At 59.6% G+C, this 57,671-nt stretch carries 47 protein-coding genes and 1 pseudogene (2 of these 48 only partly in view); 18 read left to right on the forward strand and 30 right to left on the reverse strand.

Going from position 1 to position 57,671, the window contains the following annotated elements; all coding sequences use genetic code 11:
* From JS46_RS02615 to JS46_RS02645, 7 genes are all read right to left on the reverse strand, one after another.
* Positions 1-649, reverse strand: the beginning of a protein-coding gene (locus JS46_RS02615) for a YchO/YchP family invasin (RefSeq protein ID WP_033747596.1). Its footprint begins 794 nt before the window's first position; only the first 649 of its 1,443 coding nucleotides appear in the window; the start codon lies at positions 647-649; the stop codon falls past the left edge of the window.
* Positions 650-812: 163 nt separating this feature from the next.
* Complete coding sequence (locus JS46_RS02620) at positions 813-1,610, reverse strand: glucose 1-dehydrogenase (RefSeq protein WP_033747597.1); 798 nt, start codon at positions 1,608-1,610, stop codon at positions 813-815.
* Between the two features lie 12 nt (positions 1,611-1,622).
* Positions 1,623-2,690, reverse strand: a complete 1,068-nt coding sequence (locus JS46_RS02625) for an ABC transporter permease (RefSeq protein WP_033747598.1) — start codon at positions 2,688-2,690, stop codon at positions 1,623-1,625.
* A 53-nt stretch (positions 2,691-2,743) separates the two neighbouring features.
* Positions 2,744-4,270: a sugar ABC transporter ATP-binding protein gene (locus JS46_RS02630; RefSeq protein WP_033747601.1), complete on the reverse strand. Its 1,527-nt coding sequence runs from the start codon at positions 4,268-4,270 to the stop codon at positions 2,744-2,746.
* Positions 4,271-4,279: 9 nt separating this feature from the next.
* Entirely contained in the window at positions 4,280-4,891 is a 612-nt protein-coding gene (locus JS46_RS02635) for a DUF2291 family protein (RefSeq protein ID WP_033747604.1), read from the reverse strand.
* A 46-nt stretch (positions 4,892-4,937) separates the two neighbouring features.
* Entirely contained in the window at positions 4,938-5,873 is a 936-nt protein-coding gene (locus tag JS46_RS02640) for a D-ribose ABC transporter substrate-binding protein (protein WP_033747606.1), read from the reverse strand.
* 54 nt (positions 5,874-5,927) lie between these two features.
* Entirely contained in the window at positions 5,928-6,725 is a 798-nt protein-coding gene (locus tag JS46_RS02645) for a GolD/DthD family dehydrogenase (protein WP_033747608.1), read from the reverse strand.
* 380 nt (positions 6,726-7,105) lie between these two features.
* On the opposite strand from JS46_RS02645, the gene JS46_RS02650 reads away from it, so the two are divergent.
* Positions 7,106-7,924, forward strand: coding sequence for a DeoR/GlpR family DNA-binding transcription regulator (locus JS46_RS02650; protein WP_033747611.1), 819 nt, complete (start codon positions 7,106-7,108; stop codon positions 7,922-7,924).
* Here the strand turns inward: JS46_RS02650 and cobA are convergent.
* The 7 genes from cobA to JS46_RS02685 form a co-directional block, all read right to left on the reverse strand.
* A complete protein-coding gene (gene cobA, locus JS46_RS02655) occupies positions 7,921-8,718 on the reverse strand; it encodes a uroporphyrinogen-III C-methyltransferase (RefSeq protein ID WP_051905548.1) in 798 nt (265 codons plus the stop codon). The genes JS46_RS02650 and cobA overlap by 4 nt on opposite strands.
* Before the next feature lie 11 nt (positions 8,719-8,729).
* Entirely contained in the window at positions 8,730-11,330 is a 2,601-nt protein-coding gene (locus tag JS46_RS02660) for a nitrate reductase (RefSeq protein ID WP_033747614.1), read from the reverse strand.
* On the reverse strand, positions 11,327-15,391 hold the full coding sequence (gene nirB, locus JS46_RS02665; protein WP_081876028.1) for a nitrite reductase large subunit NirB: 4,065 nt from the start codon (positions 15,389-15,391) through the stop codon (positions 11,327-11,329). The genes JS46_RS02660 and nirB overlap by 4 nt, the downstream gene beginning before the upstream one ends.
* Positions 15,392-15,401: 10 nt before the next feature.
* Complete coding sequence (locus JS46_RS02670; protein ID WP_033747617.1) at positions 15,402-16,187, reverse strand: ABC transporter ATP-binding protein; 786 nt, start codon at positions 16,185-16,187, stop codon at positions 15,402-15,404.
* A 9-nt stretch (positions 16,188-16,196) separates the two neighbouring features.
* On the reverse strand, positions 16,197-17,063 hold the full coding sequence (gene ntrB, locus JS46_RS02675) for a nitrate ABC transporter permease (RefSeq protein WP_033747618.1): 867 nt from the start codon (positions 17,061-17,063) through the stop codon (positions 16,197-16,199).
* An 11-nt stretch (positions 17,064-17,074) separates the two neighbouring features.
* Entirely contained in the window at positions 17,075-18,325 is a 1,251-nt protein-coding gene (locus JS46_RS02680) for a CmpA/NrtA family ABC transporter substrate-binding protein (RefSeq protein WP_033747619.1), read from the reverse strand.
* 270 nt (positions 18,326-18,595) lie between these two features.
* Positions 18,596-19,825, reverse strand: coding sequence for a nitrate regulatory protein (locus JS46_RS02685; protein ID WP_033747621.1), 1,230 nt, complete (start codon positions 19,823-19,825; stop codon positions 18,596-18,598).
* Between the two features lie 498 nt (positions 19,826-20,323).
* Between JS46_RS02685 and JS46_RS02690 the strand changes: the two genes are divergently transcribed.
* The 8 genes from JS46_RS02690 to JS46_RS02725 all read left to right on the forward strand — a co-directional run bounded on the left by JS46_RS02690 (position 20,324) and on the right by JS46_RS02725 (position 29,351).
* The gene (locus JS46_RS02690; RefSeq protein WP_179944743.1) at positions 20,324-20,818 is read left to right on the forward strand and encodes an SH3 domain-containing protein; all 495 of its coding nucleotides are present in this window, start codon (positions 20,324-20,326) and stop codon (positions 20,816-20,818) included.
* A gap of 85 nt (positions 20,819-20,903) precedes the next feature.
* Positions 20,904-22,121: a type IVB secretion system protein IcmH/DotU gene (icmH, locus tag JS46_RS02695; RefSeq protein WP_033747623.1), complete on the forward strand. Its 1,218-nt coding sequence runs from the start codon at positions 20,904-20,906 to the stop codon at positions 22,119-22,121.
* Entirely contained in the window at positions 22,121-24,235 is a 2,115-nt protein-coding gene (gene tssM / locus JS46_RS02700) for a type VI secretion system membrane subunit TssM (protein ID WP_033747626.1), read from the forward strand. The genes icmH and tssM overlap by 1 nt, the downstream gene beginning before the upstream one ends.
* A gap of 13 nt (positions 24,236-24,248) precedes the next feature.
* The gene (gene tagF, locus JS46_RS02705) at positions 24,249-24,947 is read left to right on the forward strand and encodes a type VI secretion system-associated protein TagF (RefSeq protein ID WP_033747628.1); all 699 of its coding nucleotides are present in this window, start codon (positions 24,249-24,251) and stop codon (positions 24,945-24,947) included.
* Between the two features lie 36 nt (positions 24,948-24,983).
* Positions 24,984-26,111 (forward strand): type VI secretion system-associated FHA domain protein TagH, encoded by a 1,128-nt coding sequence (tagH, locus tag JS46_RS02710; protein WP_033747630.1) that lies wholly within the window; start codon positions 24,984-24,986, stop codon positions 26,109-26,111.
* Positions 26,108-26,884 (forward strand): PP2C family serine/threonine-protein phosphatase, encoded by a 777-nt coding sequence (locus JS46_RS02715; RefSeq protein ID WP_033747632.1) that lies wholly within the window; start codon positions 26,108-26,110, stop codon positions 26,882-26,884. The genes tagH and JS46_RS02715 overlap by 4 nt, the downstream gene beginning before the upstream one ends.
* Before the next feature lie 14 nt (positions 26,885-26,898).
* A complete protein-coding gene (locus JS46_RS02720; RefSeq protein WP_033747635.1) occupies positions 26,899-27,852 on the forward strand; it encodes a hypothetical protein in 954 nt (317 codons plus the stop codon).
* A gap of 44 nt (positions 27,853-27,896) precedes the next feature.
* Positions 27,897-29,351 (forward strand): serine/threonine-protein kinase, encoded by a 1,455-nt coding sequence (locus tag JS46_RS02725; protein WP_033747638.1) that lies wholly within the window; start codon positions 27,897-27,899, stop codon positions 29,349-29,351.
* Between the two features lie 43 nt (positions 29,352-29,394).
* Here JS46_RS02725 and JS46_RS02730 read toward each other — a convergent pair whose 3' ends face one another.
* Positions 29,395-30,072 (reverse strand): gamma-glutamylcyclotransferase, encoded by a 678-nt coding sequence (locus JS46_RS02730; RefSeq protein WP_033747639.1) that lies wholly within the window; start codon positions 30,070-30,072, stop codon positions 29,395-29,397.
* Between the two features lie 188 nt (positions 30,073-30,260).
* Complete coding sequence (gene chaB, locus JS46_RS02735; protein ID WP_033747642.1) at positions 30,261-30,491, reverse strand: putative cation transport regulator ChaB; 231 nt, start codon at positions 30,489-30,491, stop codon at positions 30,261-30,263.
* A gap of 370 nt (positions 30,492-30,861) precedes the next feature.
* Between chaB and chaA the strand changes: the two genes are divergently transcribed.
* Positions 30,862-31,953: a sodium-potassium/proton antiporter ChaA gene (gene chaA, locus JS46_RS02740; protein WP_033747644.1), complete on the forward strand. Its 1,092-nt coding sequence runs from the start codon at positions 30,862-30,864 to the stop codon at positions 31,951-31,953.
* A gap of 317 nt (positions 31,954-32,270) precedes the next feature.
* Here chaA and JS46_RS02745 read toward each other — a convergent pair whose 3' ends face one another.
* Both JS46_RS02745 and JS46_RS02750 read right to left on the reverse strand, forming a co-directional pair.
* Positions 32,271-32,930 (reverse strand): DUF2931 family protein, encoded by a 660-nt coding sequence (locus JS46_RS02745; protein ID WP_033747647.1) that lies wholly within the window; start codon positions 32,928-32,930, stop codon positions 32,271-32,273.
* A complete protein-coding gene (locus JS46_RS02750; protein WP_033747650.1) occupies positions 32,921-34,795 on the reverse strand; it encodes a phospholipase effector Tle1 domain-containing protein in 1,875 nt (624 codons plus the stop codon). The genes JS46_RS02745 and JS46_RS02750 overlap by 10 nt, the downstream gene beginning before the upstream one ends.
* Positions 34,796-35,014: 219 nt before the next feature.
* Here JS46_RS02750 and JS46_RS23195 point away from each other — a divergent pair.
* Positions 35,015-35,645, forward strand: a pseudogene (locus tag JS46_RS23195) (Tn3 family transposase); the annotation flags it as partial.
* A 116-nt stretch (positions 35,646-35,761) separates the two neighbouring features.
* Here the strand turns inward: JS46_RS23195 and kdsA are convergent.
* The 6 genes from kdsA to hemA are packed head-to-tail and all read right to left on the reverse strand — an operon-like array spanning position 35,762 to position 41,075.
* Positions 35,762-36,616, reverse strand: a complete 855-nt coding sequence (gene kdsA, locus JS46_RS02755) for a 3-deoxy-8-phosphooctulonate synthase (protein ID WP_033747653.1) — start codon at positions 36,614-36,616, stop codon at positions 35,762-35,764.
* A 26-nt stretch (positions 36,617-36,642) separates the two neighbouring features.
* Positions 36,643-37,452 carry an invasion regulator SirB1 gene (gene sirB1, locus JS46_RS02760; protein WP_033747656.1) on the reverse strand — a complete coding sequence of 270 codons (810 nt, stop codon included), beginning with the start codon at positions 37,450-37,452 and terminating at the stop codon, positions 36,643-36,645.
* On the reverse strand, positions 37,449-37,847 hold the full coding sequence (locus JS46_RS02765; protein ID WP_033747658.1) for a SirB2 family protein: 399 nt from the start codon (positions 37,845-37,847) through the stop codon (positions 37,449-37,451). The genes sirB1 and JS46_RS02765 overlap by 4 nt, the downstream gene beginning before the upstream one ends.
* Positions 37,848-37,859: 12 nt before the next feature.
* Positions 37,860-38,693: a peptide chain release factor N(5)-glutamine methyltransferase gene (gene prmC, locus JS46_RS02770; RefSeq protein WP_033747661.1), complete on the reverse strand. Its 834-nt coding sequence runs from the start codon at positions 38,691-38,693 to the stop codon at positions 37,860-37,862.
* Complete coding sequence (prfA, locus tag JS46_RS02775) at positions 38,693-39,775, reverse strand: peptide chain release factor 1 (protein ID WP_033747664.1); 1,083 nt, start codon at positions 39,773-39,775, stop codon at positions 38,693-38,695. The genes prmC and prfA overlap by 1 nt, the downstream gene beginning before the upstream one ends.
* Positions 39,776-39,818: 43 nt before the next feature.
* Positions 39,819-41,075 (reverse strand): glutamyl-tRNA reductase, encoded by a 1,257-nt coding sequence (gene hemA / locus JS46_RS02780; RefSeq protein WP_033747667.1) that lies wholly within the window; start codon positions 41,073-41,075, stop codon positions 39,819-39,821.
* Between the two features lie 216 nt (positions 41,076-41,291).
* On the opposite strand from hemA, the gene lolB reads away from it, so the two are divergent.
* From lolB to prs, 3 genes are all read left to right on the forward strand, one after another.
* Positions 41,292-41,915, forward strand: a complete 624-nt coding sequence (gene lolB, locus JS46_RS02785; protein ID WP_033747670.1) for a lipoprotein insertase outer membrane protein LolB — start codon at positions 41,292-41,294, stop codon at positions 41,913-41,915.
* On the forward strand, positions 41,912-42,769 hold the full coding sequence (gene ispE, locus JS46_RS02790; protein ID WP_033747672.1) for a 4-(cytidine 5'-diphospho)-2-C-methyl-D-erythritol kinase: 858 nt from the start codon (positions 41,912-41,914) through the stop codon (positions 42,767-42,769). Before lolB ends, ispE begins: the two co-directional genes overlap by 4 nt.
* Before the next feature lie 137 nt (positions 42,770-42,906).
* A complete protein-coding gene (gene prs / locus JS46_RS02795; RefSeq protein ID WP_006118899.1) occupies positions 42,907-43,854 on the forward strand; it encodes a ribose-phosphate diphosphokinase in 948 nt (315 codons plus the stop codon).
* A gap of 58 nt (positions 43,855-43,912) precedes the next feature.
* Here prs and ychH read toward each other — a convergent pair whose 3' ends face one another.
* Positions 43,913-44,182, reverse strand: coding sequence for a stress-induced protein YchH (ychH, locus tag JS46_RS02800; protein ID WP_033747679.1), 270 nt, complete (start codon positions 44,180-44,182; stop codon positions 43,913-43,915).
* 263 nt (positions 44,183-44,445) lie between these two features.
* Here ychH and pth point away from each other — a divergent pair, with 263 nt between their 5' ends.
* A complete protein-coding gene (pth, locus tag JS46_RS02805) occupies positions 44,446-45,033 on the forward strand; it encodes an aminoacyl-tRNA hydrolase (protein WP_033747682.1) in 588 nt (195 codons plus the stop codon).
* Positions 45,034-45,135: 102 nt separating this feature from the next.
* Entirely contained in the window at positions 45,136-46,227 is a 1,092-nt protein-coding gene (gene ychF, locus JS46_RS02810; RefSeq protein ID WP_033747685.1) for a redox-regulated ATPase YchF, read from the forward strand.
* Between the two features lie 89 nt (positions 46,228-46,316).
* Here the strand turns inward: ychF and rdrD are convergent, their stop codons facing one another.
* The 3 genes from rdrD to rdrA are packed head-to-tail and all read right to left on the reverse strand — an operon-like array spanning position 46,317 to position 52,470.
* Entirely contained in the window at positions 46,317-47,054 is a 738-nt protein-coding gene (gene rdrD, locus JS46_RS02815) for an antiviral RADAR system accessory protein RdrD (protein WP_033747688.1), read from the reverse strand.
* 11 nt (positions 47,055-47,065) lie between these two features.
* On the reverse strand, positions 47,066-49,768 hold the full coding sequence (gene rdrB / locus JS46_RS02820) for an antiviral RADAR system adenosine deaminase RdrB (RefSeq protein ID WP_033747690.1): 2,703 nt from the start codon (positions 49,766-49,768) through the stop codon (positions 47,066-47,068).
* Positions 49,768-52,470 carry an antiviral RADAR system adenosine triphosphatase RdrA gene (gene rdrA / locus JS46_RS02825; RefSeq protein WP_033747692.1) on the reverse strand — a complete coding sequence of 901 codons (2,703 nt, stop codon included), beginning with the start codon at positions 52,468-52,470 and terminating at the stop codon, positions 49,768-49,770. Before rdrA ends, rdrB begins: the two co-directional genes overlap by 1 nt.
* Positions 52,471-53,006: 536 nt before the next feature.
* Between rdrA and JS46_RS02830 the strand changes: the two genes are divergently transcribed.
* Together JS46_RS02830 and dcuR are read left to right on the forward strand one after the other, a co-directional pair.
* On the forward strand, positions 53,007-54,620 hold the full coding sequence (locus tag JS46_RS02830; RefSeq protein WP_033747694.1) for a sensor histidine kinase: 1,614 nt from the start codon (positions 53,007-53,009) through the stop codon (positions 54,618-54,620).
* Entirely contained in the window at positions 54,617-55,336 is a 720-nt protein-coding gene (gene dcuR, locus JS46_RS02835; protein ID WP_033747696.1) for a two-component system response regulator DcuR, read from the forward strand. The genes JS46_RS02830 and dcuR overlap by 4 nt, the downstream gene beginning before the upstream one ends.
* On the opposite strand, the gene JS46_RS02840 is transcribed toward dcuR, so the two are convergent.
* Both JS46_RS02840 and JS46_RS02845 read right to left on the reverse strand, forming a co-directional pair.
* The gene (locus tag JS46_RS02840) at positions 55,317-56,291 is read right to left on the reverse strand and encodes an FAD:protein FMN transferase (protein WP_033747699.1); all 975 of its coding nucleotides are present in this window, start codon (positions 56,289-56,291) and stop codon (positions 55,317-55,319) included. The genes dcuR and JS46_RS02840 overlap by 20 nt on opposite strands.
* 78 nt (positions 56,292-56,369) lie before the next feature.
* A protein-coding gene (locus JS46_RS02845) for a flavocytochrome c (RefSeq protein WP_033747702.1) crosses the window boundary here: on the reverse strand, positions 56,370-57,671 show its final stretch. Its footprint extends 1,476 nt past the window's final position; only the last 1,302 of its 2,778 coding nucleotides appear in the window; the start codon falls outside the window, past its right edge; its stop codon occupies positions 56,370-56,372.

Here is a 57,671-nt window from a genome sequence, read left to right on the forward strand (position 1 = left end):
CGGAGAAGCGCAGATTTTCGTTCCAGGCTTCAGTACCGAGCGAGGCGCGCTGCTGGCCGATATCGAAGCTGCGATCGAGAAAGGCGTTATAGCCGAGTAGCCAGTTCGGCGTCACCCAGCGCTGACCCAAACCGACATTGCCCACCAGCCCGTCGCTGGTGTCGCGCACCCCCACCTGACTAAAGGTGAGATGGCTGCGCTCGTCCGCCAGCGCGGTGAAGAGATCGCCGCCGGTGCCGGTAAAGCTGCCCTGCATATTCACCATTAGATCGAGCTGAGCATTGCCGTAGGGCGACAGCAGCGACTGCCCTTCACTCTCAACGCGATTCGCCACCTCGTCGCGAAAGTGGTTGAAAGCCCAGACGCCCGCCTGCTGGCCAAAACTGGTGCTGTTGTCGCCGTTCAGGCTCGCTTCGCCGATGTCTTTGGCGATAGCGGCGAGCCGCTTATTCCACTCGTCGTCACTCTGCGCGTTGCCCAGCGACGGCAGCGCCGCCAGCTGCTGGTTAAAGCGTGCCGGATCCTCGAAAGGCGTCTCCGCCACCGAGGCGGTGCCGGTGAAAGCCTGCGCCGCAGGCACAGCGGAAAGGATCGCCGCGACAAGGGGCGAAGAGGCAAAAAAAGAGTGGGCAAAGCGGTGAAAAAACATAGCGTCTTATCGGATTTTTCGGCTGATTAACGAGACCTGTCTCACAAAATGGCTTGAATTTACTTTAACACATCGTGATGAATTTGCAGAGAATGGCGGGAAAATGCGGAAAAATCAGGGGAAAAGCTGGATAAACTCAGATTTATCCAGCCTGAAGAGGGCGTCAGGAGAAGATGAGTCCGCCGTCGACGTTGATGGTCTGGCCGGTAATATAGCGCGCGTCGTCAGAAGCGAGAAACGCCACCAGCCCGGCGACATCCTCCGGCTGGCCGGCGCGCTTCAGCGGAATATTCTCGACCCACTCCGCCATCAGCTCGCCCTTGCCATATTTTTTCTCATCGGTGCTGAGGATTTCGCCCCAGACGCGGTCGTTGTAGTCCCACATCTCGCTCTCGATAATGCCGGGACAGAAGGCGTTTACGGTGATATGCCAGGGCGCCAGCTCCAGCGCCAGGCTCTGGGTAATGCCGATCACCCCCATCTTGCTCGCCGCGTAGTGCGGCGTGTAGATAAACCCCTGGCGCCCCTGGCCCGAAGAGGTGTTGATCAGGCTGCCGCCGTTCTGCTTCACCATATACTTCGCCGCCTCGCGACAGCAGAGCCAGACGCCGGTGGTATTTACCGCCAGCACCTTGTCGAAATCCGCTTTCGGCATGCCGTCGAAGCGATCGATGGTGATCACCCCCGCGTTCTGAATCGATACGTCGATGCGCCCGAAGCGATCGAACGCCTGCTGATAGAGCTGCTGGACCGCGGCTTCGTCGGTGACGTCCGCCTGCAGCGCCAGAATATCGCTGCCGTACTTCTCCTTTAGCGCTTCGGCGGTGGCGAACACCCGCTCGGCGTTGGAGACCATCACCAGGCTGGCACCGTCGCGCGCGAAGCGCGCCGCGATGCCGGCCCCGATGCCGCGACAGGCGCCGGTAATAACTACGGTTTGTCCTTGAAAATTACGCGTCATGTTGCCCTCCGCTTATCCATGACTGACTTCAGATACCGATGTCGACTGCTGCTTTTTTTCATGGCGACGCAGCAGCACCACTTTGCTTTGCAACCGTTGCTGGAACTGATCGATCACTACGGCGGTAACAATCACCAGCCCCTTGATCACCATCTGCCAGAAGTCGCTGACGCCCATCATCACCATGCCGTCGGCGAGGAAGACGATCACGAAGGCGCCGATAATCGAGCCGGAGACGCGGCCGCGGCCGCCCGCCAGCGCCGTGCCGCCCAGCACCGTGGCGCCAATGGCGTCCATCTCGAACATATTGCCGGTCATCGGATGGGCGGTTTGCAGCTGCGACGCCACCACCAGCCCCACCAGCCCGGCACAGAGGCCAGAGAAGGCGTAGACGAAAATCTTCACCTTCACGATCGGCACGCCCGCCAGCCGCGCGGCTGATTCGTTGCCGCCGGTGGCGTAGATATAGCGCCCCAGCGGCGTTTTGCGCGTCAGATAGAGCCCGAGCAGCAGAAAGCCCACCATCAGCCAGATCGGCAGATAGATGCCGAGCAGCGTGCCGGAGCCGAGAAAGGCGAAGCCGGTATTGCCAAGCGCCGGCAGGCCGACCAGGTTGGCGTAGGTGCTGCCGTCGTTGAACAGCAGCGCCGCGCCGCGCGCCACATACATCATGCCCAGGGTGCAGATAAAGGGCGCGACGCCGAGCCGGGTGATCACCGCGCCGTTCACCAGCCCGATAACCACGCCGAACAGCGCCACCGCGAGGATCACCTCCGGCACGTTAAGGAACAGGGTATTGCCGTTCCACAGCGGCACGCCGCTGGTGAGCAGCGCGCCCGCCACCATGCCGCAGATGCCCGCCACCGCGCCCACCGAGAGATCGATGCCGCCGGTGAGGATCACCAGCGTCATGCCGATCGCCAGCAGCCCGGTAATGGCGACGTGCTGAGTCATAATCAGCAGGTTCGACGGAGTGAGAAAGTTCGGCACCATGACGCTGAAAAAGCCGATGACGATCAGCAGCGCGATAAAGGTGCGCGCTTTCAGCAGGTACATATAGAGCAGGTATTTTTGGTTCATCATCTCTCCTGCGGGCGATCGACGTCGCCCGTCATGCCTGGTAAACCGGCGGCTTAGTCATGCGGCGTCGAGGCCGTAATCAGTTTTTCGCGCGTAACCTCAGCGCGGGGTAAATCGGCGGTGATACGGCCGTCAGCCATCACCAGCACGCGGTCCGCCAGCGCCATCACCTCATCCAGTTCGGAAGAGGAGAACATCACCGCCAGTCCCTGCTGCGCCAGCGTGCCGATCAGGTGATAGACGTCGGTTTTCGCGCCGACGTCGATGCCGCGCGTCGGCTCGTCCAGCAGCACCACCTGCGGCCCGGTCATCAGCGCCTTGCCCAATACCACCTTTTGCTGATTGCCGCCGCTCAGCGAGGTAATCGGCAGCTCGGGATCGCTGACCTTGATCGCCAGATGCTGGATCATCTCGTCGACGCGCCGCTTCTCTTTGGCCGGATGCAGCAGGCGCAGCGCGCGGCGAAAGCCGCGCAGGCTGAGGTCGGTCAGCGTCATGTTGGCGGTGATCGACATCAGCTGCACCACGCCTTCGCCCTGGCGATCCTCCGGCACCAGCGTAATGCCGCGCTTCAGCCGCTGCTGAAAGCTGCACCGCTCCAGCGCGCTGCCCGCCAGCTGCACCTTGCCCGACTGGCAGTGCATCAGGCCGATCAGCCCTTTGAACAGCTCGGTGCGCCCGGCGCCCAGCAGGCCGTAAATGCCGATCACTTCTCCTTTGCGCAGCGAGAAGCTGACGTCGTTGAGCCGGTAGCCGCCGTTCTGATGCAGCGCGGTCAGACCGTCCACCTCCAGCACCGTTTCGCCCTGCGCCGCCGCCTGATAGTCGAAGTGCTTTTTCTTGTCGCCGACCATCTGTTCGATAATCCAGGGCACGCTGGCGTCGCGCACCTCGCGCTCGCTGATAAAGCGGCCGTCGCGGAAGATGGTGATGTGGTCGCCGATCTCCATCAGCTCCTCCAGCCGGTGCGAGATATAGATGATGGTGACGCCGCGCCGCTTCAGCTGCTCGATAACGTTGAACAGCACCTTTACCTCCGACTGGCTGAGCGCGCTGGTCGGCTCGTCCATAATCAGCACGCGCGTATCTTTCGACAGCGCCCGCGCGATCTCCACCAGCTGCTGATGGCCGATGCCCAGCTCGCCCAGCGGCGCGTAGGGATCGACATCCAGCTCCAGCCGCTCCAGCAGCGACTTCGCCAGCGCATACTGATACTTCTCGTTGATCACGCCGCGCTGGAAGAATTCGTTGGCGATAAAGATGTTGTCCATCACGTTCATGTTGGGAAACAGGTTCAGTTCCTGAAAGATAATGCTGATGCCCTGTTTTTCCGCCTGGTGCGTCGAGGAGAGCGATACCGGCTCGCCGTCGAGCAGGATTTCGCCGCTGGAAGGGGTCTCTACCCCGGCCAGCATCTTCATCATGGTGGATTTGCCCGCGCCGTTTTCGCCGATCAGCACGTTGACCTTGTTGCGATAGACGCGGTAGTTGACCTGATCGAGCGCGGTGACGCCGGGATAGATGCGCGACAGGCCGCGCGTCTCGATAATCACCTCGCCATCAGCTTGTGGATGCTGCATAACCGCTCCTTACTGCCGCGCGATGGCGACAGGCGTCACGTTCGGGATCTGCTGCGGCACATCCCAGCTGCTGAATACACCCGTCAGCTGCACCTTGTCGCCCACTTTCGGCTTGAAGGCGGTCATCATGCTGGAGGCCTGCTGATTGATGGCGCGGCCGTAGTCGCCGAACAGCACCTGATCGTTAAAGTCCTGATAGCTCGCCCCCTTATAGGCGTCGCGCAGCGCGGTGCCGGGAATAATCGGTCCGGTCTGCACCGTGATGCTGGCGCCAGAGGCGTCTTTGACCGTCATGCGGCCGCTGCGCGACGTGGTATTAACCGCCGTCACTTCGCCGCTGACGCTGACGCTAAACACGCAGGGGTTTTCCGCCTGGCTGCGATAGCCCAGCGTGCTGCAGGCGGTGTCGAAATCTTTCGCTGCCTGCAGCGCCTTCAACAGTTCGGCCGCGGGTTTCGCGTCACGCTGCACCTGCGGCACCAGCTGTTCGCGCCAGGTCTGGGCGATATTCGCCATCTTCGGGTTCGGCGGATTTTTCAGATCTGCCAGCTCCTGCTGCGACACAATGCGGCAACCGCTGAGCACAATCATCGGAAGCAGAAGCCAGAGTCGTCTGTCCATGGGGTTCTCCTGACGCCCGTCCAGGACGGGCGCCGCTGCAAGGGGGTTACGACTTAAAGTTGAAGTCCTGCACGCCGCTGGCGTTATCCGGCGTAATCAGGATGCCGCGGAACATCACGCGCTGCTTCGCTGGCTTGACCCCCTTTTGAATAAAGTTATCCAGATCGGTGACGCCCTGCGCGGCGATCGCCTGCGCCTGCAGCATCACCGTCGCTTTCAGCGTGCCCGCCTTCACCGCGTCGCGCTCGTCGTTGCTGCCGTCGATCCCCACCACGGTGACGTCGTTGCGGCCCGCCGCCTTCAGGGCAGCGATCGCGCCCAGCGCCACGGGTCCGTTGCCGCAGATCACCCCTTTCACATCGGGATGCGCCTGCAGAATGCTGTCCATGATGCGCTTGCCGTCGATCAGGGTGCCTTTCGCATCCTGGCGCGCCACGCTCTGCATATCGGGATACTGGTCCAGCACCTGATGGAAGGATTTCGAACGCGTCACGCAGTTGTTGTCCGCCAGGTTGCAGGTCAGCTCGGCATATTTGCCCTTCTCGCCCATCTTCTCGACGAACACGGTGGCGACGTCGGAACCGGCCTGGAAGTTGTTATGGGTGATCTGCTCCAGCGCCACGTCGTCGACCGGGATCTCTCGGTTGATCAGCACCACCGGAATACCGGCCTCTTTGGCCTTTTTGATCGCCGCGACGCTGGCGGTGGAGTCGGCGTTGTCGAGAATAATGCCCTGCACTTTTTTGCCGATGGCGGCGTCGATCAGCTCGCTCTGCTTCTTCACGTCTTCGCCGTGCGACAGCACCGAGGTTTTGTAGCCCAGCTCTTGCGCCTTGAGGTTGGCGCCCTTGGCTTCCGAGGCGTAATAGGGGTTATCCAGCGAGTTGACGAGGATCATGATGGTGCCTTTCTCCGCCGCGAAGCCGGCGCTGGAGAAGAGGCTGGCGGCGATCGCGGTGCACAGCAGGGAGCGGATTTTCATGGCGATATTCTCTCTTCTATTTGTAGGGGGTAAGGCTTTGGGGCTGGTGCTGCATTACCAGATAGTGAAACCGCCATCGATCATCAGATCGGCGCCGGTAATCATGTCGCTGCCGTTGCTGGCGAAAAACAGCACGGCGGCGGCGATTTCGTCGGTGTAGGCGAAGCGGCCTAACGGGATCAGCTTTTTCATCTCTTCGCCCTTCTCGCCGCGCCAGGCTTTTTCGCCCATCGGCGTCAGCACCACGGTGGGCGACAGGGTATTCACGTTAATGCGGTGCGGTGCGAACTCTTTCGCCATCACTTTGGTCATGCCGAGCAGGCCCGCCTTCGCGGAGGTGTAGGCGACGTGATTGTCGATGGCGATTGAGGCCGCCTGCGAGGCGATATTGATGATTTTGCCCCCCTTGCCCGCCGCGACCATGCGTTTGCCCGCCGCCTGCGCGCAGAGAAACGGTCCGGTCAGGTTGACGGCGATCTGCTTCTGCCATTCGGCGAAATCGGTTTCCAGCACCGGCTGCAGCATCACGTAGCCGGCGCAGTTGACCAGGATATCGATCTGGCCGTAGTGCTGCGCCACCTCGTCGAACGCGCCCTCAACCGACGCCGGATCGGTGACGTCGCAGGTGACGAACTGCACCCTGTCGGCGTCGAAGCTGTCGCGCAGGCTGGCGACCTTTTCCGCTTCGAAAGGGGGATAGAGCAGCGCCAGACGCGCCCCTTTCGCCAGCAGCATTTCGTTGCTCGCCATAGCGATGCCCCCGAGCCCGCCGGTCACTACCGCCACTTTGCCGCCAAGATCCATCGCGCTGTCGACGCCGTAGCGCAGGTTTACGTCATATTCGCTGCTCATCTGTTCCTCACTTGTGTCGTTGCCGGCGGCCGCTCCAGTTAAAACGGATTTTTTCCGGTCTTACGGGATATTTGATTTTCGAACAAAAATATAAGCTATCGAATCGCAATGGTATGTGGGTGAGATCAAATTTCATACACCTCGTGAAAATTATTTTTATCCCTTTGTTTTCGCGTGATATAGCGTAAGCAGCGTAAAACGGGCATGGATAAAGGCGCTATGCGAACCCTGCGCTTTCAAAGGGATGCGGGCTTTTCATTTTCGTTCGAAAATAAATAGCGCACTGGGTCGCCTCGCATTCGCTAAAAGTGCGGGGTAAACTCAGCGTCAGGCATTAATTCGCCGGATATGACCGTGGTTGAGAAGAGGGAGCATTTCGATTGAAAAGCAAAAGTGAGCAGCTTGCCGATATGCAGCAGCGCCGCGAAAAGATTCTGGAGATGATCCGCGAAGACGGCACGGTGACGGTTAAGGCGCTGACGGAGGCGTTCGGCCTGACGGAGGCCACTATTCGTACCGACCTGAGAATGCTGCAAAAGCAGGGGTTTGTGCAGCGCTATCACGGCGGCGCGACCCTGATGACCGGCAAGCAGAATACCGGCGCGCTGCTGCTGGAGCGGCAGACCCATCTGGAGGAAAAAGAGGCGATCGGCCGACTGGCGGCGCAGCATATCGAAAACGGCGACACGGTGATTTTCGATTCGGGCACCACGACTACCGCCATCGCCGAGGCGATCGGCCATATTCGCCGCCTCTCGGTGGTGACCACGGCGGTGAATATCGCGCTCAAGCTGGGCGGCGAGCCGGGCATCAACATTCTGCTCACCGGCGGCACCTTTAAATTCCCGACCCTCTCCACCTCCGGCGAAAAGGCGGCGAGCTTTTTTGAAAACGTGCTGGCGCAGAAGCTGTTTCTCGCCACCGCCTGCATTTCGCCGCGCCTCGGTCTCAGCTTCCCCAGCGAAACCGACATCAAAGTGAAAATGGCGATGATCAACTCCGCCAGCACGGTCTACGTGGTGGCGGACTCCAGCAAAATCGACAAGGTGTCGATGTTCGCGCTGCCCTGCGACTGGAGCCATATCCACTATCTGATCACCGACGACGGCATTAGCGCGGCGCAGATCGCCGCCTTTGAGGCGCTCGGCGTTAACGTGCTGGTGGCGTCGCTGCCGCAGGCGCAGCGGCGCGCGGTCTAGGCCTGCGCGGCGGCGGCCTGCCGCGCCGCGGTGGCGTAGCGCACCACCTCGCCGACAATTAGCAGCGACGGCGAGACCGGCCGCTGCTGCGCTACCGTCTGCGCCAGCCCGGCCAGCGAGGTGATCAGCACCCGCTGGTCCGCGCGCGTGCCGTTCTCGACGATCGCCACCGGGGTATCGCCCGCGCGCCCCTGCTTCTGAAGCTGGGCGGCGATCGAGGCGCTCCAGCGCAGCCCCATATAGAACACCAGGGTTTCGTGCGGGTCGCCGCAGGCCCGCTCCGCCAGCTGCGGCTCGCCCAGCTTGCCGTGGCCGGTGATCAGCCGCAGCGACTGGGCGCAGTCGCGGTGCGTCAGCGGAATGTTGCTGGCGGCGGCGCAGCCCACGGCGGCGGTGATGCCCGGCACCACCTCGCAGCGCACCTGCGCCTGCTGCAGAAACGCCAGCTCTTCGCCGCCGCGTCCGAAGATAAAGGGATCGCCGCCCTTCAGCCGCACTACTTCGCGGCCGCCGCGCGCCAGATCCGCCAGCAGCTGGTTGATCTCGCCCTGTTTCATCCCGTGACGGCCGGGCTGTTTGCCGACGTCGATGCAGAGCGCCGAGCCCAGCACCTCCGCCATCACCGCCTCGCTCACCAGCCGGTCATAGACCACCACCTCCGCCTGATGCAGCAGCCGCAGCGCTTTCACCGTCAGCAGCTCGACGTCGCCCGGTCCCGCGCCGACCAGCCAGACGTGTCCCTGCCCGTCGCCGCTCGACAGCAGTTTATTCAGTGAATCGATAGCAAAGGTCATAGCGTTCTCCGTTACGCCGTGGCTGGCGTGAATAACAGTTGTTTCAGTTCAGGAATGCAGGAGCCGCAGTTGGTGCCGCACTTCAGCGCGGCGCCGAGCGCCGCAGGCGAGTCGCAGCCCTGCGCCATCGCCTGCCGGATCGCTGTTTCGCCGACGCCGAAACAGCTGCAGATGATGCGCCCGGCGTCGCTGCCCTGCGCGCTGCTGCCCGCCAGCAGCGCAAAGCGTCCGGCGGCGTCGGCGGGCGGCGCGCGAAAGGCCGCGGTGATGAATTCATGGTCGAGCGCAGGCAGCCGCGGCGCGGCGTAGAACGCCAGCTGCAGCTCGCCCTCGCGCCACGCCAGCAGCCGGTACTCTCCCGCAGCGCCCACCGCCTGCTGCAGCTGCATGTTCTGCGTCGCCAGCTGCGCCTGCGCCCAGTCGCGCGCGGCGCCGTCACCCGCCAGCGTCAGCCGCTGCGCGCCTGCCTGCGGCGCGCGCGCCCAGTAGCGCAGCCCGGAAGGCGCCTCGATATCGCGCTGCCACAGCCAGCCCTGCCAGCCGGTATGCAGCGGCTGGATACGCACCGCCGTCTGCTTCAGCGCCGGCTGGCCCGACGCGGGGCAGCAGCGCGCCGCTACCAGCGCATCGACATTGCTCTGCAGCGCGAACTGACGGTTCCAGTGCATCGGCGCAAACAGCTCGTTAAGACGCATACCGCTGTCGATTCGCACCCGCGCCGCCATCCAGCCGTGCGCCGACTGCACCCGCGCCAGATCGCCATCGGCGAGGCCCCAGCGCTGCGCCGTTGCGGGATGCAGCGCGATAAAGGGCTCGTCGATATGCTGCATCAGGCGCGGCACCGCGCCGGTGCGCGTCATGGTATGCCACTGGTCGCGAATACGTCCGCTGTTCATCAGCAGCGGATAGCCTTTGTCGCCCGCCGTCTCCAGCGGCGCGGCGCAGGGCAGCAGCCGCGCTTTGCCGTCGGTATGATAAAAGCGGCGATCGCCGAACAGTCGGGCACAGCCGTCAGGGAAGCGCGCGTTGACCGGCCACTGCACCGGTTTCAGCTGCTCCCAGGCGTCGTCGCTGAGCTGCGCCAGCCCGCTGATGTCGAAAGCGCGCTGGCCGTAGTTTTCAAAGCCGGAGAGCGCGGCGTGCTCGCGAAAAATCTCCGCCGGATGCTGCCAGCCGAAGGCGTCGCCAAAGCCGAGTCGCTGCGCCACCTGCGCCAGCAGCCACCAGTCGGGCTTCGCTTCACCGGGCGGCGGCACAAAGGCGCGCTGGCGCGAGATGCGCCGTTCGGAGTTGGTCACGGTGCCGTTTTTTTCGCCCCACCCGAGCGCAGGCAGCAGAATATCGGCAAACGCCGTGGTGTCGGTGTTCGCCATCACGTCGGAGACGATCACCAGCGGGCAGGCGGCCAGCGCCTGCGCCACGCGGTTGCCTTCCGGCATCGACGCCGCCGGATTGGTGCCGAGGATCCACACCGCCTTCACCTCGCCGCGCGCCACCGCCTCGAACAGCGCGACGGCGGTGAGGCCGGGCCGCCGCGCCACCGTCGGGCTGCGCCAGAAGCGCTGCAGCCGGTCGCATTCGGCATCGCTGAAGCCCATATGCGCCGCCAGCTGATTCGCCAGCCCGCCCACCTCGCGTCCGCCCATGGCATTAGGCTGTCCGGTCAGCGAAAAAGGCCCGCAGCCCGCGCGGCCCAGCTTGCCGCTCAGCAGATGGACGTTAACAATGGCGTTGTTATGGTCGCTGCCAGCGGCCGACTGGTTAATGCCCATACACCAGAGCGTGAGCACGCGATCGCTGGCGGTAAACAGCTGGTAGAACTGCGCCAGCAAGTCGCTATCCAGATCGCAGGCCGCCGCCGCACGCGCCAGCGTCCATGACTGCGCCGCCGCCAGCGTCTCCTCGACGCCGTTCAGGTGCGGCAGCATGCTACTGTCGATGGCGCGATGCTGCGCCAGCCAGTTGAGCAGACCGCTGAACAGCGCGCCGTCGCTGCACGGGCGCAGCGGCAGATGCAGATCCGCCAGGTCGGCGCTCGCGGTGCGGCGCGGATCGATCGTAACCACGCGCATCGCCGGGCGCTGCTGCTTCGCCTGCGCCAGCCGCTGATAGGCCACCGGATGGGTCCAGGCGGCGTTAGAGCCCACCAGCACCACCAGATCCGCCTCGGCGAAATCCTCATAGCAGCAGGGCACCGCGTCCGCGCCGAAGGCGCGCTTGTAGCCCACCACCGCCGAGGCCATGCAGAGACGCGAGTTGGTGTCGATATTGGCCGCGCCGAGATAGCCCTTCATCAGCTTGTTGGCGACGTAGTAATCCTCGGTGAGCAGCTGGCCGGAGGCGTAGATCGCCACCGCCTCCGGACCGTGCCGCTCAATAATGGCGCGCAGGCGCGCGGCGGCGCTCTCCAGCGCGTGCTCCAGCGCTACCGGCTCGCCGTCCACCCGCGCCCGCAGCAGTCGTCCGCTGGCGTGCAGGGTATCGCCCAGCGCCGCGCCTTTGACGCACAGGCGTCCAAGATTGGCCGGATGGCTGTCATCGCCGGCGACGGCGCCGTCGGCGCCTACGCTGACGCCGCAGCCGACGCCGCAGTAGGGACAGGTGCTCTTCATGAGGCTTCCGCCATCAGGTTGAGCGGCCGGTTCGCCACCCAGATGCGCCCCGCTTCCAGCTTCACCGGCCAGCAGCGCAGCTGGTGCTGCGGGTTGTCGAGACTCTGCCCGTCGCGCAGGCGCACGCGCTGCTTGTAGAGCGGCGAGATCACCACCGGCTCGCCCGCCACGTCGCCGAGGATGCCGCGCGACAGCACGCTGACCTCGCTGCCCGGCTCGCGATCCTCCAGCGCGTAGAGATCGTCGCCGAAGCGGAACAGCGCGATGCGCTCGCTGCCGAGACGCGCCCCGATGCCCGCCTGCGGCGGCACCGCCGCGAGATCGCACAGCGCGCTCCAGGGTTCGGCCGGCAGCTCGCGCAGCGCAATGCGCGTCGGCGTCGCGGGCTGACGCTGATCTCGCACCCGATCGTAACGCAGCGCCTCGTCCGTCCCCGCGCCGTTTACGGCGGGGGTAAAGAGCGCGCGCCGCGACGGATCCGCCAGCGTGGTTTGCCATTCGCACTGGTAGCTGTCGACGACGCGCTGCATCTCCGCCTCCAGCGTCGCCGCGATGCCGAGGCTGTCCTCCATCACCACCTGACGCAGATAGTCGAGCCCGCCGTCGAGATTATCCATCCAGACGCTGGTGCGCTGCAGTCGGTCGGCGGTGCGCACGTAGAACATCAGGATGCGGTCGACGTAGCGGATCAGCGTTTCGTCGTCGAGGTCGCTGGCGAAGAGATCGGCGTGGCGCGGCTTCATGCCGCCGTTGCCGCAGACGTAGAGGTTCCAGCCTTTCTCGGTGGCAATGACGCCGATATCTTTGCTCTGCGCTTCGGCGCACTCGCGGGTGCAGCCCGACACCGCCATCTTGATCTTGTGCGGCGCGCGCAGCCCTTTGTAGCGATGCTCCAGCGCGATGGCGAAGGCGGTCGAATCCTGCACGCCGTAGCGGCACCAGCTGGAGCCGACACAGGATTTCACCGTGCGCAGCGATTTGCCGTAGGCGTGGCCGGTCTCAAAGCCCGCCGCCAGCAGCGCTTCCCAGATAGCGGGCAGCTGATCCAGCCGCGCGCCGAAGAGATCGATACGCTGGCCGCCGGTGATTTTGGTGTAGAGATCGTAGCGCGCCGCCACTTCGCCGATGGCGATCAGCCCCTGCGGCGTGATCTCGCCGCCCGGCACGCGCGGCACCACGGAGTAGCTGCCGTCTTTCTGAATATTGGCGAAGTAGCGATCGTTGGTCTCCTGTAGCGGCAGATGCGCCGGCTTCAGCAGGTAGTCGTTCCAGCAGGAGGCGAGCAGCGACGCCGCCAGCGGCTTGCAGACTTCGCAGCCGTGGCCGCGCCCGTGCGCCGCCAGCAGCGCCTCCCAGCTTTTCAGCTCGCCGACGCGCATCAGGTGATAAAGCTCCTGCCGCGAGTACGCGAAATGTTCGCAGATATCCTTTTTCACCTCGACGCCGAGGGTCGCCAGCTGGTTCTCCATCACCTGTTTCACCAGCGCCGAACAGCCGCCGCAGCCGGTGGCGGCGCGGGTGCACTGCTTAATCGCCGCCATATCGCCGCAGCCCGCCTGCACCGCGGCGCAGATATCCCCCTTGCTGACGCTGTGGCAGGAGCAGACCTGCGCGCTGTCCGGCAGCGCCGCTATCCCAGGCGCCCGGCTCGGCGTCCCAGCCAGCGCGGGCAAAATCAGGCTCTCCGGCGCGGCGGGCAGCGCCATCTGGTTAAGCATCATCTGCAGCAGCGTGCTGTAGTCGGCGCTGTCCCCTACCAGCACGCCGCCCAGCAGGGTTTTGCCCTCGCCGCACACCACGATTTTCTTGTATATCCCTTTAGGCTCGTCGGTCCAGTAGTAGCTCTGGCTGCCCGGCGTGCGCCCGTGGGCGTCGCCGAACGAGGCGACCTCAACCCCCAGCAGCTTGAGTCTGGTGCTCATATCCGCGCCGGTAAACAGGCTCGTCTCGCCGGCGAGGTGTCCGGCCAGCGCGCGCGCCATCTGGTAGCCGGGCGCCACCAGGCCGAAAATCTGCCCGTTCCACAGCGCGCACTCGCCGATGGCGAACACCGCCTCGTCGCTGGTCTGGCACAGATCGTTGATGGCGATGCCGCCGCGCGGGCCGAGGGTTAATCCCGCCGCGCGCGCCAGCTCGTCGCGCGGGCGGATACCCACCGAAAAGAGCACCATGTCAACGTTGAGCGTCTCGCCGTCGGCGAACCGCAGCGTCAGGCTGTCGTCCGCCTCGCGCACGAGGCTTTCCGTCTGCTTCGCGGTGTGCACCTGCACGCCGAGCGCGTCGATTTTACGCCGCAGCATCTGTGCGCCGCCCTCGTCCAGCTGCACCGCCATCAGGCGCGGCGCGAATTCGACCACATGGGTCTCCAGCCCAAGCTGGCGCAGCGCGTTGGCCGCCTCCAGCCCCAGCAGGCCGCCGCCAATCACCACACCGCGCCGGCTGCGGCGCGCGCAGGCGGCGATGGCGTCGAGATCGTCCAGCGTGCGGTAGACGAAGCAGCGCGGGTCGTCGTGGCCGGGGATGGGCGGCACAAAGGGACGCGAGCCGGTGGCGAGCACCAGCCGGTCCCACGCCAGCTCGTCGCCGCGGCTGTCGCGCAGGCTGCGCTGCTGGCGATCGATCGCCACCACCCGGCAGTCGCTGCGCAATTCGATGCCGTGCGCCGCAAAAAAGTCCTCGCCGACCAGCGACAGATCGGCGGCGCTTTTGCCGTCGAACCAGGATGAGAGATGAACGCGGTCATAGGCGGGCAGCCGCTCTTCGCCGTAGACCACGATGTGATAGCGCTGGTGCAGCGCACGCGCCACCAGCTGTTCGAGGAAATGGTGGCTGACCATGCCGTGACCGACCACGGCTAATACCGGTTTACTCATCATCGGGCTTCCTGCAGCCTGCGGCTGCGTTTCGGGTGAAGTATCAAAAAGGGTGTGCAGCGCGGCGCTTTCGCCCGCCTGCAGTTTCGCCAGCAGCGGCGCGGCCTGGCGACAGTCGCCGTAAAGCAGCACGCCGCTCAACCGGCCGTCGCGCAGAAACAGACGGCGGTAGTCGCCGGCAATCGGATCGAAGCTGACGCAGCTCTCCGCCTCGCGGATATCACCAGCGCTAAACAGCGAAATGCCGCTGACCTTAAGGCGGGTGCCGTCGACCTGATGGCGAAAATCAGCAACCGGCTGCCCCGCCAGCTGCGCCGCCAGCACCTCCGCCTGCGCCAGACAGGGCGCTACCAGCCCGAAGGTCTCGCCGCCTATTTCACAGCACTCGCCGAGGGCGTAAACGCCGGGCAGCCCGCTGCGCAGCTGGCGATCAACGATGATGCCGCGATGACAGGGCACGCCCGCCGCCGCCGCGACGGCGATCTCCGGCTCGACGCCGATGGCGATCACCACCTGCGCGGCAGGCAGCGTGCGGCCGTCGGTGAGCAGCACGCCGCTTTCCGTCACCGCCGCCAGCCCGCCGTTAAGCTCGACGTGCAGGCCGCGCGACGTGAGCTGCGCGAGGAGCAGCGCGCCCGCCTGGGCGTCGAGCTGGCGATCCAGCAGCCAGCTTTTGTGGTGCAGCAGCGTGACTTCGCGCCCCTGGGCGCGCAGCGCGGCGGCGGCCTCGATGCCGAGAAAGCCGCCGCCCAGCACCACCACCGGCCCTGTTTCGGCCAGCAGCGCGTCGACGTCCGCTTTGCTGCGAAAGCCAAAGACCTGCGGCCGGTCGACGCCGGCTATCGCGGGCAGCCGCGGGCGCGATCCGGTCGCGAACACCAGCCGATCCCACGCCAGCACACGCCGATCGGTCTCAAGCCGCCGCGCCACGAGGTCGATCTTTAGCACCGTTTCGCCCGCCAGCAGCGTGACGCCGTGCTGCTGGTACCAGGCCTGGGTATGGATGAGCGTCTCCTCGAAGGGTCGCTCGCCCGCCAGCACCGGCGAGAGCAGCACCCGGTTGTAGTTGCCGTGCGGCTCGCGCCCGATCACGGTGATGGCGTAACGATTCGGCGCGAGGCGCAGCAGGCTCTCCACCATGCGCATCCCCGCCATGCCGTTGCCCACTACCAGCAGCCGTTGCGTCATAGGCGGCTCCTCAGGCTGCGGTCTGTTTTTCATACAGGAAGTGCAGGATCTGCTGACGCAGCTGGTGGTAACGCGCCTCATCCGCCAGCGCGACCCGCGAGCGCGGCCGGGCGAGATCGATGGTCAGGATTTCGCCCACCTTCGCCGCCGGGCCGTTGGTCATCATCAGCACCCGGTCGGAGAGCAGCACCGCCTCGTCGACGTCGTGGGTGATCAGCACGATGGTGGTGTTCAGCTCCTGCTGGATGCGCATGACGCTGTCCTGCAGGTGCGCGCGCGTCAGGGCGTCGAGCGCGCCGAACGGCTCGTCGAGCAGCAGCACGCGCGGCTTCATCGCCAGCGCGGCCGCAATGCCGACGCGCTGCTTCATGCCGCCGGAGATCTCGCCGGGGCGTTTGTGCATCGCATGGCTCATCTGCACCCGGTTCAGGTTGTGCTCAATCCACTCCGCCATCTCCGCGTTGCTCATGCGGCCTTTAAACACCTGCCGCACCGCCAGCTCAACGTTCTGCCAGGCGGTCAGCCAGGGCAGCAGCGAATGGTTCTGAAACACCACCGCGCGCTCCGGGCCGGGCCCGGCGATTTCGCGGTTGTCGCACAGCAGCACGCCGCTGCTCGGCGCGGTGAGTCCGGCGATCAGGTTGAGCAGCGTCGATTTGCCGCAGCCGGAGTGGCCGATCAGGCTTAAGGTCTCTCCTTCGTGAATGTCGAACGAGACGTTATCCAGGGCGAGAAAGTCGCCGCCCGCGGTGGTGAAACGCTGGCTGACCTGCTGAACGCGAATAATCGGTGACATAGCGGCTCCTTATTTATCCCAGCTAAAACGGCGGGCCAGCAGCATCAGGCCCTGCTCCAGCAACAGCCCCACCACGCCGATAATCAGAATGGCGATGAGGATGTTCTCGACGTTGAGGTTGTTCCACTCGTTCCAGATCCAGAAGCCGATGCCGAGGCCGCCGGTGAGCATTTCAGCGGCGACGATCACCAGCCAGGCGATGCCGATCGAGAGACGCACGCCGGTGAGCACCGCCGGCAGCACGGCGGGAAACAGAATGCGGCGCATCACCGTCCACTCCGACAGCTGCAGCACGCGCGCCACATTGAGATAGTCCTGCGGGATGCGCTGTACCCCTTCGGCGGTGTTGATCACCATCGGCCAGATCGAGCAGATAAAGATGGTCCAGCTGGAGGCGGGCTCGGCGCGCTGGAACAGCAGCAGGCCGATCGGCAGCCAGGCGAGCGGACTCACCGGACGCAGCAGCGCGATAATCGGGTTGAACATGCGCGCCACAAAGGTAAAGCGCCCGAGCAGAAAGCCGGCGGGGATACCCACCAGCGCCGCCAGGCCAAAGCCGACGGCGACGCGCTGCAGCGAGGCGAGCACGTTCCAGCCGATGCCCTGGTCGTTCGGCCCGGCGTTATAGAAGGGATCGGCAAACAGCGTCAGCGCCGCCTGCCAGGTGGCGTACGGCGTCGGGAAGCCGCTGCTCCACAGCGCGGCGATCTGCCACACCAGCAGCATCAGCAGCAGGCCGCACAGCGCCGGAATAAGCCGCTGCATCAGCGGCCGCAGGCGCGGCGGACGGACCGCGCTTTTCGGCTTCAGGTTAAGGGTGACGACGGTGCCGGGTTCGACGGCGGCTGGGGCGCCGATCTGCGCAACTTTTTTCATCTCTGCCTCTCTTAGCGTTTCAGGGCGAAGCCGGCTGCGTAAGCGGCAGGATCGCTGCCGTCCCACACTTTGCCGTCCATCAGGGTGCTGCTGCGCAGTTCGCCTGGCGGCAGCGCGACGTTGCCGACGGCGCTCGCCGCCTGTTTGTAAATGTCGATGCGGTTGATCTGCCGCGCCACCGCCAGATAGTCGGGATCGACGCTGAGCATGCCCCAGCGCTTCATCTGCGTCAGAAACCACATACCGTCGGAGAGCCAGGGAAAGCTCACCGCGCCGTCGCCAAAGAAGCGCATGGCGTGCGCGTCCTGCCAGCTTTTGCCGAGGCCGTTCTGGTACTGGCCGAGCATGCGCCCCTCCAGCGTCTCGACTTTGGTGTTGATCCAGGCGCGCTGCGCCAGTACGGCGGCGGTTTCGCGTCGGTTGTCGTCGGAAGCGTCGATCCAGCGCGCTGCCTCGAGCACCGCCGCGGTCAGCGCGCGGGCGCTGTTAGGGTTGCTTTTCACCCACGCGGCGCGGGTGGCGAGGATCTTTTCGGGATGATCCGGCCAGATCTGCTGCGAGGTGGCGGCGGTGAAGCCGATGTCGTCGCTGATGGCGCGCTGGTTCCACGGCTCGCCGACGCAGAAGCCGCTCATATTGCCGATCTTCATGTTCATCACCATCTGCGGCGGCGGCACCACCAGCGTGCGAACGTCGTCGAAGGGATGAATGCCCACGCTGGCGAGCCAGTAGTAGAGCCACATGGCGTGGGTGCTGGTGGGAAAGGTATGGGCGAAGCTGAAGGCGCCTTTCGGCTGCGCCGCCACCGCCTGCTTCAGGCTGGCAGCGTCGGTCACGCCCAGCGCCTTAAGCTGGCTGGAGAGCGTAATCGCCTGGCCGTTGTTGTTGAGCGTCATCAGGTTGGCCATGTCGTGCTGCGGCCCCGCCACGCCCAGCTGCAGCCCGTAGATCATGCCGTAGAGCGCGTGGGCGGCGTCCAGCTCGCCGGAGGTAAGCTTGTCGCGCACCGCCGCCCAGCTCGCCTCTTTGCTCGGCTGCAGCGTCAGGCCGTACTTTTTATCGAAGCCCTTCACCGCCGCCATCACCACCGGCGCGCAGTCGGTGAGCGGGATAAAGCCGACGCGCAGGCTCGCCTTCTCCGGCGCGTCGGAACCGGCGGCCCAGACGGCGTTGCGCAGCCCCGGCAGCAGATATGCGCCGCCAGCGGCGGCGCCGGCGAGTAACAACTTGCGCCGTGAGGCGGAAAAAGAGGAGTGGCTCATCGCTCGCTTCCTGAAAAAAGAGAATAAAAAAAGGCGTCCGACCGACATGCCTGCGCATGCGGATGGACGCCTTTATCCAAAGCACTGTTTCGCCGCCGTTGGCGAAAGAAGTGCGAATTCCCTGAAAGTACAGCAAGGAGCGTGCCAGGTCAGGAAACCCGCGCCGGCGCGGCTTTTTGCGCGGTGAAACGGGTCGGATGCACTTTGCTAACGCAGCCTGCGCACAGCGGTTGTGCATCTACCTCTGGAGAGGTAGCCGCGCTGCGCCTCTTACTGCGTCGCGGGCGGCTGCGCCATCGCGGCCACCGCCAGCACCGCCTGAGCGATGTCGATAACGCGTTTATTCTGGTTCATGGCGCTTTTGCGCAGTGCCTGCCACGCCGCCTGTTCGCCGTAGCCGTGCTGCTGCATTAGCCAGGCCTTCGCCTGATCGATTACCCGCCGCTCTTCTAAGGTAGCGCGCATGGTCGCCAGCTCATCCGCCTGACGCTGCAGACGCTGCGCCTGCTCGCGCACCAGCGACAGAACCGAGCGGCCAAGCTGATGCGCCAGGCCGTCGCTGTGCAGCCGGGTCTGCTCTTCCGGCAGCCAGTCGGCGCCGGCGATATAGAGGCTGAAGCTCTGATCCGCCGCCAGTACGGGCTGCGCGGCTTCGCTCTGCGCCGCCTGAATCGCCTGACGGCAGCGCGTCATCAGCGTAACGGTAAGGTGATCCTCCAGCATTTTCATCTGATCGATGCGGGCACTAAGCAGCGAGAACCAGCGTAGCGTGCCCGACTCCTCCGCCTGCCCGAGCGTGCAGGCGATGCGCCGCAGTCGCTCCACTTCCCGGCTGGCGGACGCCAGAGGACGCCAGCGGGCCAGCGCGTCGGCGTCGGCAAACTGGCTGAAGGTGGCGAAACTCTGCTCCTGCGCCGCGATCAGCGCCACCATGCGCTGACGCTGCTCTTCGCTGAAGCGGCCAGCGGCGAAACCTGCCGATCCGGTAGCGCGCTCCTGTCCCGCCAGCTCTTTGCCCTGCATAAAGCTGAACAGCGCAATCAGCGCGCGGGAAATATCGGGATGGCTGGCGGTATCCGCCGCCTCGAACACCAGGTTCAGCAGGGTGCGGATCACCTGGTTGAACGCCTGCATCGACTGCGCCTGATCGCGCTCGCCCGCCAGCATCTGCGCGCGCAGGCCAGGCAGCGCCGCCAGCGCCTGCAGCGCGGCGGCAATCAGATTGCAGAAGCGGCTGTCGCCGGGATGGGCGGCGGCGGGCGGCAGCGCCCGGGTAAAGCGTCGGATCGCCGCGCTCACCTCGTCCTCGCGCGCCAGACGCTCCTGGGCAAACAGCCGCCCCTGCGAGCAGATCCAGATATTGCTGGCGCCGCGCTCGCGCTGAAGCTGATGGATCAGCTCGCTCAGCGCCGCAATCAGCTGGCCGGTGTGCAGCAGCCGTTGCAGGCTGGCGATGTCGCTGTCGCGCGATGCCTGGAGGTATGCCAGCGCGTCGGTCATGGGGATCACCTTTTGATCAGAGTCGCCTTATTTGGGCAAAACAAAGCAAAAGCCATGCCGGTTTATAGAAAAAGTGCGATCGCTCTCACCCGGATATTCTGAAAAGAGCGGCCGTTGAAGCGCCGGAAAGGTCATCACAGAGAGCTAAAGCAATTAAAAAAATTTAATAATTTCCTATTCCCGGTGGCCCATGACAAAATAGCGTGCTTCATAATTCATCACGTTACGTCATTCATTTGTAAATTTCGCTTAACTGAACTACCCAGCGACCTTTTTCGGCATCTTTGCGCGCCGCGCGCCAGGCTGGCTAGCATGGCTTTAGCAACAGCGCAATGGTTTGAATTCTCAAAAGTCTTAGGTAGACTGGATGCAGTACTATCCTGATGTAATTTGTCTGTTTTTTTAGCTGATGCTGTGAAGGCATGATGCAGGTTGCGGGTCGTCATCAGCGTGACGATGGCGACGTATTATGCAGTTACTCTGATGAAATCGAGGAACATGGTGAAAAAGAGTCTTGCGTTAATGCTGCTGGCGACATTGACCCTGGCGGGCTGTAAAGCGCCGCCGCCGTCTGTCACCGATGACACGCTGGTCACCAGCGAAGTCAATGGCGTTAAGTTAGTGCATCGTCATGCGGTCGCCGCGCCTGCCGAATTTACCCCGGTTAATGAAACCTGGCGCGCCCTCTATGCGGCGTCGGTGATGACCACGCCCGACTACGGCGGCAAAGTGGTGCGTTATCTTGAAACCGGCAAGCCGTTCGAAGTGCTGGGCAGCGTCGAAAACCACTGGCTGGCGATCGCCGACCAGGCTGACGGCCCGCTGATCGGCTATGTTCCGCTGAAAGCGGGCGTGGAGAGCAGCCGCTACGACGCTACGCTGCGGAGCGATCGCCCGCGGCCGCGCGGAAAAAACAAGCAGGTCTGTGTCGACGTCGGCGGCGCCAGCAAAGCGTGCCGCACCAACGATACCGCGACCTGGATCTTAGACTGATAATGAAATCCGGCGCATATTGCCAGTTTGTCATCCCTGAGCTCGCCACTCAGGGATCTGTTCTTGTCTGGAAGAATCCCCGTTAATGACTCAGGAATCGCAGGCCGCAGAGGCGAACGCCTCGGGCAACGATAATCTTTTACTGCAGGCTGCGGCGCCGCTGCTGAACGCCGTGGTGCAGCTTCGCCAGGCGGTGACGCACGACGATCCCGCCGGCCTGCGTCAGTCGCTGATTGATGAAATCCGCCAGTTCGAGCAGCGCTGCAAGCAGGCGGGACTGCCGTTCGAGATGATTATCGGCGCGCGCTACTGCCTGTGCAGCGCGCTGGACGAGGCCGCGGCGCAAACCCCATGGGGCACGCGTGGCGTCTGGTCCGGCAACGGCATGCTGGTTACCTTTCACAACGAAAGCTGGGGCGGCGAAAAATTTTTCCAGCTGCTGTCGCGCATTTCGCAGAGCCCGACTCAGCACCTCTGGCTGCTGGAGGTGGTGCACTACTGCCTGCTGCTCGGCTACGAAGGCCGCTATCGCGGCAGCGACAGCGGACGCGTGCAGTGCGACGCCATTCGCAAGCGTCTCGCGAAGCTGATCGAGGAGACGCGTCAGCCGCAAAGCGAGAGCGCCAGGCCGCTGGTCGAGGTGCATCCGCTGGTCAGCAGCATCTCGCGCCCGATGATCCCGCTCTGGGCCTGCGCTACCGTCGCCGCGCTGCTCGCCTGCCTGCTTTACAGCGCGCTGAACTGGCGGCTCGGCAACGACGCCGAACCGCTGCTGCGCGCCATTTATCAGACGCCGCTGCCGCAGATCACCGTCGGGCGCCGTCCCTCTTCACCGCAGGCGCTGCTCGATCTACGCCAGCGCCTTAACGACGTTATCGCCGCCGGCCAGCTTGAAGTCAGCGACGGCGCGTTCGGCAGCAAGGTGATTATTCCCGCCGACAAGCTGTTCGCCGAACAGGGCACCGCCATCAATCCGGTCGGACGCGCCTTGCTGGCGCGCGTCGCCACGGCGATGAAGAACGTCAAAGGCACGGTGCTGGTGTCGGTCTTTACCGACAATCGCCCGGTGGACAATAGCCGCTTCGCCTCTAGCTATGAATTCTCGTTCGCCCGCGCCCGCGCCGTGACCCAGCTGCTGCAGTCGCAGCTTGCCGACGGCCATGCGATCCGCTCGGAAGGACGCGGCGACAGCGACCCCCTGCTGCCTAACGACAGCAACGAAAACCGCACTCGCAACCGCCGCGTCGAAATTACGCTGTTCGCCGCGCCGGAAACGCTCAGTAATCATCAGGGAACCCAGTAATGCGCGCATCCTTACGCCCTGCTCTCACCCATCGCCTGCTGTGGAGCTTTATCGGCGTGACGGCGCTGAGCTGTCTCGTCTGGATCCTCGGCCCGTTCTGGAGCTGGGGAGAGACCCGCCCGCTCGAGCAGGCGCTGCCGCGCCAGCTGACCGTTGGCCTGCTTTTTTTCATCTGGATTTTGTTTCAGTTTATTCCTTCGCTCTATCGCGCCTGGTTCAACAGCAAGCTGCTCAATAACCTGCAGCAGGCGGGCGCGGAGGATCTCTCCGATCGCCAGGCGACCGAGGAGCTGCTCACCCAGCGCTTCAGCGAGGCGGTGATGCAGCTAAAACGCATGCCCCTTAGCCGCAAAAGCAACAGCCGCTGGCTGGCGCGCATGCAGTCGAGCTATCTCTATCAGCTGCCGTGGTATCTGGTGATCGGCGCGCCCGGCGCGGGCAAAACCACCGCGCTGCTCAACGCCGGGCTCGACTTTCCCCTGACCGACAGCGTCAGCAAGACCGCGATTCGCGGCGTAGGCGGCACCCGCCACTGCGACTGGTGGTTTGCCGACCAGGCGGTGCTGATCGACACCGCCGGACGCTATACCCTGCAGGAGAGCCAGCGCGCGCGCGACGCCGGCGAGTGGCACAGCTTTATCAATTTGCTGAAGCGCTACCGCACGCGCCAGCCGATTAACGGCGTGATCATGACCCTCAGCGTGGCGGATCTGCTGAGCGAATCGGCCGAGGCGCGCTATGCCCAGGCGAGCGCCATGCGCAACCGCCTGAGCGAGCTGCATCAGCAGACCGGCATCCACTTTCCGGTCTACGTTATGGTGACCAAAACCGATCTGCTGAAAGGCTTTATGGGCTATTTCGGCGCGCTGGAGAAGCGCCAGCGCGACGCCATCTGGGGCTTTACCTTTCCCTGGGAGCCGGGCAAGCCGCATAAAGATGACTGGCACCGCAGCTTTCATCAGCAGTTTCACCGACTGGAACAGCAGCTTCAGCAGCAGCTCAGCCACAAGATGGCGCAGGAGCGCGATCTCGGCCAGCGCGCCGACTGTTTCCTCTTTCCGCAGGAGTTCGCCTCGCTGCGCCCGCTGCTGAGCGAGTATCTCGACGTGGTTTTCTCTGACCAGCAGGAGTCGATCGCCTGGAGCGCCCGCGGGCTCTTTTTTACCAGCGGCACTCAGGAAGGTCTGCCCTTCGACCGTATTATGGGCGAGCTAAGCCGCAAGCTGCAGCTGCCGCAGGCGGGCGGTCAGACCATCGCCGCCTGGGACAGCGTCAACCGCAACAGCCCGATCCCCGGCAATAAGGGCCAGAGCTTTTTTATCCGCGATCTGCTCAGCGACCTGGTGTTCCGCGAAAGCGGCCTTGCCGGCAGCAACCGCCACTGGGAGCACCGCAACCAGCTGTTCCACTGGATTGGCTACGGCGTGCTGGCGGGCGCGCTAACCATCGCCTCGGGACTCTGGCTGATCAGCTTTTTCCAGAACCAGCGCTACCTCAGCCAGGTGGCGGAGCGCGTGCCGGTTATCGCCACCCAGAGCCAGCAGGTGATCCATCAGCCGGCGGATAATATTTTTGATCTGCTTCCCTTTTTAAACAACCTGGTGAAACTGCCGCTCTCTGACCACTTTTCACTGGATAATCCGCCGGTTACCATGCGCGCCGGGCTTTATCGCGGCACCCAGGTGAGCGATGCCGCCTGGGCGCTTTATCAAAATGCGCTAAAGTCTTTGCTATTACCGCGCGTCGCGCAGCAGATCACTAACCTGCTGCGAAACGACAAGGGCGACGACAATGAGTACAGCCGTAATGCGCTGCGCGCCTATCAGATGCTTTATCAGCCGCGCAACTACGACGGCGAATTTTTACGCGCCTGGCTGATGCAGAATTTGCAGCGCTCGCTGCCTGAGAACGTCAGCGCGCGCGACCTGCAGCAGCTCGACTGGCACCTCAGTCAGCTGCTGGATCAGCAGATTCAGTCTTCGCCCTATGCGCGCGACAACGCGCTGATGATGCGCAAGCTGGCGGAAAATCTTAAAAATGCGGGTCGTGAAGGCAGCGCGCTGGCCGTGACGCCGGCGGCGGACGCGCAGCGATTGACCGCGCATAGCGAGTAATGATGAGGTGAGTATGGCTGCGATCGTCGCCCCCGGCTGGTACGGGAAGCTCCCCTCAACCGGCGATTTCCTTCGTCACCGGTTGAGCGAGAAACATATCGCGCCCTGGACCCACTGGTTTCAGCAGGGGCTGATGCACTGGCACAGCCAGGAGCAGGCGGCCACCAGCTGGTTTTTACAGGCGCCGGTATGGAACTTCGTTCTGCCGATCACGCCGGGCGTGCAGCAGGTGCAGATGGGCTGCCTGATGCCCTCGTGCGATCGCGTGGGCCGCGCCTGGCCGCTGCTGGCGCTGCGCACCTTTCCGCTCAGCCAGTGGCATCCGGCGCAGCTCGCGATTTCCGGCGACTGGTTTCAGGACTTAGGCGCCACGCTCTATCAGGCGGTGCAGGTGCAGATCGCTCCGGCCCAGCTGGAGCAGCAGATGCAGGCGCTGCCGCCGCTGCTGGTGCCGGAGAAGCAGCGTTCCGACATTATGGACGTTATCGGCTTTAGCGACCTGCCCTGCACCCTGAGCTGGCGCGAGGTGGCGGACCGCTTCGATCCCCAGCAGCATATCAGCTACTGGTGGACCAACCGCTGCGACGGCTTCGCCCATGCGACCCACAAGCACAGCGGCAACCTGACGGCGCAACTGTTTTTATTACTTTTTAACCCGGCGGCAGGTACTCAGCCGGGACGTAACGGCCTCTATCCGCCAATGTTCGAATAACGGCCTTGCGTTTGCCCATCAGACACGGGATGACTCATGCAATTTACCATTGTGCAGTGCAATACGGATGTTCCGGTAAAAACCGTGGCGTTTCAGCCGCCCGGCGGCACCATCGGCCGCAGCCAGGATAACGATCTGGTATTGCCGGACGAATCGCGCGCTATTTCGCGCCTGCAGGCGCTGGTGCACCTTTCCGCCGACGGCGAGTGCCGCCTGACCAACCAGGGCAGCGTGACCGCGGTGGTGCATAACGGCGTCGCGCTCGAACGGGGAATGCAGGTTCAGCTGCGCCATGGGGATGCGCTGCAAATTGGCGAATATCAGCTTGCCGTGCAGGATCCGGCGCGCGCCGACGCGGCGAAGGACGATCCGCTGGCGCTGTTCGTCAGCGAGCTGCAGCCAGAGGGCGATCCGCTGGGCATGTTTGAGGTCGAACCCACGGAAAGCGTTCTCTCTGCGCCGCCTGCTTCGTCGCGCCACAGCGATGCGCGGCTGGCGATCGATCCGCAAAAAAGCGAAGCGCCGCGCCCGACCGGCATCGCATTGCAGGATCAGGAGAAGCTGATCGCCGCGCTGCTGGAGGGCATGGGGCTGAACAACGGCCACGCCACGCCGATCGACGAAGAGCAGATGCGCGTCACGGGACGGATGCTGAGCCTCTTCTCGCAGGGCACGGTCGCGCTGCTGTCGTCGCGTCAGATCCTGAAGCGCGGCGTCAAGGCGGATATGACGATGATCCTGAACGAGGCGAACAATCCCTTTAAAATCCTGCCCTCCGGCAAAACCGTGCTGATGCAGATGTATCAGAGCCAGATGCCGGGCTTTATGCCGCCGGAGCAGGCGGTGCGCGACGCGCTGGTGGATCTGCAGGCGCATCAGCTCGGCATGATCGCCGGTATTCGCGCCATTATCGCCGCTATGCTGCAGTCGTTTAACCCGCAGCGTCTGGAAGAGCAGGCGCGCAGTGAGGGCGTGCTGCCTAAACTCCCCTTCTCCGTCGCCCGAAAAGCCGCGCTCTGGGACTACTTTACGCGTAACTATCAGCGCACCGCCGGCGAGATCGAAGATGACTTCCACACCCTGTTCGGCGAAGCCTTTCTGCACGCCTACGATGTGGAGGTAAACCAGTACAAAGATTCGCAGACCCGGACGGACGACGCATGAAGATTGTATTTGCCAGCCGCTGCCAGCAGGGGCTGCGCGACGAGAACCAGGACCGCACCGGCGCGGAGATCACTGACGAGAAAGCCTGCTTTGTGGTCTGCGACGGCGTGGCGGGCCTTGCAGGCGGCGATCGCGCCGCGCAGCTGGTGCGCGACACCCTGCTCGCCGAGCTGCGCGACCAGCCGCGGCTGACGCCGGAAAATACGCACGCGGCGATTGAGCGCTGCCGCGCGGCGCTGCGCGAGGCGCAGACGCAGCAGCCCGGTTTCTCCCGCATGAGCACCACGCTGGCGGCCCTGTTTATCGATCGCCCGCAGCGGCGCGCCTGGTGGGCGCACGCCGGCGACAGCCGGGTCTACCACTTTCGTCACGGCACGCTGTTCGACGTCACGCGGGATCACAGTCTGGCGCAGCAGTTAAAGGATGCGGGCTATGAAAATACCGGCATTAACAGTAATTTACTCTATAATGCGCTCGGCGCGGATCCGGCGCGTCCGGTGACCTTTTCCGCCGAGCTGGCGCTGGAGGATGGCGACGCCTTTCTGGTCTGCACCGACGGTTTCTGGCTTAACCTGACGGCCAGAGAGATGGAGCAGGCGCTGCGCATGGTGAATGCCTGCGAAGAGTGGCTGGCGCTGATGGAAAAAGCGGTCAGCCGCAGCGTGAAAAAGGATAATCTCAGCGCGCTCTCTGTGTGGATCGGCGAACCTCAGGACGCCACGTTGCTTTATTCTGCGGCGGATTCGGCACGTTTTCTGCCGCCCCGCGACTGATACCAAGGATCCTTATGAAATTGTGGTTGTCCGGCATTGCGACCTTGCTTATCGCTTTCAGCGCGCAGGCCGAAGATTATCGCGTGGTTTACTCCCCCAGCCTGGCGCTGGAGGTGTTTATCGACGGCGTAAAAAGCAAAGCGCCCGACGACTGGTGCAAAGAGTCGCTGCCGCTGCGCATCGTTTCGGGCAAAAGCACCGATTCCGCCGTGCTGACGACTTTTTTGCCGCGTGTCGGCACGCTGCTGGCCAACCAGTGCGGCACGCTGGATGAGCTGCCCTGGCAGATGACCAACAAAGAGGGCGGCGTGCTGGCCAGCGGCAGCGCCAGCAAGCTGCAAAACTGGCGGCCGATCGTGATGGCCGACGCGACCGCCAGCGCCAGCGCCGCCAATGCCGCGCCGCTCGATCTGTCGCGTCCGGCCAACAGCGCGCCGCTGCAGCATTTCGATCTGCCCGGCGGCTGTCGCTTGCGCACCTCGTGGGACGCCGACGGCCAGTCGCTGTTTATTCCCGACGTCGCGCAGGCGCAGTGCCCGCACGACGGCTGGCTGGAAGGCAAAAGCGCGTTAATCTTAGCAAGCAAGGGCAAAAACACGCCTCTGCCGGTCACCTTCTATCAGGGCTACCCTATCGCGAACCTGCAAATCTCCGGCAACTCGCTGCAGGTAGTGGCAGCGAATAAAGAGCGCATGATCGTGACGCGCGCCGATGCCGCGGACAGCTGGCTGGTGCTGCCTTTCGACGAGGCGAGCCACGTCTGGCGCTTTAACGGCGCGCTGCTGGTGAAAATGGATAAAAATACGGCGCAGCAGGATCCGGACGCCATGAAATCGCGGGTGGAAACGTTGCGTGGTCTTTGGGGACCGCAGTTTATGCCACAGCAAAAAGTGAATGTGTTACTGATCGACACCCTGCACGCCGATCTGGTTGATCCGGCGATAGGTGCGTGGCGTAACATCAATTAATTACAGCGCAGCCTGGCTGCCAGGCGGTGTTCAGAGAGTTCACTATGTCGGCAAATGATAATCAGAAAGCGGTGCCCAACGCGCTCCCTGCGGGATACCGATTTAACGAGTTTGAAATCAAGGAAGTGATTGGCGGCGGCGGATTTGGCATCGTTTACCGCGCCTGGGATCATCAGCTTGAACGCACCATCGCCATTAAAGAGTATATGCCGGTGTCGCTGGCGGTGCGCGCTGAGGATCTGTCGCTGGAGCTGCGCGGCGAACGCTATCAAAAGCTGTTTAACGCCGGCCTGACCAGCTTTATCCAGGAGGCGCGTCTGCTGGCGCGCTTCAACCATCCCGGCCTGCTGCACGTGCTGCGCTTCTGGGAGCAGAACGGCACCGCCTATATGGGCACGCTCTACTACAGCGGCATGACGCTGAAAGAGTGGCAGCAGACCAGCCCGGATGCCGTGAGCGAGGCCTGGATCCGCCGCCTGCTGCCGCCGCTGTTCGGCGCCATCAGCACCATCCATCAGGCAGGCTATCTGCATCGCGATATTTCGCTGGATAATATTCAGATTCAGGAAAACCAGCTGCCGGTGCTGCTCGACTTCGGCTCGGCGCGCAAAGAGATCGGCAACCTGTCTGACGAAACCGAAATTATGCTCAAGCCCGGCTTCGCGCCGATTGAGCAGTACAGCGAAGAGGGTGAAAACGAACAGGGACCGTGGACCGATATTTACGCGCTCGGCGCGGTGCTGCACAGTCTGATCACCGGCAATCCGCCGCCGGTGAGCGTGGTGCGCTGCATTGAGGATAACTACCAGCCGCTGGTCGAGCGTCAGCCGCCCGGCTATTCGCTGCCGATGCTGCACGCGGTGGACTGCGCGCTGGCGATGAAGCCTGCCGATCGCCCGCAGTCGATTGACGCCTTCGCGGCGCTTATCGATCTGCCCGTCAGCGACGTGGAGGCGGTGGTCAATAGCCTGCAGCCTGCGCCGGAGCCGTCGCCGGTCGCTGCTGCGCCCGCCCCGACGCCCGTGGTCGAGAAAGAGGAAGAGGAAGTAGCGACGCCCGCGCCGGTGGTGATGGCGGTGAATCACGCCTCGGCCAGCGTCGAGCCGGTAACGCCGCGCAACGTGCGTCGTCTGTCGCCTGGGCTCGTAGCGCTGGCGGCCGCGGCGCTGCTGGCGGTAGTGGTGGTCACCTGGCTGACCAACAGGCGCGACGCAACGCCGGAAAACGCGACGCCTGCGGTGGCGCAGAACCCCGTGGTGAATAGCGCGCCGCCGGCGACGCCCGCTGCGCTGGCGACGGTCTACCTCAAGCTGGAGCGCGGCGCCAACGTGGTGCTCAACGGCCAGCCGGTGGAGGTGAAAACCGGCAGCAACGGGTTCGCCGCGCTCAACCTGGCGGCGGGTCAGTATCGTATCGAGGTGCATTCAGGCACCAGCATGCGCGCGCAGTCGCTGGTGATCGACAAGCCAGGCACCTGGCTGCTGAATCCGGGGAATTAGCGCGCTTTCGCGGCGTGGATGAGCACGCCGCGAGCCTTACCCTTTAGCCCTGCGCGCAGCGAACGCCCGCCTGCAGCGCGCGCACCTGGTGCGCCAGGCGGCTTAAACTCTCCTCCTCCATGCCGCGCTTCGCCAGCTCTTGCTCAAGCGAAAAAAGATACTGCGCGTTGCTGCCCAGCGGACCGCTCGCCGCTGCGATCAGCGGCGCGATCGCCTCAGGACAGGAGTCCGATTCGTAGAGCGGATGGCGCGGATCCATAATAAAGGCCAGCGCGGTGACGCTGCGCCCATCCTCCAGCGTTGATTCGCACCATGTCGGCAGATAGCAGCCGGTGATCATCTCGCGCTTCCACAGCAGCTCCAGCTCTTCATGCAGGCGCGTCTCCGGCAGGCGAAACGCCAGGCCGCTGGTTGAACCGCCCTCTTTCAGCGCCAGCATGCGGCCAGGATGGGAGGAGGTGCCGCGTCCGGCGATCAGGCGCAGGCAGAAGGCGCGATGCCAGCCGTCCAGCGTGCCGGATGCAACCTCGTCCGCTTCAAAAACAGGATTCCACATCAGTGAACCATAGCCGAAGATCCAGACCGGGCTCTGGTCGGGACGGCAGGCGAGCGTGGCCGCCAGCGACGCGGCGCGCTGTTCGCAGCTCCAGAGCAGGGATTCTTCAATATCGCCGAATGACGTTTTGCAGTCTGCTTTTAATAAAAATTCTCGGGTTAACAATGCGACCTCCTGACCTTTTTAACGTCCTGTCCGACGGGCTCCCTTATAAAATCGGCTAGCGGGCGACATTCTTGAGCCGCAGCATGCACTGACAGTATGCATTTTCCGCACCGCTTTCAAGGCCGCGGCCAGGCGAGAAAGTAAAAAAGCGCCGCGTCAGGCCGGCCGCGCCGGCCCCCTTCCCATGGCTACTTTTTAGGGTGCCACTTATCATCGTCTCCTTTTTCATACTCTTTTTTCACCGCCGACCAGGCGACTTTATGCGCGACCTCTTCCTGAGACTCATCGCCGCGTCGCTCATCTTTGTCTTTATACTGATCCCAGGCGCTGTTGAACGCCTTCTGATAGATCTCCTGCGCATGCGGCGGCAGTACATGTTTCACGTTATCCGGCAGCGCTTCGCGATTTTTGTAAGGCATTGCATTTCCTCCATTAAGGGCCCGCTTTAAGCCTGGCGTATAGAGAAAAAATTACAACCTTGTTATTCAGCCTACCCTCTCATAAAAATCAGGCGAAGCGCCTGAAAACCAACATTAGCAGTGTGATAATTTGCGTTTAATAGCCTGATTATTGCTTAAGTCATGTGTTTAATATGATGAATAGAAAGCGATAAAAGAGGATGAATACTATTTTTGCTAAAGTCGGCCTTTATTGTTAAAAAAGTAAAAACCGGTAAATTTTACCCACGTTAAGCGGTGAAAAGTTACACTTTCAGATGTAATAAAAGTTCTACTATTTTGTGAAACCCCGTTGGGTTTCGCCGACGCATTTCTCTGAAGAGGATGGTGAATGACCACACATGAAAAAACACGTCACAAAGAGTTCTCGCTGATACTTCCTCTCGCCGCCCTGGCCGTGCTGTTTTTCTTTGGCGGACAAACCTCCCTGCCCGCGGTTATCGGCATCAACCTGCTGGCGCTGGTGGCGATCCTCAGCAGCGCCTTTAGCGTAGTGCGCCATGCCGACGTGCTGGCGCATCGGCTGGGCGAGCCCTACGGCTCGCTGATCCTCAGCCTGTCGGTGGTTATCCTCGAGGTCAGCCTGATCTCCGCGCTGATGGCCACGGGCGATGCCGCGCCGGCGCTGATGCGCGACACGCTCTACTCTATTATTATGATCGTCACCGGCGGGCTGGTGGGTTTCTCGCTGCTGCTGGGTGGGCGCAAGTTCGCCACGCAGTATGTGAATCTTGCCGGGGTAAAGCAGTATCTGATCGCCATCTTTCCGCTGGCGATCCTGGTGCTGGTGTTCCCCAACGCGCTGCCGGGCGGCAACTTCACGACCACGCAGGCGCTGCTAATCGCGGCGATTTCAGCAGCGATGTACGGCGTTTTCCTGCTGATTCAGACGCGCACCCATCAGAGTCTGTTTGTTTACGAGCATGAAGACGACAGCGACGATGGCGACCCGCACCACGGCAAGCCCTCGGCGCACAGCAGCGTCTGGCACACCGTCTGGCTGATCGTGCATCTGATTGCGGTTATCAGCGTCACCAAAATGAACGCCAATACGCTGGAGCATTTGCTGTCGGAGTTTAATGCGCCCGCGCAGTTCACCGGCTTCCTGGTGGCCCTGCTGATCCTCTCGCCGGAAGGCCTGGGGGCGCTAAAGGCAGTGCTGATGAATCAGGTCCAGCGCGCCATGAACCTCTTTTTTGGCTCGGTGCTGGCGACTATCTCGCTAACCGTGCCGGCGGTGACCATCATCGCCACCCTCACCGACCAGCAGCTGGTGTTCGGCCTTGAGCCGCCGCAGATGGTAATGATGTCAGCGGCGCTGATCCTGTGCCATATCTCGTTCTCAACCGGGCGCACTAACGTGCTGAACGGCGCCGCGCACCTGGCGATTTTTGCCGGCTATTTGATGACGATCATGCTCTGAAATAACGCTTTTCAGGCCACACGTAAATTAAAACGCGGGTGACGGAAAGCGAAGAGCAAAGCGTCCCGCGCCAGGGACAAAAACGCCGGGAGCGTTTTTGAACAACGCAGCGCGTTGGCCCGGCCACGGGCGCACCTCAGGGATGAGGTGCGTATCCACGCGGGCCGAGCGGCAAAGATGCCAACTGCGTCTTTGCGATCGCTTCCCGTCACCTGGGGGCAGTTTGGATATCGAAAATTATTGTACATTAAGGCTAAAAATTGACCACCAAGCCCCAGAAGGGGCTTGGGAAGATCCTTCTGGGGTAAATAGGTTGCTTACCAACTACCGTAAGGATATTTTTTCCCTTTGATAAAATCCTCGGTATCTTTTCCGTACTCATAGCCGTTAGAAAACCGCGTTATTCCTTTGCAAATATCTAATTTATCCCCTGATACGGTTTTCAGCACTGATGGGGTGACGCGGTAATTAGGCTCAGAACCACTTCCCTGTAACCAGACGGCCACTTTCCCCTCCGGAGCCAGACCAATTTGTAATCTGTCGTAATACGCAGTTCTTCCCCGGTAATCCCGGTACTCACTCGGCCTGAGCATTTTCTCCAGTACAGGTTTAGGGATCGTCAGGTGAGTTTCATACACTTTTCTATCGATAATCGAGTCCCAGCAAAAAATAATATGTCTGGGAGGTCGTTTAACGTGATTCCAGTAGCCACCAGGCGCACGGTCTTTGTCGTTCCACTCGCCGATAACTTCGGGCAGGTCGGGCGTGCTGTTCAGCGTGTTAAAGCGATAGTCCTTTCCATCAGCGTCAAGAATAGCGGCAAATGTCACCACTGCTGGCAATGCGTTAGGTGTGAAAAAGTTAAAAGTCCACTCTGCCGGTACATTGCTTTGCGCGGCTGTGTCGGACAAAGATTTCCCCTGACAGGCCGTCAGCGCCAATAAAAGAAGAAGACAAGCCACACAGATTATTTCCATATTCTGTTCCCGTCCATATCATAGACCGTACGCTGCCAGCGCTCGTCCGGCCGGTTGGTGAACGTCACCAGCTTCGCCGGTTTGACCGCACCGCTTATTATTCCCTGGCCGTCTCTCACCACGCTGTTCCAGTTGGCTGAGCAGTGAATATATTTTTCGGCCAGCATCAGAATTTGTGGCGTGATAAAGCCGGGGGCAGGTTGTCCTCTCCTTATGGCTCGGCCCATTACAATCGCTTTTTCACACAGGCTGTTGAGTTCTGGCCGGAGTGACAGGTTGTCGTCTTTAGGTAAAATAGGGGAAAATTCTACCCCGGCATCCTGTGCCGCATCGAGCATCACCCGCAACACTACCTTCGACCAGTCATTACGCGTCGGACGGTCAATAACCAGCGCGGCACCGCTGCGTTTCTGTAGCGCTCCGTAACGGTCTGCTGGCATTCTGTCGTCATGCCAGGTATCAACATTCACCTCCACCGCGTTCAGCAGTGGCGCTATCGCCGGATAGCCGTCCATCGCTGTAAGCTGCGCACAGGTCTGTTGATAAATCCGCGTATCCGTGTCGGGGGTGGAAAGGGGAACGGTTTCAAACTCCGGGCGGGTAAGGAAGTAGACTTCATGCTCGTCGGGGTTATAGCCGCCGCCAATGTCGGAGTGCGCACCGGGCAAAGCCAGTTCCGGCCACGCCGGTTTTACGCTGTTCAGCGCGAAGTTAAAGCGGCATTCGTGTTGCGCGGTGATGTGAAACACTTTGTCTGCCACGCCTGGACGCAGCACCAGATTGACATCCCCGGTATCGGCACTGTGCGGGTTGAGGCCGTTGACCGGTGTTCCTATGGCCGCTACGGTATCAAATATCCCCAAAAAACGGGTTTTGCCCCCGGGCGTACCGGAAAATTCAATACCTTCCAGCCCGGCCCTAATCGCCGATATAATGGCACGGTCCTGACTGAATACCCGGTTGGCAAAGTGGCGCGCCGCCGCCGCTCCCCGACTGAAGCCAAAAATATCAAACTGCAGCTCTTTAATGGTGCAGAGACGGGCGTCAGCATGCTGGAGTAAATACCCCTGAATACCGGCAGTCAGTGCTGCGACTGCTTTATCGGTTTTTCTCACTACGCCAGTATCGCCTCTGCCTGTTCCCATTCCGTAAGTGCTGTCGCCAGCCCCGTCTTCCGTACCGATACCTTCGATGTAAATAGCGTATTGACCGACTCCTGTATCGGGCCTGATATCCTGTCTATACAGTGTATTCAACCAGTGTACGTTGCTGTAGTAACCGATATAGCTCCCTGCAGCAGTACCCCTGTAGCCACGTTTTAGTCGCACGCACTGGGAATACGCAGATCCAGCATCAGCATCATTCATCCCGAAATGTTCACCGGAACAGGCGGCCTGACGGTCGCCGCTGTTATTCGCATTGTTGCCAGTGCCATCAAAGAATACGCCGATCGTCAGCGTGATTTTCCGTTTCTTCTTCGCCGCCTGTGCACGCTGTTCAGGCTCTGACTCCTGGGCTTGTTTTTTCGCGGTCTCAGCCCGTTCGTCCACCCGTCCGGCGTTGCAGTCGCTCTCGTAGGTGTGCGTCTGGACTGACGGAATAAACCGGGCGCGGCACGGGCAGGAACTGTAGCTGTCCAGCGAACCCGCCCACTCTTTCAGTTCTCCGCCCACCTCATAGGTGTCCCCCATACCGCCGCACACGCGGAACCGCCCCTCATGCTTCCCGCAGGTCACCGGGTCGCCCGCCCTGGCCTGTTGCCGTTCGATGCCACCGATTTCGTAGGTGTCGTCAGATGCACCCGAAAGGATCCGCCCACCACAGGTGGTTTTATCCAGGTGGTACAAAAAAAATCCCTTTGCCATAATCCCTCATGAATAATATGGTTATAAAACCAGCGCATCATACCTCAATCATGACTTAACCAAAATCTCCGGCTTCTGGTTAGCAGTACAACACCTGAATACGGCAGATTTGCGAAGGGCTGTACTCTTATGCGATATCTGGTTTCGTTAAAATTACCGCACTAAATAATTTATTAACGAAACTATATGGTAAGGAGGCAGATTCTTTCTCTATCGGAAAACAAGAAGCTATTTATTAAAGGGAAAGCAGACCAGTAACCGGCACTTCAGTCACTGATATCAACAACCAGCCGGAACCTGAAAGAGATCGAAACTCACTTGCGTGAAGTGCTGCGTCTGGCAACCTCGATAAGCAGGAAACCGTGACGGCATTCCTGATGCTGAAAAAGCTTGCCAGCTACCCCCAGGCAAAACGGGCTGGCCAAAGCACTGAGAAAAATTGGCTGTACTGAACGAACTCTGTTTATGCTCGACTGGTTCCGCGATCCTGCACTGCGTCGGTGGTTACACGCGGGACTGAATAAAGGTGAAGACCATAACACGCTGGCGCGAGCGGTATTTATGCACCGGCTGGAAGAAATCAGGGACTGAAAACCGGAAAATCAGAGCTATCGCTCCAGTAGACTAACGCTGCTGACGGCTGCTATCTCGCTATGGAAAGAGCGGTCGATGCCCTGAAGCGTAAAGTGGTGGAGATCAACGAGCAACGGCTCTCGCATTTGTCCCCGCCAGGCTGGGAGCACATCAATCTAACAGAAGATTATATCTGGAAAAGCAACCGGATCCTGGCTTCCGGTAAGTTTCGTCGGCTGAGGCCAGCTAAAGTCGAAAGGTCAAAAAACAGCCTTAACGTACAATAATTTTCGATATCCAAACTGACCCCTACCTGCGTTAGCCCCCATGCGGCAGACGAAAAAAAAGAGCGACCAACGTCGCTCTTTTTTAATTCGCCGCCTGAAGCGCCAGTTACTTGCTGGTATCCAGCTCAGGGAAGCTCTTCACCAGGTCGTCAATCGCCTTCATCTGCACCAGGAAAGGCTCCAGCTTATCCAGCGGCAGCGCGGACGGGCCGTCGCACTTCGCGTGATCCGGATCCGGATGCGCTTCGATAAACAGACCGGCAATGCCGACCGCCATACCGGCGCGCGCCAGCTCGCCCACCTGAGCGCGGCGACCGCCGGAAGCGGCGCCGAACGGGTCGCGCGTCTGCAGCGCGTGGGTCACGTCGAAAATAACCGGGCTGTTGTTGGTAACTTTCTTCATCACGTTAAAGCCGAGCATATCAACGACCAGATTGTCATAGCCGAAGTTGCTGCCGCGATCGCACAGAATCACCTTATCGTTGCCGCCTTCCGCGAACTTATCCACGATATTGCCCATCTGGCCCGGGCTGACGAACTGCGGCTTTTTCACGTTAATCACCGCGCCGGTCTTCGCCATCGCTTCTACCAGGTCGGTCTGACGCGCCAGGAAGGCGGGCAGCTGGATCACGTCGACCACGTCGGCCACCGGCTGCGCCTGCGCCGCCTCGTGCACGTCGGTAATGATCTTCACGCCGAACGCCTGCTTCAGCTCCTGGAAAATCTTCATGCCTTCTTCTAGGCCGGGACCGCGATAGGATTTAATGGAAGAGCGGTTCGCCTTGTCAAAAGAGGCCTTGAACACGTACGGAATGCCGAGCTTGTCGGTGACCTTCACGTAGTGTTCGCAAATACGCATGGCGAGCTCGCGCGATTCCAGCACGTTCATGCCGCCAAACAGCACAAATGGCAGATCGTTAGCGACCTTGATATCACCAATAGTGACGACTTTCTGAGTCATGCCCTTTCCTTAATGGTGTGGTGCGCTTAGTGCAGCGTCACCTGTTTCTGTTCAATTGCGTGAATTTGTACTTTGATCATCTCGCTGACCGGATCCTCGGGACACTGCTCAACGAAATAGGTTAAGTCGTTTAGCGCAATATGATCGCACTCCAGCTGCGCGTAGATCAAACCGCGATCGCGGATCTCGTAAGGGTCGTCCGGATCGATCTGCAACAGCACCTGACTCACGCCCAGCGCCAGCTCCATCTGCTTCTCCTCCATCAGCGCCGCCTTCATGGTGTCGAGCATCTTGCGCATCACGCTGATGGTCTTCGCCTCTTCCAGATCGTCGTCGTAGAGCTTTGCCGTGGGGCTGATGTTGCCCTTCAGCCACACTTCCAGCGTGTGGGTATCCAGCGTCTCGCCGTTGAACGGGTTGATGAGCCACATCTCGCCGTCGATCCAGTCGGCGCGCAAAATCAGCTGCGTGGGAAAAATAACCGGCATCAGCGGAATGTCGAGCGCCTGCGCGATATGCAGCAGGATCACGCCCAGCGACACCGCAGTGCCCTGACGCGTCTTGAGCACTTTATCCAGCCATAGCGCGTCGGAAAGGTTATAGATGCCGCTGGCGCCGCCGAAGCCCCACTGGCGATAGAAAAGCTCCAGCAGCTTCTCCAGCTGCATGTCGGCGTCCTGTTCGCTGCTCACATAGCGGCGGGCTTCCGCCACCAGCGCCGCCAGCTGCTCCTGCACGGACGAGGCGGGAAAATCGGCGCGAATCGCGCGGGTGGCGCCAATCACCGCTTCACACAGCGGCGTCTGGCTAAAATCTAATTGCTCTGTGGAGGTCATACTATCCCCAATAACGGCATTTTGGTCACCGCCAGCTTAATCACTGTTACCAGCGCGACCAGCGCGACCAGGAAAGCGATCCAGCGCGTACGGCTAGTGCGCGGGCGACGACTCAATGCCACGGAACCTAAGGCGATGTAGATAATAACGCCTAAAAGCTTCTCCGTCAGCCAGCTTCCTTGCGGCGAGAACGGGTAAAAGTGGGTAATCATCACCAGCAGCACGCCGGTCAGCAGTAAGAAGGTGTCGTTAACGTGCGGCGTAATGCGCACCCAGCGGCGCTGCAGCAGCGCTGAGCCGCTGCGCAGCCAGTAAAAACGCAGGATAAAAAGCGCAATGCTGATAAACACCGTCAGCAGATGCAGTTGCTTGATAAGCGGATAGTAAGCGGCCATGTAACGTCCTTTTTAAGAGGGAATGCGACCGAGCGTGACGCGCGGATTGCCGCCGTAGTCATTCACGGTCGCGACCTGAAGAAAATCGTGCTGCTGCATCAGCGCGCGCACCGCCGCGTCCTGCTGCCAGCCATGCTCCAGCAGCAGCCAGCCGCCGGGCGCCAGCCACTGCGGCGCCTGGGCGATAAGCAGGCGCAGATCTGCCAGCCCCGCCTCGTCGGCCACCAGCGCGCTGCGCGGTTCGAAACGCACGTCGCCCTGCGACAGATGCGCATCGTCTGCGTCGATATAGGGAGGATTACTGACGATCAGGTCGAAGCGCGCGGCGGGCAGCGCGTCGAACCAGTGGCTCAGGATGAACGTGACGTTGGGGATCGCCAGCCGGTCGGCGTTGCTTTGCGCCAGCGCCACGGCGGCTTCAATACGGTCGACGCCCAGCACCTCGCAGTCGGGCCGTTCGCTCGCCAGCGCCAGCGCGATGGCGCCGGTGCCGGTGCCGAGATCGAGAATGCGCGACGGCGCGGCGGGCAGGTGCGCCAGCGCCTGCTCTACCAGCACTTCGGTGTCGGGTCGCGGGATCAGCGTCGCGTCGGAGACGCGCAGCGGCAGCGACCAGAATTCGCGCTCGCCGATAAGATGCGCCACCGGCTCGCCCTGCACGCGCCGCGCCAGCAGCGCGTCGAGGCGTGTCAGCTGTTCAGGCAGCAGCTCGGTCTCGCCGAAGGCCACCAGCCAGCTGCGCGATTTGCCGGTAACGTGCCCCAGCAGGATCTCCGCGTCGCGCTTCGGACTCTCGCCGCACTGTAGCGCGGCGACAGCCCTTTTCAGCCAGCATTGAAACTCCATTACTCCTGACCAGCCAGCGCGGCCAGCTGATCGGCCTGATGCTCCTGCACGATCGGCTCAATCAGGTTATCCAGCTTGCCTTCCATGGTCTCGTCAAGGCGATAGATGGTCAGGTTGATGCGGTGATCGGTCACGCGCCCCTGCGGGAAGTTATAGGTGCGGATGCGGTCGGAGCGGTCGCCGCTGCCCAGCAGGTTGCGGCGCGTGCTCGCCTCCGCCTCGTGGCGCTTCGCCATCTCCGCGGCGCGAATGCGCGCGCCCAGCACCGCCAGCGCTTTGGCTTTGTTTTTGTGCTGCGAACGCTCATCCTGACACTCCACCACGATGCCGGTCGGCAGGTGGGTGATGCGGATGGCGGAGTCGGTGGTGTTGACGTGCTGGCCGCCCGCGCCGGACGAGCGGAAGGTGTCGATCTTCAGATCGGAGGGATTGATCTCCGGCAGCTCCGCTTCCGGCACCTCCGGCATCACCGCCACGGTACAGGCCGAGGTATGGATACGCCCCTGGGATTCGGTTTCCGGCACGCGCTGCACGCGGTGGCCGCCCGATTCGAACTTCAGACGGCCATAGGCGCCGTCGCCGGTGACGCGAGCGATGACCTCTTTATAGCCGCCGTGCTCGCCCTCGTTGGCGCTGACGATCTCTACGCGCCAGCGGCGGGCTTCGGCGTAGCGGCTGTACATGCGGAACAGGTCGCCGGCGAAAATCGCCGCCTCGTCGCCGCCGGTGCCGGCGCGCACTTCGATAAAGCAGGCGCGTTCGTCGTCAGGATCTTTCGGCAGCAGCAGCACCTGCAGCTGCTGCTCCAGCCGTTCGCTCTCGGCGCGCGCCTGCTGCAGCTCTTCCTGCGCCATATCGCGCATCTCGGCATCGTCCAGCATCATCTGGGCGGTTTCGATATCTTCCTGCGTCTGCTGCCACGCGCGGAAACATTGGGTCACGTCGGTTAACTGCGCATATTCGCGCGAGAGCGCGCGGAAGCGGTCCTGATCGGCGATAACGCTGGCGTCGCCGAGCATCGCTTCCACTTCTTCGTGGCGCTCCTGCAGCGCTTCCAGTTTGGCAACAATAGAGGTTTTCATGTCGTGATGGGATTCTCGTCACAGAGGGCAACAGCCCGGGAGTCTACTCGAGACCGAGGCTGTCGCGAAGCAATTGCAGGCGTTCAGTGTCGCCGTCGCGGGCGGCCTGCTGCAGGGATTTGGTTGGTGCGTGAATTAAACGGTTGGTCAGCTTGTGCGCCAGCTCCTGCAGGACTTTCTGCGGATCGGCGCCCTGCTGCAGCGCAGCCAGCGCGCGCGATTCGAGATCGGCGCGCACGCTTTCCGCCTGAGAGCGGTATTCGCGAATGGTCTCGACCGCGCTCTGGGCGCGCAGCCAGGACATAAATTCGCCGCTCTCCTGCACCACGATGCTTTCGGCCTGTACGGCGGCGGCTTTGCGCTGCGCCATATTCTGCTCGATGATCGCCTGCAGGTCGTCGACGCTGTAGAGATAGGCGTTAGGCAGTTTGCCCACTTCCGGCTCGACGTCGCGCGGCACGGCGATATCCACCAGCAGCACCGGTTTGTTGCGGCGCGCTTTCAGCGCGCGCTCCATCATCCCTTTGCGGATAATCGGCAGCGGGCTGGCGGTGGAAGAGATGACGATATCGGCGTCGGCGAGGCGGGCATCGATGTCGCCGAGGCCGATCACTTCCGCGCCGACCTCTTCCGCCAGCCGCTCGGCGCGCTCGCGCGTGCGGTTGGCGATAATCAGCTTCTGCACTTTATGCTCGCGCAGGTGGCGCGCTACCAGCTCAATGGTTTCGCCCGCGCCGACCAGCAGCACGTTGACGGTCGAGAGGGATTCGAAGATCTGGCGCGCCAGCGTACAGGCGGCGAAGGCAACCGACACCGCGCTGGCGCCGATTTCCGTTTCGGTGCGCACGCGTTTGGCGACCGAGAAGGTTTTCTGGAACATGCGCTCCAGCTCGCTGCTCAGCGCATGGCCGCGCTGCGAATCGGCGAAGGCTTTTTTCACCTGGCCGAGTATTTGCGGTTCACCCAGCACCAGCGAGTCGAGGCCGCTCGCCACGCGCATTAAATGGCTGACCGCCGCGTTGTCCTGATGCCAGTAAAGACTTTGACGCACGTCCTCTTCATTGAGATGGTGATAGTCACACAGCCAGCGCACCAGGCGCTCCTGCAGATCCGCCTGCTGCTCTACGCTCAGGTAGAGTTCGGTGCGGTTGCAGGTAGAGAGAACGACGCCGCTCTGCACCATGGGCTGGGAAAGCAGGCTGTCGAGCGCCTGTTCCAGCACGTCCGGCCCGAACGCGACGCGTTCGCGCAGCGCGACAGGTGCAGTTTTATGATTGATTCCGAGAGCGAGCAGCGTCATGGCGATAAAAGTTGGGATGTCCCAATAATGTCAGGGTTTTGTGATGCGCATTCTACAAGATGCGGCAGATCATGAAAAGCCATACAAAGGCTATGACTGTAATAAGATTAAACTGATCGTGCGCAATTTTACTGTAATCGGCATTGACGGTTTATAAGCGGATCGCTAGCGTTAACCGTTACGAATTAAAAACGTGTCCGAGGAGATGACCACGTGATGACCTATTCACCACGCACTATGTTGCGCCTTTTGCCGCTGGCGAGCGTTCTGCTCACCGCCTGCGCTGTTAATCAGCCTCAGGGCCCAGGCCCGAGCACGACCGCGCCGCAGTGGCAGCAGCATCAGCAGGAAGTGGCGAAAGTCACGCACTACCAGACACGCGGCGCCTTCGCCTATCTTTCTGACAAGCAGAAAGTCTACGCGCGCTTTAACTGGCAGCAGACCGCCCCGGACCGCTACCGCCTGCTGCTGACCAACCCGCTAGGCAGCACCGAGCTGCAGCTCGACGCTCAGGGCGACACCGTACAGATCGTGGATAACAAAGGCAAACGCTACGTCAGCAACGACGCGGAGAAGATGATCTCTCAGCTGACCGGCATGGATATTCCGCTCGCCAACCTGCGCCAGTGGATGATGGGCCTGCCGGGCGACGCCAGCGACTATCAGCTCAACAGCAACTATCAGCTTAAAAGCCTGAACTACAGCAGCAACGGCCAGAAGTGGCAGGTCGCGATTCAGGATTACGACAGCAAATCTACCCCGCCGCTGCCGGCGAACCTGGAGCTGCGCGAAGGCGACCAGCGCATCAAACTGCGTATGGATAGCTGGACCCTGCAATGATCACCACCTGGCCCGCTCCGGCAAAGCTCAACCTCTTTCTCTATATCACCGGCCGTCGCGCAGACGGTTACCATAACCTGCAGACGCTGTTTCAGTTTCTCGACTACGGCGACAGCCTGCATATCACGCCGGACAGCAGCGGTCGCGTCAGCCTGACTACGCCGGTGGACGGCGTCGCCCATGACGACAACCTGATTGTTCGCGCGGCAATGCTGCTGCGCCAGGCGGCGCAGGCGCAAAACCGGCTGCCGGCCGGCGCCGGCGCGCAGATCGCCATAGAAAAGCGGCTGCCGATGGGCGGCGGGCTGGGCGGCGGTTCCTCGAACGCCGCCACCGTGCTGGTGGCGCTCAATCACCTGTGGGGCGTCGGTTTCTCTCTGGAGGCGCTGGCGGAGCTGGGGATTAAGCTTGGCGCGGACGTGCCGGTGTTCGTCAGAGGTTTTGCCGCTTTCGCGCAGGGCGTCGGCGAGCAGCTCCAGCCCGCCGATCCGGCGGAAAAATGGTACCTGGTGGCGCATCCCGGCGTAAGCGTGCCGACGCCGCTGGTGTTTAACGATCCGCAGCTTACGCGCGATACGCCGGTACGTTCGCTGGCGGCGCTTTTATCGACACCCTTTCACAATGATTGTGAGGCAGTGGTAAGAAAACGTTTTCGCGAGGTTGATGAGCTTGTTTCCTGGCTGCTAGAATACGCGCCGTCGCGCCTGACTGGCACTGGCGCTTGCGTGTTTGCCGAATTTGACACCGAGTCAGCCGCTCGTCAGGTGCTGGAACTCGCCCCGAAATGGGTATGCGGATTTGTCGCGCGAGGCGTTAACGTCTCGCCTCTGCATCGCACCCTTTCCGGGCTGTAAGCGCATGTGTGACAGTGTCACCCTGTTCCAGACGCTGCACGCTGTGCATTAACACACCCGTATGAACCTGCGCTGCGGTATGCGCCGGTTACCGTAACGCCGTTCATTCTCTGGACGCCAAGCCTGAGGTTCTTCTCGTGCCTGATATGAAGCTATTTGCTGGTAACGCCACCCCGGAACTAGCACAACGTATTGCCAACCGCCTTTACACCAGCCTCGGAGACGCCGCAGTGGGCCGTTTCAGCGATGGCGAAGTGAGTGTACAAATTAATGAAAATGTACGCGGTGGTGATATTTTCATCATCCAGTCCACCTGTGCTCCCACCAATGATAATCTGATGGAACTGGTTGTGATGGTCGACGCGCTGCGTCGAGCTTCTGCTGGTCGTATTACCGCGGTTATTCCCTACTTCGGCTATGCCCGCCAGGACCGCCGCGTGCGCTCCGCTCGCGTGCCGATTACCGCTAAAGTGGTCGCGGATTTCCTTTCCAGCGTTGGTGTCGATCGCGTTCTGACGGTCGATCTTCACGCCGAGCAAATCCAGGGCTTCTTTGACGTCCCGGTTGATAACGTTTTCGGCAGCCCGATCCTGCTGGAAGACATGCTGCAAATTGGTCTGGAAAACCCGATTGTGGTTTCCCCGGACATCGGCGGCGTCGTGCGTGCTCGCGCGATCGCCAAACTGCTCAACGATACCGATATGGCTATCATCGATAAACGTCGTCCGCGCGCGAACGTTTCTCAGGTGATGCACATCATCGGCGACGTGGCGGGCCGCGACTGCGTGCTGGTCGACGATATGATCGACACCGGCGGCACGCTGTGCAAAGCGGCGGAAGCGCTGAAAGAGCGCGGCGCGAAACGCGTCTTCGCCTACGCGACTCACCCGATTTTCTCCGGCAACGCGGTGGAGAATCTGCGTAAATCGGTTATCGATCAGGTCATCGTCTGCGACACCATCCCGCTTTCTGAAGAGATGAAATCGCTGCCGAACGTTCGTACCCTGACGCTTTCCGGCATGCTGGCTGAAGCAATCCGCCGTATCAGCAACGAAGAGTCTATCTCGGCGATGTTCGAGCACTGATTTTCGTTTAATAAAAAACCGGGCCATGCGCCCGGTTTTTTTATGGCTAAAGAACGGATCAGTGGTGCGGCGTGCGGCGGCAACGCTCGTCATAGTGGCGGTGCCAGAAGTAGCGGTCTTCGATCCTTTCGCGCCCGCTGACGCGCGCGCCAGCGAGCCACAGCAGCGCGCCGATAAAGATGCCGAGGATAGCGCCCTGCGCCAGCAGCGCCGGCATTTGAATGCTCGGCAGTTGATTAAGCACGGAGAAGATGATGCTGGAGACCATCACCACCAGCCCCACGATCATCAGGACGTTTCCTGCTTTTCGACAATGTTGATGTTTCATAACTCACCTCTGTCCATATGAACAAGCCAAACAAACCGCACATAATGTTAACTTGTCATAAGTTTAGGCAATGACCTGCGAACGATTTGCGTCCAGGATCACAAACCCTAATAAAGGCTGACCTAAATTTACCTTCAGAAGCTTGATTTAAATAACAAAATAATTAATCACGCGACGTAACCATATCGCTGTAGCTAAGTTTGTTCTCTTCTCTGCCGCGAAGTACACTAACGCCTTTTCACCACCTGAGCAGGATAATCATCGTGAGCAGCATTAAACTGATTGTGGGCCTGGCCAATCCCGGCGCGGAGTACGCCGCCACGCGGCATAACGCTGGCGCCTGGTATCTCGATTTGCTGGCGGAGCGTCATAATCAGTCGCTAAAGGAAGAGGCGAAATTCTTCGGTTATACCGCGCGTATCAGCCTGGCGGGCGAAGATGTGCGTCTGCTGGTGCCGACTACTTTTATGAACCTCAGCGGTAAGGCCGTGGCGGCGATGGCGACCTTTTTCCGCATCGCGCCGGAAGAGATTCTGGTGGCGCACGATGAGCTCGATCTGCCGCCAGGCGTCGCGAAGTTCAAACAGGGCGGCGGCCATGGCGGCCATAACGGCCTGAAGGACATCATCAGCAAGCTGGGCAACAACAATAACTTTCACCGCCTGCGCATCGGCATCGGCCATCCGGGCGACCGCAACAAGGTGACGGGATTTGTGCTGGGCAAACCGCCCGCCAGCGAGCAGAAGCTGATTGACGACGCGATTGATGAAGCGGCGCGCTGTACCGAAGTGTGGCTGAAAGAGGATCGCCTGAAGGCGATGAACCGGCTGCACGCGTTCAAGGCGAGCTAAACGCCCTGCCCGCGCGATTTCTGTGTATAATGCGCCAAATTTTTTCGTTTCCGGCAATGCCTGCAGCAGGCGTTGCACCTCAAGTTAGAAGGGTAACCAACCATGGGATTCAAATGCGGTATCGTGGGCCTGCCGAACGTCGGTAAATCCACCCTGTTCAACGCGCTGACTAAAGCGGGCATCGAAGCGGCTAACTTCCCCTTCTGCACCATTGAGCCCAACACCGGCGTGGTGCCGATGCCGGATCCGCGCCTTGATCAGCTGGCGGAGATCGTCAAACCGCAGCGCCTGGTGCCGACCACCATGGAGTTCGTCGACATCGCGGGCCTGGTGAAAGGCGCGTCGAAAGGCGAAGGCCTGGGCAACCAGTTCCTGACCAACATCCGCGAAACCGAAGCGATCGGCCACGTCGTGCGCTGCTTCGAGAACGAAAACATCATTCACGTCGCGGGCAAAGTGGATCCGGCGGAAGATATCGACGTCATCAACACCGAGCTGGCGCTCTCCGATCTGGAAACCTGCGAGCGCGCCATTCAGCGCGTGCAGAAGAAAGCCAAAGGCGGCGACAAAGACGCGAAGGTCGAACTGGCCGCGCTGGAGAAGTGCCTGCCGCATCTGGAAAACGCCGGTATGCTGCGCGCGCTGAAGCTGGACGCCGATGAGAAAGCGGCGATCCGCTACCTGAGCTTCCTGACGCTGAAGCCGACCATGTATATCGCCAACGTCAACGAAGACGGTTTCGAGAACAACCCCTATCTCGACCAGGTGCGCGCCATCGCTGAAGCGGAAGGCTCCGTGGTGGTGCCGGTTTGCGCCGCCGTTGAGTCAGATATCGCCGAGCTGGACGATGAAGATCGTGCCGAGTTTATGGCCGAGTTAGGTCTGGAAGAACCGGGCCTGAACCGCGTGATCCGCGCCGGTTACGCCCTGCTCAATCTGCAGACCTACTTCACTGCTGGCGTGAAAGAAGTGCGCGCCTGGACCATCCCGGTCGGCGCAACCGCGCCGCAGGCGGCGGGCAAGATCCATACCGACTTCGAGAAAGGCTTTATCCGCGCGCAGACCATCGCGTTTGACGACTTTGTCGCCTATAAAGGCGAACAGGGCGCGAAAGAAGCGGGCAAGATGCGTTCAGAAGGTAAAGAGTACATTGTAAAAGATGGCGATGTGATGAACTTTTTGTTTAACGTCTAACGTCTTTTTTAGGGCAGTATTGCCCTAATAGTCTGAAAAAAATCCACGCAATTGCGTGGATTTTTTATAAAGCATGATATTGAAACCGATTATGCTTTTAGCTTATTTTCAATCAATGTCATAAAATATGATGTGTCGCTAACTGTATCATGGTTCTTACTGTGATCGGCTTCATCAACAAGCTTCATATACTCGATAAAATGGGATTCTTCGAATTTAACGTTCATTTTTTCTCGGAGAATATTCAATTCATCTAGGCGCTCTAACCTCCTTATATGAAGTTTGAGACGTTCATTTTGACGAGTCACCCCCAATGTACGATCAATTATTAATGGTAATAATGTCAAAACGAGAGACACGATAAAACCATAAAAAACTTTATTATCCGTGCAATAAATAAAAACAAACAAAAGCACAAACGAAATAAAAAACACAATATAGGCGAACGATTTATAATTTAACTTACGATGCCTAATAATTTCATTCGCATCCTGCAGACTGTACTTACAGTTGAAGCACCTCCACTGCAAGAGTAATATGAAAACAGAAATAATAACCCCAAGCAGCAAGTAGCCACTGAAGGATATACTTAAGGTTACAAGCATATTATTCACTTTCTCCCCCCCAACTTTCTTCGTTAAACTCAGACAAAAGAAAAAGGTGAAGACCATAAGGAACGGAATAGCGTAAAGCGGAACTCTACGTATTAGAAAGCGAGGCCAGTACGACAAATATTCTTTTTCCCGTAAATTTTCCAACTCTTTCTTGAGCTTAGGTTGTAACCCATCAGCATCCGAATAATGTAAGTAAGGCGATGTACCACTCACGATAAAATCCTCTATTCAATAACTTCAAATACATTTAAATGATTACGCTGAAACTGCTCCAAACCGTACAGACGCAGCCTTTCCAGCCAATATTCAGCCATCGTTCGGCTTATGCCGCGTTCAATCGCAGCCTCCCGCAGTAGTAAAAACTCCGTTCGTAATGTCGTAGGCATAATCCCTGGATCGTCAGTATTGACTAAAACTCTGACAGGACCACGGCGCAATCCATAGCGATTGAATTCAGCACCTAGTTTCAACAATTCTTCATCCGGAGGATTCCAACGAAAAATAGGATGCTCTACATGCTTTTGGAATCGCGCGATATATACGTTGGATGTTGGGTTGGTTTCGATAATCAACCCTTTGCGATCATAGCGATCAAGCAAATAGTCCTGCAATGCATGCATAAACTGTAGCTCTACCGGTGTATCAATATCTTGGAGGATATCTTTATCGCCGCTTGCCTCCTGGCGCAGTTTGCTGCGGTTCCCTAGACCAATCAACTCCTGCATGCTCCATTCGTCCGCAACCCGCACAACCACTAGCTGGGGAGGGAGATCTTCAAGCAGGCTGGAGTGTCTTTGCTGATAAAGCTGCGCCGCCACACTGTCTTTATCACTTAACGTTGACCAGTCTGGTAGTGCGCATTTCTCCTGCGAGGTTAACGGCACTCCACCGTGGAGTTGTTGTAGACGATACGAGCAATTACGTCGCAGAAGCCAAGCCCGGTAGAGCGTATCAGGCGTGATATTCTTAAGAGTTGGTTCATCCCCGCTAGCTCGTTTATCCGCCACGCTACTATCTATTTGAGGTAGTCTCTCCTTGCACCAATCACAACGCGCGACAAAACGCGCAATGCGCCGCTCAATAAGAGGTAATACCGCCTGAGCAAGTGGCAACGAACCCGACAAAACTGTGGCATAGTGCCACTGCCAGACAAGATTATCTAAATGCTCATCCAGCGGAAGTATCATTTCTCCATGCCGCTTCGCCCAGAGCGCAGGTTCAATTCCCAGCGCGAGAGCATGGCCCAACCGGTCCCCCTCTCGCATCTCGCAGAAGCGCACCGTTTCATCGATATGGCGCAACCCCGACGCAGGATGCGCGTAATCCTCCCCTGCATGGATGCTAAAATGAAAGCCCGTACTAGCACGAAGCCCGTCGGGCACCGGATATAGCCCGCTGCGCAGCCATCTTAGCATCGGCGCAAAACATGCAATTTTCAGGGCATTCTCATCCCCTGCAACATCCAGCCCCCGAAACCAGTTCGACGGCTGAAAATTAAAGTGTGGGTTACGTTTCCCCCCTAAATAAACGGGGTGATTCCAGCCACTGTGGCTGTAAAGCTTTTGCAGCAATTGCTCTGCTTGTGCCCAGTTTTTCTGCAAATCAGCCGTTGGTCGCTTACCGCGGCTTGTGCTTTTAGAACGCGAAAAGTGTCCACAAAAATGCCATCGCTCGAGCGCTTCAATGTAGCGCAGCGTGCATTCGTCTGGCTTAATATCATGTTCACCAAAAACATACGGCGGAGAAATGGGGGGGATACCGAGAGTGTTGAGCAGTGTTGTGGAAAACCCTGTCACCATTTTATGGCTGAAAGCATTCGGGGATGCCTTTACTTCGGCCATATCGTCTTTGCCAGCAAACAGATAACGCATATTTCTGCTGTCAGTTTTCTTGCCCGAGCGTAACGCGCCAGCGAAATAGCGCTCGGTAAAACGCGTAAGCCCCTGCCCGTCCATAATAATGCGACGCCGAAGCGCATTAACCGTAAGCCAAAAGCAGAGTATTGCCGTGCGCTCCAGCGGATGGGTATCCTTCAGCTGGTAAGAGTGGCAAAGATAAAGCTGCAGCCATAGCCAGCGTGAAGGATGTTTTTGATGTGAGGCATGCGCCAGCTGGCTTAATAGCAAGCCGGGACCGACGTTTTCTGCGCCGCGGTTCTTTTTAGCAAGGATTAGCCAGTCCGGGAGGTTCTGACTTTTCTTCATCGGGTCATTTAAGGTCGCATATTTCTCGTAAACCGTTTCAAACTGATCGGAAAGTAACAGTGAAAGCAGTGACTTTGCCCGAACCAACAGCGGCGTTAAATCATCATGCTCTTCATACGCCCACAACGATGTTTTATTGCTCTTTGGCAGTTGAATCTCTTCAAAAAGATAACTATCCAAGAGATTATCTCCCGTAGTCACCCCCCCCAGATGGACGTGCCCCTCTGCATAAGGCTTGCCCGTACTGGCTGGCGGCGCGAAAAACGGATTCTGAGCCATCACCACCCGAGTGATGTCCGACAATCGCGGAAGAGGACTTTGCTGCAGCCAGTCGCTAAGACGCCACCCTGCAAGCAGAGCCGGATCCAGTTCTGCCGCCATCCGCACGTAATCTTGTACCTTATTCTCGCGGTAGTAGAGCAAATCACCATTACGCAGCAGCAGCTGTTCTGCAATGACATCAAGCCAGGGCAGTTCCGGGCTGGTCAACAAACCATTGTCACAGATTTTCCCCATCAGCTGACGCACGTCGGTCAATCGATAAGTGCGAGGATAACGGCGATCAATGCTCTCTACGAGCAGCTCATAGCACTCCTCCTGCAATGACGACCATTGCTTAAAATCCGTCGGCGGTGATACCAAGCTCCCCCAAAAGCGCCGTGAAAGGCGCTCGTCGGTGAAAAAACATCCTGCAGCATGTTCACTCAGCGATCGAGTTAACATTATTTTTCACCTTCAGGGAAGGATTCACTGTATACCTCTAGCAGAACTTTCACTGTATTATCGTTAGGAGATAACTGTTGTTTAACCGAGTTGATAAATTGCTCAAGCTCTTGAGATTGACGTAATATCTCTAGCCGCTCTTTGATGATTTCTTTCGTCAAGTTTTGCGTTTCGTCGATATCTAATTTATCAATGATAAATCGCCGAGCTTTAGACAACCTTCGTTGCGATGTTGTTTTTTTCACAGTGCTTTGATTTTTTTGTGGCTGTTTAAAATCCGCTAATAATACTGCATCTATCCATCGTTTGAGAGGGTGTGAACTCAGAACATAGCTGACGGTTCTACTCATTTCACCAAAAAGCTTTCGGTTATGAGCACTCCGACTTGTCGGCCCTTGGTGCAAGTTCTGTTCAGGTGTAAACGGCCCGAGATTTGCACGGAAATTAGAATGTTGATAGAAGTTCTTTAATGAACTAATATTGGTCGTCGCCACTACATCTGGCAAACCAAACAACTCACCTTTTTCAAAACTACCAAATGCCGACCAAGTTGAATAAAAAACACGACCTACAATATTGATTGCCTGAGTAATATCCTGCATACCATTTTGGTCAATAGCATTACTCGCAACTTGGCTATAGACTTTATTAAAAACCTTATACACCATCCAAGGCGATACATTTAACTTATCAAGATAATTTTCTTTTCGCCAAACTTTAATATCCTCATAAAGCAACTCTAATGAGTTATCTAATTTATCTTCCTGTTCATAAGTTTCTTCTTTTTCAAAATCATCCGCATTACCTCCAGAATCCCCCCCCTCAGGCTCATTAATTTTTAGCTTTTTAGTCGGCGCAAGGGCGCTGGCAGAATAAAAAGGTGGTCTATGAAGAATTCGCTGCAAGTCTGATAAGTTCAGATCTGATATCAAGCTGGCGATGATAATTTCAAAAATGCGCCCGATATTGAGAACAATTGACTGCCTGGCATTGGTGTAGAAATTCCTTTGTGTTAAAGCACTAATCAGAAAAATTGCCTTATCTTTTATCTCTTCATTAGCATCATTACTCTCAACATCTTTCCAATATTTCCATCTTAAAGCCGAGTTAATTCCCGTCTCTGCAATAGGATAAGGCAGAATTGTCATTTTACCCTTAACTACAGAAAGCCAGCCTTCAGGTAAACTTTTTGATAATTGAGACTCCCAATCGGACAAACTTTCCCCTGGATCAAAAATGGAATATTCAGGTCGCTCCTGCAGCAAAGGTTGAAAAATTACGGTATCAAATATCGAGGTATTACGATTTTTACCATTTCGCCATTCAGTCCATTTTAATTTAGACTCAAGTGTTAAATAGACAGGACCAGCCTTTGGTTCGAACCGAAAATAGCTCAGCAACTTGTTAAGCCAATTAATATCGTCTACTAATTTAGCGCTCTCTTTGATTTTGATTGTTGCTTCAGAATTTTGAGAATTCCAAGCCAGATACTTTTCGCTAAAGACTTTGTAAGCATCAGCATAATCTCGCTTAGTTTCTTTACTGAGTTCTCGGTGTTTCAAAGCAAAAGCTTCAAGCACAGTTTGTGGAACATCAGGCATCTGCCACCAGCGGCGAACGGAAAGTGGAGTATCTTTATTTTTAAGTTCTGGAGGGAGTTCTGTTATCAAATCGCCGCAGTGATTAATAAACTGCGTTAGGGCACGTATCGATGGGATAGGTAACGGTAAATCGCTGCCCTCTAAACCGTTTACCGGCCCAGTAATAAAAATCTTAAGCCACGCCATGAAATTGCGTAGAGGTATACCATCTTTATTCAGAGTGACATTGATACCGTCTTGCTGCCAGTAATCGCTCACGGCGGGCATATTGAGTCTACGAGGCAATGGCAAAATTTTACGTTGATATTCAATAGCTAATTCCTTAGCGATATCATAAGACTTCTTACGCTCATAAGACGAATCTTTATTCAGCCGGCCATGAAAATCACGCCAACAGACTTCATCATATAGGCGACGATCTCCGCTCACAATAGGCAATACGTACGGAGATGTAAGATAACGACGCAGTATTTCTAGGTTCTCAAATGCTCGATTAAGCGAAGTGTCTACGTCATCAATCGGCAGTATCAGTAATTTTTTTCCAATCAAGTCCAATGCAGATTTCAAAAATTCTTCAACACAATTTGCCAAATGCTTGCTGCCATATAATGAGCGAATTTTATCCATCCCTCGCTGACTTTGCTGCAAATCAACAGATTCCAAACCGTGGGCTAACTCCTCAAGCTTTTGAGTGAAAGCTCTAGACTTATTAATGTCTCGACCCTGTGCAGCTTTGATCTCCTTATCTTGAAGTACAGCAGCAACAATAATATGTAAAAACAGCGATTCACCATCTTCAAGCAGCGTCGGGTCGATAGGGTCAAGAATGTGAATTTTTGCAGCAAGATCATCATCATTACTCTTTAAGTAATCACTTAAATTCACAAGTACCGAGGTTTTCCCCGTTCCCCTTTCACCGTCAATAGATATCGCTTTATGGCTGCGCGTTTCGTTGAGCGATTCCGAAGTTTTCGGTACATTATCAACAGCCTTTGCTATAAAACGAGCTAGCTGTTCATAAATGTTACGGGGGAGTAACGTATCTGGATCCTTAAGAACCGCCGACTCTCCGCTGTCTAATGGTATGTGTATCTTGTTCACAGTAATCCCTTTAACGGTCGTTTTGATATGAATACAGGTTGTGAACTATAGATTCTGATGAAAAAAAAAATAAAATCAAGATAGGAATGAGAATATTCTTAAAAACATATAAATCCTGAATTGTTTCATATCGTGAGAATCGGCAGCTATAAAAGATTGAATTTGGCCTGTTCACCAACAGTTGACGCATCATTATTTGTTATGAAAAGAAATGGTACTAGTCAATCCAAATGCGCAAAAGTTGATTCGTGCTTTGATAACTAACCGCAGACAGCATCAGCGAAGGTGAATACAATAATAGGTATTAAAATCATGGCTAATAATAAAAACATTTTATAACAAACACATAAAAACAAAATATCGGTTTAATAGCTATAAGCTTCTGCTGTTTCAGGATGCTCAATTCCCCCTGAAAACTCGGCTCACGCCCGCTCTGCTGGGCCGCTAAACCCCAGCGCCCTGCTTACCGTTAAAAAGGTTTTCAATTCGCGCCGGAAAGGGATAATACCCCACCGCTTTCCGACAAAGGACCGACGATGCGCGACACTCCGCAAGGCAACCTGACCCGCAAAAAACATATGAAGCTCAGCACGCTGGTCACGCTGATGATCGGCGCGGTGGTCACTTTCGTGCTGCTCAGCGTGCATCTGCTCTACTTCTTTCAGATCGGCAATGCCACGCAGAAGCAGCTGGAAGATAAGGCGATGGCCGTGGCGCGCACGCTGGCGGACGTGCCTGCCATCCAGCAGGCGCTGAGCGGGCCGCCGGACGCCGGCATTATCCAGCCCATCGCGCGCGCGGCGCAGCAGCACAATAGTCTGCTGTTCGTGGTGGTGACCAATATGCAGGGCATCCGCTACTCCCATCTTAATCCGGCGCTGATCGGGCAGCACTTTATCGGCAACGACATCAATCCGGCGCTGCAGGGCAAAGAGAACGTCTCGGTCAATCGCGGCTCGCTGGCGGAGGCGCTGCGCGTCTTTACGCCGGTCTATAACGCGCAGCAGCAGCAGATCGGCGTGGTGTCGATAGGCATCTCGCTGGAGGCGGTCAGCGATCAGATTAACCAGAGCCGCTGGAGCATTATCTGGACCATCCTGATCGGCGCGCTGGCGGGCGCGCTGGGCACGCTGGCGCTGGTAAAAACCCTGAAGCGCATCCTCTTCGGGCTCGAACCCTGGGAGATCTCCTCGCTGTTCGAGCAGCGCCAGGCGATTCTGCACTCGGTCAAAGAGGGCGTCATCGCAGTGGACGCTCATGCCGAGGTGTCGTTGATCAACGAGGCGGCGCAAAAGCTGCTGACGGAGGAGAGCTCCGGCAGCATGGAGGAGGCCAGCGTTATTCACGCTCAGCTGCAGGAGACGCTGGCCACCGGCCGCGCGCGGCGTGACGAAGAGCTGAATATCAACGGCCATGTGCTGCTGAGCAACACCGTGCCGGTCTATAGCCAGCAGCGGCTTATCGGCGCGGTCTGCACCTTCAGAGATAAAACCGAAATCACGCAGCTGCTGCAGCGCCTGAGCGGCATGGTAAACTACGTCGACGCGCTGCGTGAGCGCTCGCATGAGTTTATGAATAAGCTGCACGTGATCCTTGGCCTGCTGCACATGAAAAACTATGCGCAGGTCGAAGCCTATATTTTAAAAACGGCGAACAACTACCAGACCGAAATCGGTTCGCTGCTCGACAAAATTAAGTCGCCGGTGATTGCCGGCTTCCTGCTGAGTAAAATCAATCGCGCCTCGGACAGCGGCCATCGCCTGACGCTGAGCGACGCCAGCTTCCTGCCCGATATCGGCAACGAGCAGCAGATCGCCGTACTGATCACCGTGCTCGGCAATCTGATCGAGAACGCGCTTGACGCGCTGGGCAGTGAACACAACGGCGATATCCACGTGATGCTGCACTACCAGAACGGCTGGCTGGCGTGCGAAGTCAGCGACGACGGGCCAGGCATCCCGACCGACCAGCTGGATGCTATCTTTGACAAAGGCTTTTCAACCAAAGGCGAGGATCGCGGCGTCGGGCTCTATCTGCTGAAGCAGCAGACGGAAAGCCTTGGCGGCAGCGTCAGCGTGGAGTCGGAACCCGGCGTGTTTACCCAATTTTTTGTACAACTTCCCTGGGATGGAGGCAACAAAACCGCATGATCAATGTGTTAGTGGTCGATGATGACGCTATGGTCGCCGAGCTGAATCGCGTTTACGTCGGGCAGGTGCCGGGCTTTCACTGCGTCGGCACGGCGTCGACGCTGCAGCAGGCGAAAGAGATGATCCTTCACAGCGAACCCGCCGTGGATCTGGTGCTGCTCGATATCTATCTGCAGCATGAGAACGGGCTGGATCTGCTGCCGGAGCTGCGCGAGGCGAAGCAGCCTGTCGAGGTGATCATTATTTCATCCGCCGCCGACGCCGCCACCATCAAAACCTCGCTGCACTACGGCGTGGTGGATTATCTGATCAAACCCTTCCAGTTCCCGCGTTTTGAAGAGGCGCTCACCAACTGGCGGCAGAAGAAGTCGCTGATGGATAACCATCTCTACTATCAGCAGGCGGAAGTCGACCAGTTGATCCACGGCAATCCGCCCACCACCAACGACAGCAAACGGCTGCCGAAAGGCTTGACCCCGCAGACACTGCGCACCCTCTGCCAGTGGATCGACGCCCATCCCGGCAGCGAATTCTCCACCGACGAGCTGGCGGCGGAGGTGAATATCTCGCGCGTCTCCTGCCGCAAGTACCTGATCTGGCTGGCGCAGATCAACATTCTCTTCACCAGCATTCACTATGGCGCGACCGGCCGCCCGGTCTATCGCTACCGCCTGCAGCCGGAATACCATTCGCTGCTCAGGCAGTACTGTCAGTAGTCAGCTGATAGCGACGGTCGTGCAGACGAAACGCGAACTGACGCGACGAGGAGCAGATCACCTGCTGGTCGCGGGTAACGAAAATCGCTTCGATGTGCGGCGCGTCGCGCAGCGCCTTAATGCTCTGCTCTACGCCCAGCCCGTAGAGCAGCGTGGTGTAGATGTCGCCATCTATCGAGCGGTCGGAAATCACCGTGACGCTGAGCAGCTCGTTGTCGAGCGGATAGCCGCTGCGCGCGTCGAGGATGTGATGATAGAGGCGGCCGTCCAGCTCGAAGTAGCGCTCGTAGACCCCAGAGGTCACCACCGATTTCCCTGCTACCTCAATTACGCCAATTAAGTCGTCACCCTGGCCGAACGGGGTTTTCAGCCCCACCGACCAGCCGGCGGTCTGCGGCGGCGCGCCAAGCGTCTGCACGTTGCCGCCGAGGTTAATCAGCGCCCTATCCACGCCCTGCTGGCGCAGAAAGCTGCGCACCAGGTCGGCGATATAGCCTTTGGCGATGGCGCCCAAATCGATCTCCATGCCTGGCTGGCGCAGAAACACGCTGCGCCGCTCAGGATCCAGCACGACCTCGCGCGGATCGGTCAGCGCCATCAGCTTCTCCAGATCGCCCTGCGGCGGCACGCTGCGTCCCTGAAAGCCGATCTTCCAGCGCTTGACCAGCGGTCCGATGGTGAAATTGAACAGGCTGTGCGGCGGCAGACTGACCTGGTGCGCGCACTGAATGAGATCGAACACTTCTCGGCTGACGCAGACCGGCTCTTTGCCTGCGGCGTGGTTGATCGCCATCACCTCGGAGTGGGCGCGGTTGACGGTGAGGATATTCTCCTGATGGCGGATAAGGCGGAAGACCTGCGCGGCCAGCGCCGCATTATCGTCAAAGAGCTTAAGAAGAATGGGCGAACCCATCAGTACTGCGGAATAGGCGTAAACGCCTTCGTCGGCTGACATACTCGCCTCGGCTGTCAAAGTGGATCCGGCAACGGCGCGCCGGGTAGGATTGCCCGGTGCACCGTCGCCGACAGCGGACTAGCCGCGCGCCAGGGCCGCCGCGTTACGTCCGGCAAGAATACCAAAGATAATGATATCTGCCACGGCGTTGCCGCCGATACGGTTGGCGCCGTGGATGCCGCCGACCACTTCCCCTGCCGCCCAGGCGCCGCGAATCACCTGTTTGTTGCTGTCGAGCACCGCGGTGTCGGTATTGATGGTCACGCCGCCCATGGTGTGATGCACCCCAGGCGCGACGCGAATGGCGTAGAACGGCCCCTGATTCAGTGGATGACGCAGCGCGGTGGTGCGCCCGAAATCCTCATCCTTCTGATCCACCACGAACTGGTTGTAGCGCGCCAGCGTCTCCTCAAGGGTGGTGTGCTCCATATTCAGCTTCACCGCCAGCTCGCCCACGGTCGGCGCGCTGATAACGAAGCCCTTGGCGATATACTCATCGGCCGCTTTATTGTTCGCCCGCACCTGTTCGTCGAAGACCACCCAGGCGCTTTTCTCCGGCAGCGCGATAATCTGCGCGGAAACCTTGTCGCGGGTCTCCATCTCGTTGAAGAAGCGTTTGCCCTCCTGCGACACCAGAATAGCGCCGCCGCCGCGAATCGATTCAGAGATCAGATACGAGGTGGTCTGCTCGACGGTGGGATGGATCTGGATTTCGCCCATATCGACCGTATCCGCGCCCAGCTTCTGCAGCATGGCGATGCCGCTGCCGGTCGCCCCTTTGTGGTTGGTGGTGACGAAGCCGTCCAGCTCAGGGCGGTATTTCACCACCATCTCGCGGTTGGCGCTGAAGCCGCCGGTGGCGACGATCACGCTTTTCGCATAGAGGATGCGGCTGTCGTAGTACTCATCCACCACCTTCACGCCGGTTACCGCGCCGTTCTCGGTGAGGATTTCAGCGACCGAGGTATCCAGCAGCACTTCGATATTGCGCTTGTTGATGTTTTTCACCAGGCCGCTGATCAGGTAGCCGCCAACCGCCGAACGGTCCGCAGGGCGGTGCGTGCGGTCGATGCTCATGCCGCCGGTGATAGTGATATCGTTCAGCTCGATGCCGTGATCCGCCAGCCAGTCGATCGCCTCTGGCGCCAGCTCGACGAACTCGCGCAGCAGCACCGGGTTGTTTTTATGCTGGCCGCCTTTCAGCGTCTCCTGATAGAAGAGCTCTTTGCTGTCTTTGATGCCCTTCATCGCCTGGAAGCGGGTTTCCGCCGCGTTCATGCCCACCGAGGCTTTGATGGTGTTGCCGCCGATAGTCGGCATCTTCTCGATGATGACCACGCGCGCGCCTTCGTCGTGCGCCTGAATCGCCGCCGCCAGGCC

Source organism: Pantoea sp. NGS-ED-1003, assembly GCF_000738765.1.
Taxonomy (GTDB): domain Bacteria; phylum Pseudomonadota; class Gammaproteobacteria; order Enterobacterales; family Enterobacteriaceae; genus Pantoea; species Pantoea septica.

Coding starts and splice junctions, on each gene's coding strand:
- JS46_RS02620 (WP_033747597.1), bottom strand. CDS start 1,610: ATGACGCGTAATTTTCAAGGACAAACCGTAGTTATTACCGGCGCCTGT.
- JS46_RS02625 (WP_033747598.1), bottom strand. CDS start 2,690: ATGAACCAAAAATACCTGCTCTATATGTACCTGCTGAAAGCGCGCACC.
- JS46_RS02630 (WP_033747601.1), bottom strand. CDS start 4,270: ATGCAGCATCCACAAGCTGATGGCGAGGTGATTATCGAGACGCGCGGC.
- JS46_RS02635 (WP_033747604.1), bottom strand. CDS start 4,891: ATGGACAGACGACTCTGGCTTCTGCTTCCGATGATTGTGCTCAGCGGT.
- JS46_RS02640 (WP_033747606.1), bottom strand. CDS start 5,873: ATGAAAATCCGCTCCCTGCTGTGCACCGCGATCGCCGCCAGCCTCTTC.
- JS46_RS02645 (WP_033747608.1), bottom strand. CDS start 6,725: ATGAGCAGCGAATATGACGTAAACCTGCGCTACGGCGTCGACAGCGCG.
- cobA (WP_051905548.1), bottom strand. CDS start 8,718: ATGACCTTTGCTATCGATTCACTGAATAAACTGCTGTCGAGCGGCGAC.
- JS46_RS02660 (WP_033747614.1), bottom strand. CDS start 11,330: ATGAAGAGCACCTGTCCCTACTGCGGCGTCGGCTGCGGCGTCAGCGTA.
- nirB (WP_081876028.1), bottom strand. CDS start 15,391: ATGACGCAACGGCTGCTGGTAGTGGGCAACGGCATGGCGGGGATGCGC.
- JS46_RS02670 (WP_033747617.1), bottom strand. CDS start 16,187: ATGTCACCGATTATTCGCGTTCAGCAGGTCAGCCAGCGTTTCACCACC.
- ntrB (WP_033747618.1), bottom strand. CDS start 17,063: ATGAAAAAAGTTGCGCAGATCGGCGCCCCAGCCGCCGTCGAACCCGGC.
- JS46_RS02680 (WP_033747619.1), bottom strand. CDS start 18,325: ATGAGCCACTCCTCTTTTTCCGCCTCACGGCGCAAGTTGTTACTCGCC.
- JS46_RS02685 (WP_033747621.1), bottom strand. CDS start 19,825: ATGACCGACGCGCTGGCATACCTCCAGGCATCGCGCGACAGCGACATC.
- JS46_RS02690 (WP_179944743.1), top strand. CDS start 20,324: ATGGTGAAAAAGAGTCTTGCGTTAATGCTGCTGGCGACATTGACCCTG.
- icmH (WP_033747623.1), top strand. CDS start 20,904: ATGACTCAGGAATCGCAGGCCGCAGAGGCGAACGCCTCGGGCAACGAT.
- tssM (WP_033747626.1), top strand. CDS start 22,121: ATGCGCGCATCCTTACGCCCTGCTCTCACCCATCGCCTGCTGTGGAGC.
- tagF (WP_033747628.1), top strand. CDS start 24,249: ATGGCTGCGATCGTCGCCCCCGGCTGGTACGGGAAGCTCCCCTCAACC.
- tagH (WP_033747630.1), top strand. CDS start 24,984: ATGCAATTTACCATTGTGCAGTGCAATACGGATGTTCCGGTAAAAACC.
- JS46_RS02715 (WP_033747632.1), top strand. CDS start 26,108: ATGAAGATTGTATTTGCCAGCCGCTGCCAGCAGGGGCTGCGCGACGAG.
- JS46_RS02720 (WP_033747635.1), top strand. CDS start 26,899: ATGAAATTGTGGTTGTCCGGCATTGCGACCTTGCTTATCGCTTTCAGC.
- JS46_RS02725 (WP_033747638.1), top strand. CDS start 27,897: ATGTCGGCAAATGATAATCAGAAAGCGGTGCCCAACGCGCTCCCTGCG.
- chaB (WP_033747642.1), bottom strand. CDS start 30,491: ATGCCTTACAAAAATCGCGAAGCGCTGCCGGATAACGTGAAACATGTA.
- chaA (WP_033747644.1), top strand. CDS start 30,862: ATGACCACACATGAAAAAACACGTCACAAAGAGTTCTCGCTGATACTT.
- JS46_RS02745 (WP_033747647.1), bottom strand. CDS start 32,930: ATGGAAATAATCTGTGTGGCTTGTCTTCTTCTTTTATTGGCGCTGACG.
- JS46_RS02750 (WP_033747650.1), bottom strand. CDS start 34,795: ATGGCAAAGGGATTTTTTTTGTACCACCTGGATAAAACCACCTGTGGT.
- kdsA (WP_033747653.1), bottom strand. CDS start 36,616: ATGACTCAGAAAGTCGTCACTATTGGTGATATCAAGGTCGCTAACGAT.
- sirB1 (WP_033747656.1), bottom strand. CDS start 37,452: ATGACCTCCACAGAGCAATTAGATTTTAGCCAGACGCCGCTGTGTGAA.
- JS46_RS02765 (WP_033747658.1), bottom strand. CDS start 37,847: ATGGCCGCTTACTATCCGCTTATCAAGCAACTGCATCTGCTGACGGTG.
- prmC (WP_033747661.1), bottom strand. CDS start 38,693: ATGGAGTTTCAATGCTGGCTGAAAAGGGCTGTCGCCGCGCTACAGTGC.
- prfA (WP_033747664.1), bottom strand. CDS start 39,775: ATGAAAACCTCTATTGTTGCCAAACTGGAAGCGCTGCAGGAGCGCCAC.
- hemA (WP_033747667.1), bottom strand. CDS start 41,075: ATGACGCTGCTCGCTCTCGGAATCAATCATAAAACTGCACCTGTCGCG.
- lolB (WP_033747670.1), top strand. CDS start 41,292: ATGACCTATTCACCACGCACTATGTTGCGCCTTTTGCCGCTGGCGAGC.
- ispE (WP_033747672.1), top strand. CDS start 41,912: ATGATCACCACCTGGCCCGCTCCGGCAAAGCTCAACCTCTTTCTCTAT.
- ychH (WP_033747679.1), bottom strand. CDS start 44,182: ATGAAACATCAACATTGTCGAAAAGCAGGAAACGTCCTGATGATCGTG.
- ychF (WP_033747685.1), top strand. CDS start 45,136: ATGGGATTCAAATGCGGTATCGTGGGCCTGCCGAACGTCGGTAAATCC.
- rdrB (WP_033747690.1), bottom strand. CDS start 49,768: ATGTTAACTCGATCGCTGAGTGAACATGCTGCAGGATGTTTTTTCACC.
- JS46_RS02830 (WP_033747694.1), top strand. CDS start 53,007: ATGCGCGACACTCCGCAAGGCAACCTGACCCGCAAAAAACATATGAAG.
- dcuR (WP_033747696.1), top strand. CDS start 54,617: ATGATCAATGTGTTAGTGGTCGATGATGACGCTATGGTCGCCGAGCTG.
- JS46_RS02840 (WP_033747699.1), bottom strand. CDS start 56,291: ATGTCAGCCGACGAAGGCGTTTACGCCTATTCCGCAGTACTGATGGGT.